Below are 54,515 nucleotides of genomic sequence, written 5' to 3'. Positions count from 1 at the left end.
CCACCCGGTACGACAAGACCGCCCAGTCCTACCAAGCAGCCGTCACCCTCGCATCACTGCTGATGTGGGCGTGACACTTTGACGACAACTCCTAGTGGGTCCAGGGGGCTGCCGCACCCGCACGACACCCGTGCGCGCCTGCTGGGGCTGACCGAGGCCGGCCGGGCCGCCACCCGCGCCGCGGACCGGGCCGCCAAGGCCGCCGTCGCCCCCTGGCGGGCGGCACTTGGCGAAGCTCGCTTCGGTGAACTCGTCGTGGACCTGGCCAGGCTCACGCCACCGGGGCCCGATCCGCCCCACCTGGTGAGCGCGGCGCCCCCTGCGCCGCCGGCAGGCCCGGCGGGTTCCTCAGGGGCGCCGTTCCTCGTAGTCGATGTGGTGTCGGGCGGCGATGGGGTTGATCTTCGCCGGGTCCAGTTCCCCACCGGTGAGGACGGTCGGGCCTGCCTCGATCAGGTCCTCGACGTAGCATTCCCAGCCGCCCGGGGAGGAGATCTGCAGGACGCGCGGCGGCAGGTCGGAGGCGCGGCGCAGGGCGTGCGGGACGCCACGGGGCAGCAGGGCGAAGGTCCCTTGCGGCGCGGAGTGGGTCCGGTCGTCGAACTCGATGGCGAGCGCTCCTTCGAGGACGTAGACGCACTCGTCGGCCCGGTGGTGGACGTGGCGCGGAATGTCCTTCACCAGCGTCACTTCGAGGAGCGACAGCCGCCCTTCGGTGTCGGCCGTGGTGGCCTTGACCGCGAAGGCGGGTGGCAGCGGTACGCGGCCCGGCCGGACGGCACCGGGTTCCAGCAGGATGAAGCGGTCCTCGTCCTTGGTCGCTCCGGCCTTGCGCGGGAACGCAGTGTTCACCCCTGACTCCGGTATCCGGGAGCTTGGAGTGCCAAAGGTGTTCGTCATGGTTGCGCTCCCTCGTGTCGGCCGGTTCGGCGGCTTCATCTCCCTGACGGACCGGCGTGCCGAAATGTGACGGGCTGCACGGGTCAGCGGATGAGGGCGGGGCCCGGTCCGTGGGGGAAGGACCTGCTGGGCCCCCTTCCCCCGGAGAGGCTCCGGATTGACGAAGCGCCGACACCGGGTTGGCGCAAGCTGCGTAGCTGCGCCCTGGCTCGCGGGCGAGGCATGACGTCAGTTCTCGCCTGGGCCGGCCAGGATGTCGGCCAGCTCGACAGGGCGGCTGAGTGCCACGCAGTGGCTCGCGGTGATCTCCTCGGGGACCACTCCGAGACGTTCCAGCGCGAGCCGGCGCAGGAAGCCGGGAGGGAGGAAGCGGTCCTCGGTGCACAGTACGAACCGGGTCGGTACGCTCGGCCAGGCGTCGAGCGGCCACGGCCGGGCCGACGCGGCAGCCGACGGGTGGGCCCGTTCCTTGCTCATCGCTTCCTCGGCGACTTCGCGGGGCACGTCGTGGTAGAACGCGACGAAGGGGTCGTTGTTTCCGGTAAGGCCGCCGTCCCTGGCGGCCTGGCGCCGCACGGCCTCGGTGTAGCCGGTGTTGTTCCACCACTGGGCCGGTGATTCGCCCGGCGCGGGGATCATTCCGGCAACCAGGATCAGCGAGGCGACCGGACGACGCACGGCGACCAGAGGTGCGGTGAATGCGCCGAACGACTGCCCCACGACCACGAGGTCTTGGCGGTCGGCGACCGCCTCGACCACGGCGTCGGCGTAGTCGTCGAGCGTCACCGAGTCGTCACCGCCCGGAAGGTCCGGAGCGACCACGCCGTGCCCGCGCGCCCGGAGCTCCGTTTCGACCAGGTGCCAGTACCAGCCGACGTCGCCGGCACCGTGGATGAGCACGAACGTCTTCTTCGGTTTCCGGCGCTGTCGCGGCATAACATCCTCTGACCGGCCCGCCGGCCTTCGGCTCGTACGGAGCATGGAGCAGCCCTCGTCCGGATCCGTCCCGCAACCAGGACTTGGAGGGGCGGGCACTCTCGGTGGCCGTCAGGCCCGTCTCGTACATGAAGCAGCTCAGGGAACCGCTCACCTCGTGCAATCATCCACGAGACACGGCGTAGCCGATGTCGTGGAGCAGGACACGAAGCACTTCACCACCCGGCTGGACCCGCTGGCCGCGGGCGCAGGGCTCGCCGCGTGCACTCTCGCCGATGCAGCTGGAACCGAGCGGAGGAGCAGGGGTCGCCGTCTATCCGCAGGCGCGGTGCGCGCGTCGCCGGTCGTCCGTGTCGCCCGCGTACCGTCAGGCCGTGAGGCGGTGGCACAGCTGCAGGAACAGGTCCGGGTTGGCGATGTTGTCCATGTGTGCGCTGTCCACGGTGGTGCGCTTCTGGGGGCTCTTGAAGATCAGCGTGCCGTCGAACGTACGGATCTCGGTGATGTCCGACCAAGCGCTGGAGTACCTACGGCCCGTGACACGGTGGCGATCCGCCTTGTACGCGCCGAAGTCCACCGTCTCGCCGCGTTCGATGGCACTGATGACCATGGGCAGTTGCGTCCGCGTGACGGCCTGCATCATGTGCGCGCCCCAGACCTCCGGCCACAGGAAGAGGGCGCCCTGCACCACCGACGTGATGCCGAGGAACTGCTTCTCCTCCTTGAGGAAGACCCGCAGGCCCGGGCCGATGTTCACCGCCGCGCCGTGCGGGTCCAGCAGCGTGTACCGGGCGTCCCAGGGGACGCCGTTGCGCGTGCTCAAGTACCGCAGGATCCGCACCGTCCGCCAGTCGTACGCGGCCCGGAACCCCTCGGGGCCCGTCACCACCGTGCCACCGTCGTAGAGGTAGAGGCGCGACGCGTTGTGCTTGCGGACCAGGCGGCTGGACTTGCACCGGAACGTCTGCCGCCACGTGCCGAGCCCGCGTTCGGCCGCCAGCGCAGCGGCCTCGTCGGTCGGCTGCTCGTGGGTGTCCTTCTCTTCCATGTCTTCTCCTGCACCTGTGAAGGGTCGGCGGAACGGCGTCCCGTCCGGGTCAGCCCGCCGCGGCGAAGGCCGCTTCGAGTCGGGGGATGTAGTCGGCGAAGTCCGGCACCCAGCACCCGTAGTTGTGGCCGCCGTCGCAGGCCGGGGCCAGCGAGGCGCCGTTGCCGTAGTCGACGAGGCGGCCGGCGGTGCCCAGTTGGTCCAGGCGGGTCTTGACGGTGTGGGAAGCCGCCGCGGTGTGGACGTCGACGACGTCGTTGTCGCCGGTATGGGGCGTGATACCGGTAGACGTACGGGCCGTGGCCGGCGCACTGCCCGGAACCGGACGACGACGAGCTCGCCGCGCACCGGGCGCCCGCGAGGTTGAGTTCGGTGGCCAGGACGGCCCCGCGGTCCTGCCACATGCCGAAGTCGATGCCTCGGACCAGGTGAGGCGCAGGGACGTCATCGGGAGCCTTTCGTCGGGGTGGGCTCGCGGCGCGGTGGGCCGCCGCGAGCCGGACGTCCCGATGCTGGTGTCCCCGTACGTCCGGACAACAGGCCAGGCGACCGGCCATTGGTGACCGGCGGTCGGTGACCGGCCGAAGAGTGACCGGCCGAAGAGTGACCGGCCGGTCGGCTACGGGGCGCCGGTCGAAGGGGGCGTGAACGCGGCCGGTGCGAAGTCCCGGTGCCGGCGGCGGTAGGCGTGTCCGAGGTGGTGCTGCAGCCGGACGTGCCGGAACTGGTACACGGCTCCGGTCTGGCGCAGCACTCCGCGCCGGTAGGCGTCGTCCAGGAACGCGGCGGGGTCCCAGGGGAGCCGCCCGGTCAAGGGCAGCCAGACCCGTGCGAGCACGACCCATTGGCCCCAGGCGGTGAACGTGAGCACGTAGGAGGCGGCGCCGCCCAGGCCACCGACCGCGCCGATGAACAGTCCGTCCCGCGGCTCCCAGTTCAGCGGTCCCATGAAGCCCCGGAGCAGATCGACGACCAGGTACCCGCCGAGGGCGATGGCCGGGCCGAGCGCCACGGCCAGGATGAGGAACCGTCGGCCCGCCGTCGTACGGTTGGCGGCCAGCAGACTTACGGGGGTGGCGGCCGTGGTGACGTCGACGGGTGCCTCGAGCGCGGTCATGAGCCCGAGGACGAGGGCGGCGGCCGAGCCGAAGATCAGCCCGAGAACCGCCATGTTGATCACGGTGCCTTCCACGACGTGCGGGTCGATGAGCCGTGATCCGGCGGCCAGCGCGCGTTGGAGTGTGAGGGCACAGGCGCATCCGATGCCCATGACGGCTCCGCCGATCAGGCCCTGGCCGAACCGGGCGGCGAAGGTGCGCAGGGGTCGGCGGCCGAGATCGTCGTGCGCGGCGCGCAGTGTCATCCGTACGCGGGACGGCTCGAAGGCGGCCCCGCCGCGGGATCTGTCCGCCATCGCGTAGACGGCGCCGAAGCCGAGGCCCGCGGCCGGTCCCATGAGACTGCCCTGCAACAGGATCTCGCCGAGGGAGAGCGTGGTGAGCAGCAGACCGACCAGCCAGTCGCTCAGGGTGACGCTCAGGGCGGTGGCCAGGAAGAAGGCCAGGGTCCGCGCCGGCCGGGAGAGGGAATCGCCGAGCTGCCACCACGCGAGGTCCTGGCGCTCGCGGTCCAGGCGGCCGAGGTGGTGGGCGAGGTGGCCGAGCCAGTGTTCGGCCCGCGCGGGATGGGCGTACGGGGCCCTGGGCTGCCGGCCGGCCGCGTCCCGTTCCGGGGCACGGTGCCGGTAGACCGCGGGTACGAATCCGGCCAGCAGGTGTTCGTCCAGGCTCTTCACCGAGGGGAACCGGGCGGCGTCCAGCAGCTCGGCGGGATCCCGGTCGGGCGCCTCGCTGTACAGGGTGCGGGCGAGGATGACCATGAGCGGGGTGGTCAGGACCGTGGCGAGGTGGTGGGTGCGGACCGGGTCGCGGCGCGTCCGCAGTTCCGTGAGGACCACGTTCCAGGGCGAGGCGGATGGGTCAGCGCTGGTGCGGGTGGTGCGGGGCAGGTAATCGGCGACGTCGTCCAGGGTCAGGTCGGTGAGCTCGATGCCCTCCGCCCAGAAGAGCGGCGCGTGCGCCTCGCGGACCGCTTCGGCGTACTCGTCGCGCCGACTGGTCAGGACGAACGGTGCGGAGGTCGCGTTGAGCGCGTCCAAGGCTTCGTGCCGCAGGCCTTCGGCGATCTCGTCGAACCCGTCCAGAACCGGCAGGACGAGGTCGGTGTCGACCAGCACGGCGGCCAGGGTCGCCCCGCCGGAGCTGCGGCGGGCCAGGTGCGGGTGGTCGCGCAGCAGCAGGCCGATCAGCCAGTCGCGTAGTGCGGTGGTCGAGGGGTCCCAGGAGCCGAGGCTGAAGATGACCGGCACGCGCCGGTGCGGAGCCGGGCTTTCGAGTACGTCCAGGAGGTCCAGGACGAGTCTGATCGTCAGGATGGACTTGCCCGAGCCGGCCCGGCCGAGGATCACCAGCCGTCCGGACGGGATCCGCTGGTAGACCTCGGCCATGCTCCGCAGGTCGCCGTCCAGGTCCACCGCACGCGGAACCTCGCCCGGCCCGAGGCGCTGGATGTTCTCCGCCCGGTCGGTCAGATCGGCGGGCGCCGGCTTCCACCGTACGGGCAGCGGGAACGGATCGTGGACGTGGCGTTGCGCCTCCTCGCGGCGCCAGCGGCGGCGGACCTCCGTCGCCAGCTCGTGCGCCGCGTCGGCCAGCGCGTCGTGGAGGGGCGGCCGGCAGGGTGGAGGCTCCGCGGGGCCGTAGCCGGGACCACCGCCGGTGCCGGCTATGGAGCGCGGTGCCGATCCGGCGCCCTGCCCCGGTATGGGGAGGGCTTCCGGTACGGCCGCGGGCTGCCGGGCTGCCGTACCGGCTCCCGCTCCCGCTCGGGCGGCGGCGGGGCCGGCGAGAGCGGTCGCCAGGCGCAGGCGTCCCCCTTCGTCCAGCCCGAGCGCGTCCGCGAGCAGGTTCACCGTCCCCATCCGATGGTTGGTGGACCTGCCGCTCTCCAGCCGGCGGATGGTACGCACGCTGACCCCGGACCGTTCGGCAACCTGCTCCTGCGTCAGGTTCGCCGCGTCGCGCAGCTCGCGTAACAACGTGCCGAGGTCCTCTGTCATCCAGCATCTCTCCTGACCCACCAGAACGAACGGCGATGAGCCTACCCGTGACCGCCGGTCACGAATGGCCGGGTGCGTGACCTGTGCAGCCGCCCTGGCCGGGACCACTCTCGTGGTCGGCACCCCACCCCTACGGAAGGGAGGGAGCCGACGTGGCCAACCGCTACTGGTGCGGGGAGTGCGGCTTCAAGACGCCGTGGCTCGAACGGTCCGAAGGGCTCAGACGCCAGATCGAGCACTACGCCCGCAAGCACCCCGGCACCCCGCCAGGGGGCCAGGTCGAAACCCGAAGGCGCCCGGCCGGCGCCGTCGAAGGCCTGCGGGCCCTGGCGAGCAACCTCCGGGGAAATCCGCGCCGCCCACCACAGACCACAACCAAACCGCACGACAAGGGAGTTCGACCCATGAGTGACTTCTCCACGCAACGGAGGCGGCCCGGATCGGCCACCGCCGCGGGTGCCCTGGGCATCGCCTTCGGCATCGTCACCGTCAGCAGCGCGGTGTTCCTGCTGTTGCTCATCACGGACGGGAACGGCTTCGGGCTGTTCGGACTGCCCGTTCTCGCCTTCGGCGTGGGCCTCCTGCGCAACGGAGTCAAGGTCCTTGCCGGGGTGGCCTACTCAGGCGACCGCCTGGGCCGGTTGGCCGGGATACCCGCGGTCCTCGCCTTCCTCGGTATCGGCGGCATGGTGGCGGGGGCCGACTGGAGCCGCGACGAGTCCGTCCCCTCACTGGCCGGATTCGTCATCGCGCTCATCCTGGCCGTACTCCTCATCGTCCTGTGCGACCGCCCGGCGACGAAGGCGTACCTCGACGAGGACTGACCCCCTCCGCGACGTCGCGCGGCCGCGACTACTCACCTTGGCGTCTGGGGCCCGGGACCAACCTCGCGACGCGGCGACCGGGCCCGCGGCGCGGTGGCGCGCCGGACCGGAGGTCGCCGGGGGCCGGCCGTACGCGCTGGGCCTCTACTGGAGCAAGGGGCCGCACCACCGGCTGCTCGCACACGCAACTCCACCTGGTCGAGCGCCACGTCCTCGCCGAGTGGGCCGGCGGATTCCGCCCCCTGTGGGAGCTCCTGCGCGCCCTCCCCCTCGTCCGCCCGCCCGGTTGGCCCCTGACGGACGGCTCTCGTACCTGGAGAGGCCTCGGGCAGCCGCGGCGACGAAAGCAGCGGCGTCGCCATGTCGGGCGCGGCTACGGCTGGGACAAGTGCTCCCGCACAGGGCCGGCCGACTCGGCCGGGCCCCGGGCGCCGGGGTGTCCAGGGAAGGCGGTGGGGGCTTCCCTGCGAGGGGTCAGCCGATGCGGACGGTGATCTCGGGGAGGGGTACGTCGGAAAGGTTCAGCTGGAGTCCGGTCACGGTCAGGTAGGTCTGCGAGCCGGTCAAGGCGGAGGTGGTGGACGGGGCCTGGGTCTTCCCGCGCGTGCTCACCAGCAGGTACCAGCCCCCGCGCTTGTAGCTGCGGGAGGCGTCGGGGCGGTCGCCGCTCGGGTTCAGCGTCCAGCCCTGGCGCTCCAGGTCGGCGCAGATCGCGTTCATCTCCGACCGTGCGGCGGTCTTCTCGCGGACGGCCATCCAGCCCGTCCTGTTCGAGTTGGCGTCGGCCGCGACGGTCGGGCGGCCCTGCGCCGGGTCGAGACCCGCCGCGCTGACCGCGGTCCGGATCACCTCGTCCACGGCGTCCCGTGTGAGGGGCGGTGACGTGGACTCCGGTGTGGGCACCGCCGTGGACGGGGACGGCGTGGGCGCGGGCGCGCCCAGGTGGACGCGCCCGTCGTCGGCTATCTGGATGTGGTCCGGCAGGATCACGGCGGCCAGACTCACGATCAAGGTCGTGGCCAGCCCGATCCACACTCTCTTCAACAGCGCGTTCAACGCGAAAACTCCCCCCGAGTGATCAATCAGAGGGAGTCTCACACATACCGCTCGGCGCCCGGCAGCCCTTGACCGTCCTGCGCGGTCAGGAGCAGGACCAGGGCATTGGAGCGGGCGGCGCCGAGCGCGGTTGCCACCGCTTCGGCGGACATGGCGTCGTCGCGCAGCGCGTCGGCGGCCTCCCGGCCGATCCGGGCGGAGATCCGCTCCAGCGCCCGGCGGCGCTCAGCGCGGCCAACGGCGCGTCCGCGGCCGTGGCCGGTCAGCTGCCCGGCCATCGTGATCAGGAGCGCGGCCAGCGGCATGGCAGCATCGCGGACGACGGACAGGAGCGCGGTCCAGTCCGCGAGCGGTCGCGCAAGGTCGACGCCCGCTTCGTTCAGGGCTCGGTCGCCGGCCGCCTCCCGGTCCAGGCGGTACTGAGCCGGGCTGCGCCATCCGCCCACGCACACTGCCCGGAGGGCCTCGCGCGCGGGCGGCCGGCGACCAGGCCGGGGGCGCTGTGGCCCCAGGCCGCCGCCCGGCGCTGCAATCCCTCGAACGAGAGCCGCCCTGCCTCGGCATCCCAGACCTTCGCCCTCGAGGACCGGGCCGTCGGGCAACTGCTGCTCCGCTGCGGCCACCAGGTCCGGGAACGGAGCCGCACGCCAGCACTTCCGGGCCCGGCAGCGCCTGGCGGCCTGCACCAGCATCGACTCGACCGCCCGGTCTTCAGCGTCACCGGGCGCCTCCCTCGCCAGTCGGGCCGGGCAGCCGCGCTCTTTACGTGCCCCGTGCCGTCGCGGTTACCTGGAGCGCACGAGTACGAGCCACGGGGGGCGGGCATGGCGGGCTGGCACGGGGGATGGGCACGCGGGCTCTGGCGGACCGCGGTGGCGCTGGCCGCGCCGCCGCTGACCGCGGCCCTGGCGTTCGGGGTGGCCTGGGAGTCGGCGTACGGGTCGCTGGGCAACTGGGGGTTCCTCCTCGGCGGGCTGCTGCTCCCCCTGGTCCTGCTCGGCTGGCACGCCGCCCTCGCCACCCGGCGCGGAGCCTGGCTCATCGCGCTGTCCGCCCTCCCCGCCGGCCTTGGTGCCATCCTGGCCCTCGCGTCCGTGGGGCACAGCACGCTGGAGGACCGGGGCGTCGAGATCAGCTGCGTCGTGCTGAAGGTCACCGAGCACACCGAGACGGAATCCTCCATGGACGCCGAGGGCCACTGGACCTCCACGACCCGGACGTCGTACGACCACCGCCTGGACTGCCCCGCGGGCGGCCCGGACCACCTGGACACCCCCTCGCGGCTCGCGAAGCAGGGCGAGTCCCTGGCGGTGGTGCACGACCCGCAGGGCAAGGTCTCCCCGCGGGCTGCCGGGGACGTCCACGGCTGGGGCCTGCGCACCGCAGCCGAGGTGGCGGTCGGGACGGCCGTGCTCCTGGGACTGGCCGGCGGAATCCGGGAGGCGTACGAGAAGCGGCGCCGCAGGCCCGGGCGACCGACAGGGCGGTGAAACGCCCGCCCGACGGCGACACCCCTCCAGCGTTCCGCCAGCCCCGTCCGCAGGCGCGACAAACACCCCAGGTGGCCGGAGCCGGGAAGGGTGAAGAGGATCGCGCTGTGGCCGTCGCACTTTTGCTCCGCCGCGAAGCCGCTCGCCAGGACGCCGGAGCCGGGAACGTACTCGAAGGTGTGGACGCCCTCCGCCTCGACCACCACCCCGAAACGCTGACCAGCACCAACACATCCCAGAACACGAAAAGGCGCCTCAGTCCTTGGACCGAGGCGCCACCTGCAACATCCCAGCTCATCGAGCCCTCTGATACCGCAACTGCCCTCCCCCTCAGCGACACCCGTTGCCCACCAGCCGACATGTCAAGGGGGGTTGTAGCGCTCGTACTCGGCGATCGCCTGCCGGAGATCGCCGGGCTCCAGAGAGGGACATCGGGCCATTGGGCGAGCTGCCGGTGAGCGCCCGCCTCCCGGAGGCCGTCCCAGACCACGCCGACGAGCCCGCCCAAGCGCCCCACGGCCGCGGCGCGCTGCGCGAGGTCGTCGGCCATGGCCCGGCCGCCGCTCTCCCGGTACAAGGCGGTGAGGAGCGCCACCACTGGGCGCGGGGGCAGCCCCACGGTGCGCTCCGCTAGCTCCACGCGGTACTGCTGGGGCAAGTCGACGAAGCCGTTCCCGAGGCCGCGGGCGGCTTTGCCGTTCGATCGCCGCGGGCGTGGCGGCCTGGTCCCGGACGGCCAGCCGACGGTAGTCCCGTCCGGGTGGTCCGCGTAGCGCGCGGCGAGACCCTCGATGGGGAAGCGGGGGTGCGTCTTCGCCATCCAGGCGGAGAACGTCCCACCGAGCCGCGCGTACACACGCATCAGGACCTCCTCCGGGGTGTCGGGGTGGTACACGCTCAAGAGGACCTCCACCAGGGGCTTCTCGGTGTGCGCGAACCGGCGCACGAGGTCGGGCGGCAGGTGGGGGCTCTGGGCGGCGGCGCGCCGGAGCAACGGGTGGGCGGGGGAAGCGGCCCGACGCAGCACCGCAGGATCGGCGTGCCCGTCCCGTACCCACTGCACGCCGTCGCCCCTGTCGAAGTCCCCGACCGTGTAGTCGATCGCCATGCGCCGCGTCCCGTCCAGCTCGGGCCTGAGGGAGACTGCGAGCCGTACGGCCTCGTCGGGGTCGACGGCGAGCCGCTCCACGAGGTCGGCGGGCAACGACGGGCTCTCGGCGAGGACCACCAGGTGCGTCCGTCGGCGACGCACCGCTCGGCGTCGGCGCGGACGAGGAGTCCTCGGCGCAGCGCCTCGGCGGCGGACTTCGTGGAGGCGACCGGGATCTCAGGCGGCCGCCCCACTTCCCTGCCGGCCGAGGCCGGGTGGGGACAGCGCGCCGAACCACACGTGTGTGACGGCGCTGACGTAGCGCGCGCCGCACCGGTCCGAGGGCACCACCAGTTGGCAGCCCGCCTCGTCGAGGTCGTCGCCGTCGAGGCGGGTGGCCAGCAGGACCGGGCTGCCGCCGAAGTCGGGGTCCAGCTCGGCCCAGGACAGGACGGTGTGGTGTCCGTCGCCGCCGCTGACGGCGAGCAGGAAGCGGCTTCGGTCCTTGCGCCGCCGGGCGTCGAAGGCCGGGCCCGCGTCCGCGACCACGTCACGGAGCAGGGGACCTTCGAACACATGGTGTTGGGGACCGTTCGTCGCGCAGTCGAAGGTGACCGCGGCCCTGTGCGGTTCCCAGTCCCGCAGGTCGGCGACGCTCAGGGTCGCCGGGTGGTCCAGGTCACCGTGCAGCATGAGTTTGGCCATGCGTACGTCATTCCCGGAGCGCCGCCTCCCGGAACCTCGTCTGCGAGTTTGATAAGCCGATACACCTCGCAGATTTCAGGCATTCATGCACTACTCCCTGGCATCTTCTGATCGCGCTTCCGCCATACGACGTCCCGTGTCACCGGCGTCTCGGTAAAGCGGACACCCGTCGCGTCGCACAGTGCGTTGGCGAAGGCCGGGGCCACCGGGTTGAAGGGGCTCTCGCTCATCGACTTCGCGCCCAGCGGCCCGATCGCGTCCAGCGTCTCCATGAAGTGCACCTCCGTGCGCGGGACGTCCGCGAACTGCGGGAGCCGGTAGCGGCGGAAGGCGGGAGTGGTGACCTCCCCGCGCTCGTCGACCCGCACGATCTCGAAGAGGGTGGCGCCCAGTGCCTGTGCGACTCCGCCCTCTACCTGGCCGCGACACTGCAACGGGTTCATCACCTTGCCGGCGTCCGCCGCGTGGACGCTGCGCAGGATCCTCATCTCGCCCGTGTCCGGGTCGACCGCGAGACGGAACCACTGGGCGTTGAAGGCGACCGAGCGCGGCGAGCCGCCCCAATGTCCGTCCGCCGCCAGCTCCTCCGCCCTGCCTTCGGCGTGCGCGGCCTCGTGCAGCTCCTTGAGGGTGACGAGCCGGCCCGCGCAGTCGAAGCCCTCGGCGGAAAGCTCGCACAGGTGCCGGGCCACCCCGGTGTGGCGGGCGGCGAGGGTCCGGAGCCGCTCCGCGAGGGAACCCGCCGCGATGAGGACCGCCTTGCCCGCCACCACCGTGCCGGCCGAGCCGAAGGCGCCGGTGTCGTGGCGTACGACGTCGGTGTCGGACTGGCGGACGGTGATGCGGTCCACCGTGGTGTTCAGGGCTCCGGCGGTGATCTGCTTGTGCACGGTGGTGGTGCCGTTGCCGAACTCGGCGGTGCCGACCGCGATGTCGTACGTGCCGTCGGAGAGCAGGCTCACCCGCGCGTCGGCGTAGTGGCCGCCGGGCGGGGCGGTGGCGATCATCGCCAGCGCCATGCCCTGCCCGGTGAGCCAGCCCTCGGGGACCTCCTCGTGACTGCGGTCCTCCGCGATCGCCGTGCGCACGATGTCAAGGCACTGCTTGAGGCCGTAGGAGGCGACAAACAGGTCCTCCTCGTGTCCGATCGGGCTGATCATGTGGTCACCGGGGCCGATGACGTTCTTCTCGCGGAAGACGAGCGGGTCGATGCCGAGCCGCCGGGCCAGCTCGTCCATCACCGATTCGAGGGCGAAGGTGACCTGGCCGAGGCCGTAGCCGCGGAAGGCCCCCGCCGGAACGCAGTTGGTGTAGACGCAGTACGCCTCGACCTCCTTGTTCGGGGCCCGGTAGACGGCGAAGGACTCGCCGACGCTGTGGAACATCACGCCCGGACCGTGGTTGCCGTAGGCCCCCGTGTTGGAGAGCACGCGGATGCGCAGGGCGGTGAGGGTGCCGTCCGCCGTCGCCCCGGCCTTGACGGTCACCTTGAAGGGATGACGGGTGGTAGCCCCGTAGAACTGCTCGGCCCGGGTGTATTCGAGTTTCACCGGACGACGCAGCCTGAGGGCGGCGAGAACGACGATGTCCTCGGTGAGCATCTCCTGCTTGCCGCCGAACCCGCCGCCCACGCGGCCCGCGACGACGCGGACCTCCTCCTCCGGCAGGTCGTAGAGCGCGCAGATCGCGCGCCGGGTCAGGAAGGGCGTCTGGGTGGAGGAGCGCACGGTCAGCCGCTCCCCCGAGGAGCCGTCCTCCTTGGGCTCGAAGTACGCGACGCAGCCGTGGGTCTCCAGGCTGGCGTGCTGGACGCGCTGGGTCCGGAACGTCTCCTCGTAGACGACGTCCGCTCGTGCGAACCCCTCCTCCATGTCACCGATCGTGCCGTGTGCCTCGCCGACCACGTTGTTCTGCGGGCGGGCGATGCGGGATTCGGGGCCCTTGGCGTGGATGACGGGCGCGCCGGGCCGCATCGCCTGCTCCGGATCAATGACGTAAGGGAGTTGCTCGTACGTGACGACCACGCGGCGGCAGCCCTCCTCGGCTGCCTGCTCGGTGTCGGCGACAACGGCGGCCACGCGCTGGCCGACGTGCCGCACGACGTCGTCCAGGACGCGGGTGTCCTCCGGGTCCTCGCCGGGGTGCTCGTGGCGGGCGCTCGAATAGAGCCGCTCGGGGGCGTCGTGGTGGGTGAGGACCGCGCGCACGCCGGGCACCCGGAGCGCGTCGGCGGTGTCGATGGAGACGATCCGGGCGTGCGGGTGCGGGGAGCGCAGCAGCTTCATGTGGAGCAGCCCGGGCACTTCGATGTCGAAGGTGTAGCGGGCGGTGCCGGTGACCACCTGCGGCCCGGCGGGGGCGCCGAGGTTCTTGCCCACGGCCTGGCCCGCGCAAGGGCGTTCGGTGTGCTTGACCCCGCGCACGGCATCCTCGATGGCGCGGTAGCCCGTACAGCGGCAGATGTTGCCCTTGAAGGCGCGGGGCAGGTCGTCGAGCTTGCCGTCGTCGTGTTCGGTGCCCTGCTCGGCCTGCAGCGCGGCCGTGGTCATCAGGAAGCCCGCCGTGCAGAAGCCGCACTGGAATCCCTGGGCGTCCAGGAACTGCCGCTGCACCGAGTGGAGTTCGCCACCGGTTCCGGCGAGGCCCTCGACGGTGGTGATGGAGCGGCCGTCGGCGCGGACGGCCGGGTAGAGGCAGCTGTGCACGGGCCGGCCGTCGACGTGGACGGTGCAGGCGCCGCAATCGCCCTGGTCGCAACCCTTCTTCACACCGAACCAGCCGCGCTCGCGCAGGTAGGTCCGCAGGCACTGGCCGGCCCGGGGCTCGTCCTCGAAGCGCCGCCTGTTGATCTCGATCTCGAAGCTCATCGCGATCCCTCCACGGGAGTCTCCACGGGGCGGCCCAAGGTCCTTTCCAGGGATGTCAGCTCGCGGCGGACCTCCTCGGCCAGGCGCAGGGCCATGTGCCTCCTCCAGTCGGGCAGGCCGTGGATGTCGTCGAACCATTCACCGGGCCGGACGGCGCCGTCGATCGCCTCGCGCAGCTCGGCGGCGTTGGGCGGCAGCGCGAACCAGAAGCGGAACGGGCGGGTGGTCGCGGCGCTCACGGTGACGGCGAGGGAGCCGTCCGCCGGGTCGGACACCCCGATGACGAGGGCGCCGGAGCGGCCGAGCCCGTACAGCGAGGCCTGCCGGAAGGCGGTACGGGAGGCGAGCGTGCGTGCGGGCAGGCGGACGGAGCGCAGCAGCTCGCCCTCGCGCAGGTTCTTGACGCCGGGCCCCAGGACGAAGTCCGCGACCGGCAGGCGGCGGGTGGCGCCGTCCAGGCCCTGCAGGAGGACCGTGCCGTCGAGCGCGGCGGTGAGGGAGATCATCGGTCCGGCGGGCAGGCCGTTGCAGAGGTTGCCGCCCACGGTCGCCATGTTCCAGACCTTGAAGCTGGCCAGGAACGCCCGGCAGCACTGCTCGAAGAGCGGGGCGGCGCTCGCGGGCAGGGTCCGGCCGAACCGCGACAGCTCGGTGATGGTGCACGTGGCGGAGATGTCGAGCGAACCGTCGGGCTGCCATGACAGGGGCGGCCAGCCCATCCGGGACAGGTCGACGAGGCGGCGGACGTGCGGTTGCGGCTCGGAGAAGAGGTACGTGCCGCCGCCGAGCCAGGCGTCACCGGGACGCCAGGGTTCGCGGCGTCGCGCGTCGCGCACGTCGAGCACCGTGTTGAGATCCATTTCCGGCCACCAGTCTTTCCGGCCCGACGACGGAGAACCGCGGGTTCCCGCCAGTGAAGCAACGCGAGGAGGCCGGAACGACTGGTCCCGGCCACGGAATCGCACAGCCCTCGGGGCATCGGCCTTGGTTGATCAACCAAGAGGTCATCCGGTGGCTCAAGCTTGCATTTACGATGGCGTTCCTCGTATTCACCTGGCGAATGTGGGGCGCCGCCCACCGCAAGGAGTCCCGTCATGCACGTCCTCGACCTGCTCCAGTCCGACAGCCTCGGCCTCACCCTGCTGTGGGGCGAGGAACCACTTCTCGGCCAGGACATCATTGGAGTCACCGCCACCGACCTCGAAGACCCGGGCCGCTTTCTGGGCCCCGGGGAGCTCGTCCTCAGCGGACTGGTGTGGTGGGGCGCAGGCGGTCCGGCGAAGGCGGACCGTTTCGTGGCCGCCCTCGCCGGGGCCGGGGTCACCGCCCTGCTGGCCGGCGAGGAGACCCACGGACGGGTTCCCGACGAGCTCGTCGCCGCCTGCCGGGCCCACCGGGTGCCCGTCGCGGCCGTGCCGGCGACCACCAGTTTCCGGTCCGTGACCGAGGCGGTGTACCTGCGCCAGTGGGGCGACCTCAGCCGCCGCCCGACCCGCAACCGGGTCTTCGCGCTGCCCGAGATCGTGCGCGGCGAGCTGAGCCGGCTGCTGGCGAGCGGCGCCGGACCCGCCGAACTGCTCGACCGGGCCTGCGCCCACCTGGGCCCGGTGCCCTGCTACCTGCTCACCGCGAGCGGCCGCACGGTGGCCCGCACTCCGTCCGCGCCCGCCATGTCCGCCCGGCAGGCCGGGGCGGCGCCCGCGCGGGGCGGGGTCTCACTGCGGATCGAGGCCGCGAGCTCCCCGTACGACGCCTGGCAGTTGTACGTCCCCGAAGCGGACGCGGCGCCGCCCCGGGTGCTCCATGAGATCGCCGAGGTCCTCGCCCAGTACCGCGACGAACGGACTCGCCGGCGGGCCGCCGCCGGCGGAATCCCGGCGCAGGCGTTGTTCGACCTCCTGGAGGGCGAGGCTCCAGTCGACGCCGGCGCGTTGGAGGACGCGCTCGGCGCCGCCGGGCTGCCGGCGGGCGGCCGGTACCGCGTGCTCGCCGCTACCTCGGGCGACGCGCTGGCCGAGGCGCTGGCCCACCTGGAGGGGGCCCGGTACGCAGTGGAAGGGACGACGGCGGTGCTCCACGAGGCACCGCACGCGAAGGATGCCGCAACGCCGGACCCGACGGCCCTGCTCCGCCCGGTGTGGCCGCTGCTCCAGGCCTGCGCGGACCCCAAGGCGGACCTGCGCCTGGGCATCGGCGCGCGGGCCACCGCGACCGAGGAGCTGCGCGCGTCGCTGGGGCAGGCCCGGTTCGCCCTTAGGGCGGCGGACCGGGAGGTGCCGGTGCGGGGAGTCGAGCAGTTGGGGACGCTGGAGGACCTGCTGGCGGGGGTGCCGTGCGAGGTGCGGAGTGTGTTCGGGGCCCGGACCTTGGGAGCCCTGGGGGACGGGATGCTGCGCGAGACCCTGGAGGTGTTCCTGGCCCACAACTGCTCGTGGACGCGTACGGCAGAAGCCCTGCACCTGCACGTGAACACGGTCCACTACCGGATCGAGCGGGTGCAGGCCCTCACCGGCCGGGACCTCACCCGCCTCGACCACAAGGTCGACCTGTACGCGGCGCTGCGCTGCGGCTGACGGGCCGTCGTGGGACGCGGCGCGCGGTGCCCGGGACGCGAACCGCAGCCGTCGGCCCGGTTGCGCGTCCCGTCGAGGCGGACGTTGACGTGAACGTCGGCCGACTTCACCCGGACCGTGACGGTGACGCCGAGCCAGGGCCCCGCACCTCGAGTGCCAGGCCCTCTCCTGTACGGGCGAGGTCAGACGGCGGAGAGCGAGATCTCGGTCGACTTGATCAGGGCGACGACGGAAGAGCCGGTGGCCAGGCCGAGGGCCTCGACGGCGTCCTTGGTCACCGCGGCGGTCAGCTCGCCGCCCTCGACGGAGACCTTGACCGAGCCCATGGCTCCACCGGTCGCGACATCGGTCACGGTGCCCGCGAGCTGGTTGCGGATGGAGATTCCCTCGACCGGGCCGGTGGCGAGGGCGACCTCCGTGGACTTCACGAGCGCCTTGACCGAGGCGCCTTCGGCGAGGCCGAGGTCCTTGACAGCGTCGGTGGTGATCGCGGCTGTGATGTCCTGACCGCCGGCCAGCCGGACCTTCACCGTGGACATTGCCTCGCCGGCCGTGACGGAGGTGATGGTGCCGGGGATCTGATTGCGGATGCTCAGGCTCATGAAACAACGCCTCACTGGAATCGATGGATGTGACCATTGGCCGTCACAACGATCACGTTAGCCACGGAAGTCGCGCCTTGCGCCGGCTCCCTCTCATCCACGAGGGAAAACCGCGCGTCACATGGCATTTCACGGGAACTTCCAGCCGGCAGGGCGAGGCCTGCAGGGCGAGCCATCGTCGCCGCCGCCGAAGCCGCAGGGCTGGACCTGCGGCTTCGGCCGGGCATGGCCGCCGAGGTGCCCGACGGGGTCGACGCGCTGGTGGTGACGGGAGAAGCGGCAGAGTCCTGTCCGGGTGAAGCAGTCGCTGCGGCTGGTGCGCAATGCACAGCGGACGTGATGCCCAACGACGAGTCCCGCCGGGTCAGACGAAACGCAAGTACCGCCCTAAGTGCGTTATCTGCACTGTAGACGCCACGCTATCCGGCCACTAAAGTCCGCATCTGCGGATCACGTTGCACGCGGGACAGATCCCCGCGCAGCGTGTCCCGAGGGCTCCCCCCACCCTCAGGGACAGGCAGTCAGGGCCGCATCGCAACCAGGTCGATGCCTCGTCGGCAGGTCAGCAGGTGATCAGCAACAACCCTGCTCCCAAAGCCTGTCGACCATCGACACCAAGAGAGCCGCGGCACCGTCAAGCACCCCGATCGTCACCGCCCTGCCGCTCCACCACTACCAAGACACGACGAAAGGCAACGAAGCCCATGACGAGCACGTCCTCGCTGCGCTCCACCATCCCGGGCAAGGCCCTGGTCCTGGCCGCCCTGCTGACGGTCGCACTGCCGACAACCGCCCACGCCAACACGGTGAGCCCCACCGTGAAGACCCGGGCCCGACGAGCGGCCCCGCAAGCGCCAACTCCGAGATGTCCACCCATGCGGACTGCAGCAGCGGACTCGTCTCCGGCGGCGGCACCAACCAGGCCATCGGCACCGGCTCCGGGGTGAACGGCAACCATGTCAACGGCACCTCGCCCAGTCCCGACGGCAGCACGAGGTACACCGGTACCACCGGGGTCGTCGCTACCGACGTGACCCACTGGCTCGGAATCGGCGGCACCGGTGGCCAGGTCAACACCTCCTTCTCCACCACCCCGTACGCGATGTGCTTCACGAGCAGCCTGATCAACCACACCCAAGTCGTCATGAACAAGGTCAACGCCCCCACCACCGGGTCAACGGGCGGCCTCGTGACGGCGACCTGCCCGGCCAACACCCGTCTGCTCGGTGGCGGCGCACTGGTGACGCCCGGCAATACCGGCTCGTACAAGCTGATCGCCGGGTTTCCCAGCTTCAACAACAGCGCACACGGCTTCGGCCGGAAGGCCGCGGCCGACGGAGAGACCAACCCCGACTCCTGGACCGCCGTCGGCTGGGACAACAGCGACAACCCCAGCGACCAGACCTTCGCCTACGCGATATGCAGCGGAAGCGGCATCGGCGTCAGCGGAGTCACCGTGAAGGTCCGCTACAGCGGGGCGAGCGGCCCCAACACCGGCAGTACGGGCCTGAAGGCGACGGTCACTTGCGGTGCCGGGGACGGGAAGCTCGTCAGCGGGGGAGCCTCTCTCAGCGGAGCCAATCCGACCACCACCGACTTCACCGGACCGGGCTCGGGCGGCGATCACCTCAACGGCAGCTTCCCCAGCGACTCCAGCGGCAACGCGGTGACGGACGGGACCACCACGGCGGCGTCGTGGACGGCCTACACCCACACCGGGGGCACCTCGTCGACGACCAACCGCTCCGACGTCTGGGCGCTCTGCGCGGACGACGGCGTCTGAGTTCCCCCGCCCCCCGCCTGTCGACACCACCAGAAAGACGGAATCCGATGCACAAGCAGTTTCTACGTCGTGCCGCCCTGGGGAAGGTTTTGGTCCCCGCCGTCCTCTTCGCCTTGGCAGCACCACCCGAGCTCGCCTACGCCGACGTCGCGAACGTCACGGTGAGGGTTCCAGAAGCCACCATGGGCCCTGCGACCACCTTCAGCGGCGTTTCGTCCCGTGCGGACTGCGACGGCGCTCTCGTCTCCGGCGGCGGCGTCAACCAGACCATCGGCGCCGACGACACACGCAACGGCAACCACGTGCTGGGCATGGTCCCCAGCCCCGACGGACTCACCGAGTACACCCAGAGGCCCGGCGTCGTCGGCACCGACGTCAAGCACTGGCTCGCGTTCGGCGGCAGTGGGGGCAACGCCAGTCCCGCCTACTCCACCACGTCGTACGCGATGTGTCTTTCCACCCCGCGGATCAGGCACACCCAGGTCGTCATGAGCGAGGTCGCGGGACCTTCCACCCCACAGTCCGCAAAACTCACGGTGGCCAGTTGCCCCGTCGGCACCACACTGCTCGGTGGCGGCGCCCGTACCAGCCCCGCCGACGTCGGCAGCCTCAAGCCGATCGCCGGCTTCCCCAGTTTCAACGACGCTGCACACGAGTTCGGCCGGACACCCGCTGCGGAGGGAGACACGAACCCCGACTCCTGGACCGCAGTCGGCGGCATCGGTGGCGGGCACGAGAACAGCAACACCACGTACGCCTACGCGATCTGCACCGGGGACCACGTCAACGTCAACGGCATGATCACGAAGGTCCACTTCCGCGAGGTGGCCGGCCCGACGGAGGGCGGCGCCGGCCGGACAGCGACCGTGGGCTGCTCCGAGGACAGCGGCCACAAGCACGACCCGCGGGGCCGCGACGCCGCCATCCTGATCAGCGGGGGCGCCGCCACCAGCGGGGGCAACATCACCACGAACGGCTTCACCAAGCCGGGCTCGGGAGGCACCCACCTCAACGGCAGCTTCCCCAGCGACTCCGGCGGCAACCCGGTCGGCGACGGATCCACCAAGGCCGGTTACTGGACAGCGGCCATCCACGCCGGCGGATCCCCCTCAGCCAACACCTACTCCGACGTCTGGGCCCTCTGCCTGACCATGCACCCGGACCACCGCGGGTAGCGGCACTGCCGGACGGCTAGAACGGCTCCAGCCCGACCAGCTGCCCCACCGGCCCTTCTCGCCCGCCGGTCGGGATGGACCCTGACCTCCACCTCCTGCGAGCCGCGGCAGACGCACCTTCGACCCGCGGGCTGGAAGAGCGTCCCGGAAAACCGGACCGGTGGGGGCCCGACCGGGTCTCAGGCGGCGCCACCGTGGAAACAGGGGCTTCCCGACCGAGTCCCCGGTACGACTGCCCGCGTCCGGCTAGGCGCGGGCAGGGAAGTCCCCAAGGCTGGTGACACCAGACCGCGGCGTCATCTCGGCCGCTCACCGGGGCGGCAGCTGCCCGCTCAGGCCGCAAGGCCGATCGCCCGGCACCCAGGCGGGCCGGCGCACGGAGCTGGAGCGGCCGGACGTCTTCCATGTCATGGCCACCACCGGGCACGACACCGTCGTCTCCCGATGGGCGATGGGCCACCCCGTTCACGACCTGCCTCCCGGGCTGCCCCGCCAGCACGGGAAGCACCGGTCCTGCGGGATGAGCTCCACGGCCCGCGGGTCTACGACTGGGCCAGGGGCGAAGTACGGCCCTGGCACCGCGAAGACCGCCGTCATTGGCTGATCGCCCGCCGAAGCGTCAGCCGCCCGGACCATATCTCGTACTACATCGCCCACTGTCCCGCCGAGACCACGCTCGACGAGCTGATCCGAGTCGGCTCGCGTCGATCACCTCACGATGATCCCGCCAGCGACGGTCCGAAATCTGTCAACGGCACACGGACCGACGATCAGATGCTCCGAACAAAACGGCCTAGGCACGGAAGGTTCTCCTGAGAAGTTCACCGAACTCGGCGGAGTGGGTGGTCAAGCCCGTGTGTCCGCCGGGGAAGTGCAGGAGTTCCGTGCCGAGGCGTTCGGCCAGGAGGGCGGCCGGACGGTAGGGCAGCTCGCCGCGCGAATCCTGGCCGCCGGCGAGCACGAGCCGGTCGGACAAGGCCCCCAGCCGGTGGACGTCGGGGGCGTAGGACATGAAGGCGGGCACGATGCGGCCGACGAAGTGCGGGAGGTTTGTCATCATCTGCTCGACCCGCGCTGCTGCCTGGGGCGGAACTTCGATCTGCTCCTCGGGTACCGTGCGCTCCAGGGCCGCGCCCGCGTCCTCGTCCTTCTTCAGCCCTGCGGCGAACGCGGCCATCGCCGGCATGAGCCCTTTCGTGCGGAACGTCTCCTGCACGCGTGCGATGAGTGCGCGGTGTACGGCGGCATCCGGGAGGACCTCCACCACCGGCGGCTCGTGCACCACGACGCGTTCCACGCGTTCGGGATGGGTGGTGAGCAGGTGCAGGGCGGTGATCGCGCCCGAGCTGGAGCCGAACACCCGGGCGGGCTCACCGGGAGAGATGAGCTCCAGCAAGCGGAAAGCGTCGTCGGCGTGTTCGGCCACGTGCTGTTCGGCGTCAGGGTCGTCGAGCGCGCTGCGCGACATGCCACGTGGATCGTAAGTCGCGACGGTGTACTCGGCAGCCAGGTCGTCGGCGACGCCGGCGATCGAGGCGGCGTCGCCCGTCCCTCCGGGGATCAGGAGCAGGAGCGGGCCCCGGCCGCGCACTTCGTAATGCAGGGTCGCGCCGTGGACGCGCAGGCTGCCGGTGGTGGGGTCGGTCACGCGGGGTCTCCTTCTCGGGACGTGGGCCAGTGCTCCAGCAGGGTGTGCAGGGCGTCTAGGGCGCGGTCCCAGGACCGCTGCGGCGATCGCTCGTGCCCGAACCCGCCCATCGCCTCCAAGGCGACGAACCCGTGGAACGTGCTGCGCAGCAACCGGACGGCGTCGGTCAGGTCCGGCTCGGCCAGGCGGTAGCCGCGCAGCATGCCGTAGGTCAGCTCGACCGCGCGCCGTGGTCCGGGCGCTGTCGCGGCCAGTTCGGGATCGATCCGGATGGCGGTCTGCGTCGCGGCGTAGCGGCCCGGATGCCGGTGGGCGTACTCCCGCCAGGCGTTGGCGAACGCGGCCAGTGCGTCCTTGCCCGCCCGGCCGGCGGTCGCCTCCGCGATGCGGATGGTCTTCTCGTCCGCCGCCAACAACGCGATCCGCCCGCGCAGATCTTCCAGGTTGCGCACGTGCGTGTAAAGACTCGCGTCCTTCACACCCAGCCGCCGCGCCACCTGTGACATGGTCACCCGCTCGAACCCGACCTCGTCAGCCAACTCGGCGCCCGCGATCGTCACCCGCTCCGCCGTCAGTCCGGCCCGTGCCATGAACCCTCCTCCTGTCCCTATGGGCTCTAGGTATAACCTAGGACCCTTAGGAAGCGCAAAGGGAATCGCGGAGTGGAGGCGCCTGTTGGGGCTCGTCGCCACCCGCTACTGTCGAGCGGCGCGCCCGTCTCCTCGGCGGGGTCGGCGACACAGCAGGGGAACTAGCGGGAGGGGCACAACGTGCGTGGATTCAGGGACAAATTGACCGGAACCACGTACCCACCCGGCGGTGTCACACCGCTGTCTGCCCACGAGGTCCGGGCCGCGCTGCTCGCGCTCAACCGCCCCGACACGCGGTTCGTCGTCCGACAGGGTACGGCGAAGGAGCGTGCCGACCTTGTGGCGGAATGCGACATGGCGGCGTGGGCCCTCACCCTCAAGACCCGTATGCGCCTGAATGCCGCGGCGCGCGAGGTGCGTGTCGTCGAAGAACGGTGGGAGCCGGCGAGCGAAGGTTCCGGCAGGCAATACGGGCGGGGGCCGGCTCGTACGGTTTACCGACAGTGGGAGTACAAGCGAGGGGTGGACGGCCGCCGCCACAAGGTCGAGACGCTCCGCTTCGAGACGCGCGAGATGAGGGATCCCCTGCAAAAGGCCGTCCTCGGCGCGGGCTGGACCTGGCGCGGAGTGCTGTTCAGGTTCTGACGCGACGTCTTTCGGCGGCCCGCGCCGCGGGTGCGGTGCGCCCGTTGATGCGAAGGCATCCCCTTTCCCACAGCTCGAGAGTGGTGATGATCGATAAACTCGCCAACATGGGACTCGACATCAGTGTGCTGATAGCCGACTGGTCCTGGCTGGGGGATGCGCCGGTCAGCGAGAGGCTGTCGAGATTGAGGGGCGCCTGGTACGCCGATGAGACCGGGCTGTGGGAACACGATACGCGGGAGATCGAAGGCGACTGGTTCGGGCCACGAGGCCCCCAGAGCGAGTTCTTCGACCTCTATGAGTTCCGTGGCACCCTCGGTTCCTACAAGCCGCACTTCTGGGCGGGAGAGCGGTGGGAGGCCGTCCGTGACCACGCCGACCCTGGGCTGCGGGCCGGGTTGGACGTCTTGCTGCTCGGACTGATCTGGGGAGGGCTGGACGGTGAGGCGGAGCACGGCGATCCGGGCTTCTTCAGCGATGACCCCTCGATCACCCATGGTGTGCTGCTCGCGCGCTCGCCGTACCGCGTACGGGAGCTGGCCGCGGCCTCGGAGCGGATACGGCCACAACTGGGCGGAGTCCGTGCGGCTTTCGATGAACATGCCGCCACTGCCCATGGATGGATCGGTGACTTCGACGAGTTCGCGACCCTCGTGGACGACTGGGACCGCGTCCTTTCGGAAGCGTCCCGCCGGGGATGGGGAGTCGTGGGTCTGAGCGGGTAGGGGCCGCGGCGCCGGGAGGCATGGCGATGACGCCTTCGAGAACGGACGTTGGAGTGGACCCCTCCTCCAAATCGACGGCCCCGGGGCCGGTGACCGTCGGCCGCGTCCGCCCTTGGGGGCACCGGCCGTCGACATGACGACCCCGCGCAGCCCAACCGGCGGACTTCTGTGCCACCCTCGTGCTCCTCATGCGACGATCAAATGTGCCTCCCGCACAGGTGAAGAGGCACCAACGGGCTGCATCACTGCGCCGATGCGCTTCCCGCCTCGGCCACACGCTGCCTGAAGACCTCACTGCTCTTCTCCGCGAGAGCAACGGCGTAGAGGACGAATACGCAGACGGTCTGATCTGGTCGGCGGAACGGATCACCTCCGAGAACCTGACCATGCGCGAGGACATCGAACTCGCCACGCTCTACATGCCCTTCGACCCGCTGCTCTTCTTCGCGGACGCGGGAAACGGAGACCTCTTCGCGCTCCTTCCGAGTCGTGTCTCAGCACGCTCCAGTCGAGCGCATCCGGTCCCACCCGCCTGAGCGCGACCCTCGCGGGGGGCCACCGCCACACACCGCAGCACACATGAGAAAGGCAAGGAGGTCGTTGCCCACTCCTTGCCACTATCAAGATATAGCGCACAGGGGGCCTTGCGGCAAGGCCCCGGTCATGCTGCAGAATCTCCGAACGTTCCGGATACCGCCGGAAATCGGGGATTGACGAAGTACGTGCGCATTCGACGGCCTACGGGTGGTCGGCGGGCACACGGCAGCCGGGCGTTGGCAACACGCCCAATGGGGGTTTTCATGACGAACACAGACATGGCCGCGAACTCGGACCTGGACGCAGACGTGATCGTGGCCGGTGGAGGCCCGACCGGCCTGATGCTGGCCTGCGAGCTGCGCCTGCACGGCGTGCGGGTGCTCGTACTGGAGAAGGAGACGGAGCCGACCCAGCAGTCCCGCGCCCAGGGGCTGCACGCCCGCAGCATCGAGGTCATGGCACAGCGCGGCCTGCTGGACCGGTTCCTCGCGCTCGGCAAGCAGTACATGGTCGGCGGCTTCTTCGCCGGGCTCGCCACATCCTGGCCGGAGCGGATGGACACGGCGCATTCGTACGTCCTGCACATCCCGCAGACCACCACCGAGCGGCTGCTGACCGAGCACGCCGTCGAGGCCGGCGCCGAGATCCGGCGCGGCTGCGAGGTGACCGGGCTGGACCAGGACGCCCGGGGGGTGAGCGTCGAGCTGGCCGACGGTACGTGGCTGCGCTCGCGCTACGTCGTCGGCTGCGACGGCGGCCGCAGCACGGTGCGCAAGCTGCTCGGCGTCGCCTTCCCCGGCGAGCCCTCCCGGGTCGAGACGCTGCTGGGCGTGATGAAGCTCGACGTGGAGCCGCAGACGCTGGCCGCCGTGATGGCCGAAGTACGCAAGACCCAGCTGCGGTTCGGTGCCATGCCCATGGACGACGGGGAGTACCGGGTCGTCGTGCCCGCCGAGGGGGTGGCGGAGGACCGCGCCGCCGCGCCGACCCTGGAGGAGTTCAAGCAGCAGCTGCGGGCGTACGGCGGCACCGACTTCGGCGCGCACTCGCCGCGCTGGCTCTCCCGCTTCGGCGACGCGACGCGGCAGGCCGAGCAGTACCGGGTCGGCCGGGTGCTACTGGTCGGCGACGCGGCGCACATCCACCCGCCGACCGGTGGCCAAGGCCTCAACCTCGGTATCCAGGACGCGTTCAACCTGGGTTGGAAGCTGGCCGCGGAGGTCTTCGGCTGGGCACCGGAAGACCTGCTCGACAGCTACCACGCCGAACGGCACCCGGTGGCGGCCGACGTACTGGACAACACCCGCGCGCAGATCCAGCTGATGTCGACCGAGCCGGGTGCGCAGGCGGTGCGCCGGCTGATGGCGGAACTGGTGGAGTTCGAGGAGGTCAACCGGTACCTCATCGAGAAGATCACCGCGATCGCGATCCGCTACGACTTCGGCACGGGCCACGACCTCCTCGGCCGCCGGCTGCGGGACGTCCAGCTGAAGCGGGGCCGCCTGTACGACCTGACGCACGAGGGCCGCGGCCTGCTCCTCGACCAGACCGGCCGCCTCTCGGTGGCGGGCTGGGCGGACCGCGTCGACCATGTCGTCGACGTCAGCGAAGAACTCGACGCGCCCGCGGTACTGCTGCGACCGGACGGCCACGTCGCCTGGGTCGGCGAGGACCAGCAGGACCTCCTCGCCCACCTCCCCGTGTGGTTCGGCACCGCCACGACCTGACCGCACCACTGCGGGCCTGCCAGGCCTCCCGGACACCCCGGCCGGGAGGGGGCCCGTTCGAGGGTGAACGCCCGGGCGGGCACCCCCTGGCCGGCCTGCTCGGGTCGGTGATCGCGGCCGTCGGCACCGCGGCCGAATTTCGGTGCCGGCGGCCCGCACAGGCCGGCCTGCTCCGACCGACTGGGCTTCCTGCGGGTGGCGACAGGCCCCTGGCAGGAAGTTTGCGCCTGGTCGGCCGGCGGTGCGGGGTACACGTTCACCTGTGCGGGCCGTTTCCAGCGCCCGGAACCCGGGCAGGAACCGGCCGCTTCTACCCCCGAGCAGCATCACGGAGGCATCTGTGCCCGACATGACCGGCCCTTACAAGCCCGGTACCCCCTGCTGGATCGACCTGATGGTCCCCGACCAGCAGGCCGCCATCGACTTCTACAGTGACCTCTTCGGCTGGCAGGGAGAGGTCGGACCGGCCGAGCAGGGCGGGTACGCCGTCTGCACGCTCAAGGGCAAGCCGGTCGCCGGGATCATGAAGGCGATGAACCCCGATGGCAGCGTCCCCGACCCGCTGCCGCCGACGGTGTGGACGACCTACCTGTCCACCGACAACATCGACGGCACCCTCAAGTCCGTCACCGACGCCGGCGGCACGGTCATGATGGGCCCGATGGACGTCATGGACCTCGGCCGGATGGCCGTCATCGCCGACCCGACGGGCGCCGTCGTCGGCCTCTGGCAACCCGGCACCTTCGACGGCGCGGGCATCGTCAACGAGCACGGCGCTCTGATCTGGAACGAGTTGGCCACCGCCGACGTCCCGGCCGCCGCCGCCTTCTACTCCTCCGTGCTGCCCGTCACCACGGCCCGCTCCGAGATGCCCGGCGCCGAGGGGTACGTCGAGTTCAAGGTCGACGACCGCGCGGTCGGCGGGATCATGGACCTGTCCCAGCTTCCGCCCGGCGTCCCCCCGCACTGGCAGCCGTACTTCCACGCGGACGACGTCGACGAGGTCCAAGCCGCGGCCGTCCGCGCCGGCGGCAGCGTCATCGCCCCGGCCTTCGACATGGCGGCCGGCCGGATGGCCGTCCTCGCCGACCCGCAGGGTGGATCCTTCTCGGTGATCACCGCGTCGGCCCCGCAGAATTCCTGACCTCGAACGGCCGGACCTTCCGGCGCCGCACCTGCCTCGGGTGCGGCGCCGGGGCCACCGGTCAACGAACGGGGTCGCCTACGATCCGCAGCCCAGGTCGCCTGAGGGGCGGGCCGGAGCCATGGGAGACCCGAGATGGAGCCGGTGCCGTCAGTGTCCGGATCAGAGACCTCCGCTCCGAAATCGGAGCGCAGAAGCGCCCTCCCGCTGCGAAACTGACGCGATGATCACCGTGCCTGCTGCTGTGCTGGATTCGTTGTACGGGCTCGCGTTCGGCGACGCCTTCGGTGACCGTTGGTTCGGCATCCTGCGCCGGGACGGTCCGGCAGGCCTGGAGGCGCGCACGCTGCCCCCGGAACCGCTGTGGCGGTGGAGTGACGACACCGCCCAAGCGCTCGTTCTCGTCCGGGAACTGACCGAGGGCGGCGGCACCGTCGACCAGGACCGCCTCGCCCTGCGCTTCGCGGCGGCCTACGCCGACGACACGCACCGCGGGTACGGAGCCTCCATGCACGACGTGCTCCGCCGGATCGGAGCGGGCGAGCCCTGGCAGGAGGTGGTCGCCGGACAGTTCGAAGGCCAAGGCTCCTGGGGCAACGGCGCAGCCATGCGCGCCGCCCCGCTCGGCGCCTGGCACTCCGCCGACCTCGATGCGGTCGCCGAGCAGGCCGCCCGCCAAGGCGAGGTCACACACCATCACCCGGAAGCGGTCGCCGCAGCCGTGGCGGTCGCCCTTGCCGCGGCGCTGGCCACCCGCAGCCGGGGCGGCCACACTCCGGCCGGCCCGGACTTCCTGCAGGCGGTCGCCGAACGACTCCCCGACAGTGACGTCCGGTCGGGAGTGCGGATCGCGGCCCGGATGCCGGAGCGCACCTCGATCCGGCACGCCGCGGAGGTCCTGGGCTCCGGCTACCGGATGTCAGGGCCCGACACCGTCCCGTACGCCCTGTGGTGCGCGTCGCGACACCTCGACGACCTGCACGAGGGCTTGTGGTGCACCGTCGCCGGGCGCGGCGACATCGACACCACCTGTGCCATTGCGGGCGGGGTGATCGCCGCTCGCACGGGCGTCGCCGCGCTCCCCCCTGCCTGGCACGCAGCCTGTGAACCGCTGCCCCCGGTCGTAACGGAGTAGAGGACAGCGTCGCCCTCATCCCGGCCCCGTCCTCCTGGGGCATCTGCCCGCGGGACCGGCCGACCCGGAGCGAACCGTCATCTATGCTTCAAGGCGGCCGCTGGGCGGTGACTCGTCGCTGTACGCGACACCTGCGGAACGGTCAGTCCGGCCGGTCGGAGACAGCGACCTGCGCCGGTCCCGGCCGGGACGGGGACCGGACGATGCCGATCATCAGCATCCTGGGGAATCGAGTGACCGCCCGCATGCGGCTCAGTGGTGTGGGGCGCCCGGGCCACCCGCCCGCGAGCAAGAAGACCCCCAAGGAGAAGTGAGGTATGCCGGTGATCTGCGTCGGAGGCATGATCGGAATCGGCAAGACGAGTGTCGCCGAGCTGCTGGCCAAGGAGCTGGGCAGCGAGGTCTTCTACGAAAGCGTGGACGACAACCCGATCCTTCCGCTCTTCTACACGGCGAGCCACGAGGAGATCCAGGCCAAGCGCTACCCCTTCCTCCTCCAGCTCTACTTCTTGCAGACGCGGTTCGCCTCGATCAAGGAGGCGTACAAGCGGGGCGACAACGTCCTCGACCGGTCCATCTACGAGGACTGGTACTTCGCCAAGGTCAATCACGACCTGGGCCGGATCAGCTCCCTGGAAATGCGGGTGTACGAGGGACTGCTCGACGAGATGATGCGCGAGATCGACGGCCTGCCCTACCGCAAGGCACCCGATCTCATGGTCTACCTCAAGGCGGACTTCGAGACGGTGCTGCACCGCATCGGCCTGCGGGGCCGCGGGTTCGAGCAGGACGAGAGCCTCGTCGAGTACTACCGCACCCTGTGGTCGGGCTACGACGACTGGGTCCACAAGCACTACTCGGCCAGCGAAGTCCTCGTCATCGACATGAACCACACGGACGTCGTGCACAACCCCGCCGACGCCGCCCGCGTGGCGCAAGAGGTCAAGGACGCCCTGGCCGCGGCGCGACACCGCGGCTGAAACCGTCCCGCCCGGTCGGTGGGCAACGCGGGCGGGGGCGTTTCCGGGCGCCGTCGAACGTACTCACTCGCCAGGCGCCGGCTCTGTCCGGCGCCTGGGGAAGGCAAGGGCCATGACGGTCAGCGTTGCGACGCCGCTCAGGCAGAGCCAGGCAAAGGTGTCGCCGATCCGGTCATAGACCGTGGTGACGCCATGGGTGGGCACGTAAGCCACCATGATCTGCCGGTCGGTAGTGAAGTAGTCGGTACTGGCAAGGACATGGCCCTGGTTGTCATAGGCGGCCGAGATGCCCTCCGCGTCCTGGCGGATCAGTGAGTAGCCGCCCTCGACGGCCCGCAGGCTCGCCTTCTCGGTATGCGCGCCTCCGTATTCCTTCCAGTCATGGGAGGGAACAAGCATGATGTCGGCGCGGGTCCGCATCATGGCGGGGAAATCGGCGTCGTAGCAGATGACGTTGGCGATGCGGCCGTACGGGGTGTCGGCGACCGGCACGTGCCCGTCACCAGGCTCGAACCTCTCCGAGCCGGGAATGGGGTGGGCCTTCTGGTAGGTCCACAGCACCTTTCCGCGAGGGTCGATGAGTATCGCCACGTTCCGGTCGTCGGCGGGTCCGGTCTTGCTGTAGACACGCATGCCGATGTCGAGGTAGACGCCCGATCGGCGGGCCTCGTCCTGTGCGGCAGCGATTGCGGTGGCCTCGTGGGACTCCTTGGTTTTGACCGCCCCCTCGGGCCAGATCACGATCTTCGCTCCGGCGGCGGCCTCCCGTCGGGTCGCCGCCAGCAGGTCGTTCTCCACCGCGGCCATGGCGGGTTCGACTGCCGCGGCGGGCGCTGCGGCAACGTCCGGAACCCCGCTGAGCGCCGTCCGCTGGGCGTCGGTCACACTCCGGCTCGGGCTGATTCCGGCGATCCTGACGGTCGGGGAGGCGGGAGGGGCAAAGGCGAGGCGGACTCCGCCGGCGAGTACGACGGTCAACAACACCGCCAGGTAGACCATGCCGCTTCGCCATGCGGGCCGCTCCCACATTCGGTTGACGGTACTGGCGAAGTAGGCGACCAGGAACCCCAACCCCCACGGGCCGGTGACCGAGACGACCTGGAGGAGCGGAAGATCGCCGTACTGGGTGACCGCGAGTGAGCCGTAGGCCGTACCGAACGGGGACAGCAGGGTGATCAGGAACTCCGTGGCGGCGACCCCGGCAGGAAAGGCCAGGGCCGCCACACCGGGGCGCAGCCGGCCGACCAGCAGTCTGTCGGCCAGGAACGGCAACGTCTGCAGGGCGGCGAGCGCGACGGCACCCGCCACCACCACGGCGTTGAAGCCCATCGCCGACTCCTGGACCCAGAAGGCGGCGGCCGCGACGTGGGCCGACCAGATCCACAGCGCCCCGGACCACACCCGGCTTTGGCGGGCGTAACGCAGCAAGAGCACCTGCGAGATCCAGGCAGAGGCCGCGACGTCCCATCGGCCGCCCACCGCGAACAGCATCGCCCCGGTGCCGAGCACCGGCACGACCCACCGCACAGGGGGCCGTGGACGCTTCATTCCTTCTGGGGACTCGGTCGCCACCGCCGCTGTGGGAGCAGGCGGGGGCAGAGGAACGGTTTGCCCGATGGATAGGTTCGTCATGTGCAACGACGCTAGGTGGGCGTCACCCCATGGCACCTCGGACCGCAGAGCGATCTCCGGTGGGACCACGCAACTATTGATGCGCGCCTGACGGAGGATTCCCCGTGCTGCTGGCTGCTTTAATCTGATCAATCGAAATGGTCACGAAAACACGGGCCTTGCCAGGGGCCGCGCAGCGATGGTTCACAACCCGGCCGCATCTGACGGATGTCGCGCTCGGCGGCGGACTGACGTTGTTCGACATGGCCACGGTGCTGGAACGCAGTCCCGCTCCGGGCGGCTGGGGTCTGACCCTGTGGGGTGCGCAGACCGTGCCGCTGCTGTGGAGGCGTACGCGCCCTCGTACCGTCCTGGCGGCGATGACCCTCCTCTACGCCGCCTTCCAGGTGCTCAGCCCGGTCCCCGGGAAAATACCCGGCCCGTTCCTGCTCGTGCTCGGTGTGTACGCCCTCGCCCGATACGCTCCGGTCGCGGTGAGCCTTACGGGAACGCTGCTGTGTCTCACGGCGGCAACGGCGGTCGACGCTCTCTCCGGACACTGGCAGACGCCACGCCTCGGTTCTCTGGAGCCGATCAGTGTCACGACATTCGTCTTCTTCTTCGCCCTCGCCTGGGTTCTGGCGTACGGCAGGCGCAGGATCGGCGCCGACGCCGACCGGTTGCGTGGGCTCAACCAGCACCTCAAGGCCGAGCAGGAACTCAACGCCCGACAGGCGGTGGTCGCCGAGCGCGCCCGCATCGCCCGTGACCTGCACGATGTCGTCGCCCACCACGTCAGCGCCATCGCCGTACAGGCACGCGCAGCACAGGACGTCATGGACGAGGATCCGCCCCTCGCCGCCGAGGGCGTCGAGCTGATCGCCCGGACGGCCGACACCGCACTCGTCGAGATGCGGCGCCTCCTCGGGCTGTTGTCGGACCGGGAGCGGGATCTGGTGCCCGAACCGTCACTGGACCATCTCGACCGGCTCATCGATGCCGCGAGGTCGGCGGGTTGCCGGGTCACGTACGTGCCGGAGATCCGGGCGGCCACTGCACCGTCCGTGGGGCTGGGGGTCTCGGCCTACCGGATCGTCCAGGAGGCGCTGACGAACGTGGTCAAACACGCCGGGCCCGTCAGCGTGCTGGTGACCGTACGCGGTGACGACGCCCGCCTCGTCATCGAGGTGCTGAACGACCCGGCCGCTCCGGGGCACCGACCCGTCACCGGAACCGGCCGGGGGCTAGTCGGCATGCGCGAACGCGTGGCGGCCTTCGATGGCTGCCTCATCGCGGGGCCGCGCGAGGACGGCGGCTGGCGGCTGCGCGCCGTGCTGTCCGAGAAAGCACCACGGCCCGGGGAGGCGGGCGGATGACCACACGCGTGCTCATCGTGGATGACCAGGAGATGGTGCGCACCGCGCTGCGTCTTGTCATCGACCGCCGCGAGGGACTGTCGGTCGTCGGCGAAGCAGCGGATGGCGAGCAGGCCATCGCCCGGGCGGTCGAACTCCGACCGGACGTCGTGCTGATGGACGTGCGCATGCCCGGGACGACCGGCGTCGAGGCCACCAGGAGCATCGTCGGCGACTGGCCCGGTCCGGGCCCGGCCCCGCGGGTTCTCATCCTCACCACCTTCGACCTGGACGAGTACGTCCACGCGGCTCTCCGCGCGGGCGCCGACGGTTTCCTGCTGAAGAACAGTCATCCCGACCAGTTGGCCGACGCCATCCGTGCGGCGGCCGGTGGAGAGGCCGTACTCGCGCCGAGCGTCACGCGTCGGCTCATCGACACCGTGACCGCGCTGCCCACCGCGCTCCTTCCCCACGCTCCGGCGCCGACGCCGGACGAGCGCGTTCTTACCGGGCTGCTCACCGAGCGCGAGATCCAGGTTCTCGTACTGGTTGCCCGCGGTCTGTCCAACTCCCGGATCGCCTCGGCCCTGTGCATCAGCGAGGTGAACGTCAAGAGCAGGGTCAACCGCATCCTCGTTCGTCTAGGACTCGAAAACCGAGTGCAGGCCGCTCTGATCGCCCACCGGGCAGGCCTTTCCGGAACCACGCGGATGCCGCCCGGAAGCTGACCAACCGCAGTTCCCGAGCCGGTCCCGGTGCGCCGACCAGGAACAGTGAGGCCGCCGGCGTCGGTGGGCCCGATCAGCGGTGTGCGGTAGCCGTCCATCACCCGCACCACAGCCCGGCGACCCGTCGAGAGGACTCCCACCAGCACCGCCAACGGCCACCTCGGCACCGTCCGCGCTTACACGAACGCCTATTTCACGGCGACGACAGGCTCCGGCACGGGCGAGTTGACCGGCCCGGGCGGCACCGGCGGTTTCCCTCGCCCGGCACGGAGAACCGGCCGTCCCCCACACCTTCGACTACGACCCGGGCTGAATCCCTCGGTCGAGGGCAACGAGGATCTGTGGGCGGGTCAGCGGGCGATCGAGATCGCGAAGGGCGCAAATCCGTTGGACCGAATCACGTGCGGTACGAACAGGATCGCGGCCTCCGTGGCGCGGGCGGTCTGGATTCCGCCGAGATCGGTGATCCACCCCTTGCGCCAGCCGAGGTCGATGAGCAGGTCACGGACGGTCTGCTTGGCCTGCGGGTCGTCGCCGGAGAGGAAGACGTCGGGCGCCTGGGTGAGCGTGGCGGGCGCGGTCATCACCGGGAAGAGCATGGTGTTGAGCGTCTTGACGACGCGCGTCTCCGGGAGCGCTTCCTGGAGTTGCTCGGCGAGGCTCGAGCCGGGATAGATCAGGTGGGCGGGCAGTCCGTCCGGGCCGTCGACGGTGGCGTTGGAGACGTCGACGAGGATCTTGTCGCGCAGTTCCTCGCGCAGGGCGACGAGCCGGTCCAGCGAGCCGGCTCCCGGGGTGGCGTTGATGACGATCCGGGCCGTGCGGGCGGCATCGGCGGCGGCGCCCGGCGTGCGGTCCGTCACGGTCACCTCGTGCCCTGCCCGGGTGAGGGCTGTGGCCAGGTTGCCGCCGACGCGGCCGTTTCCGAGAACTGCGATCGTGGTCATGATGATCTGGTCCTTCCGTGCGTGCGGGTTGTGGTGCGCGGTCAGCGTGAGAGCGTGGCAACTGCCTCGGCGTGGACGCCGGGCGCGGCGGCCAGGAGGCTCTGGCTCTGCGGGGTCCAGGGGCGGCCCGCGGCGTCGGAGATCCGTCCGCCGGCCTCGGTGACGAGCAGCGCCCCGGGCAGCAGGTCCGCGCGGGCGCCGGCGTACTGCCAGAAGGCGTCGGTCCGGCCGGCGGCCACGTCCAGCAGGTGCAGGGTCGCGGGCACGGAAGTGCGCACGACGAGCGCGTCGAAGAGCATCGCGGTGATCGAGGAGCCGACGCGCCGCACGACCTCCTCGTCCTCGTCCGGTCGGGCCTGGCTGGTGGCCACGATGCTCAGGCCGAGGTCCGCGGTCCGGGAGACGTGCAGCGGTCGGCCGTCGAGGTAGGCGCCCGCACCGGTGAGCGCGGTGTAGGTCTCGCCGGTCAGCGGCAGGTGGACCGCGGTGAGCACCGGCTGGTTCTCACGCACGAGGGTGGCGGTCACCGCCCACTCCGGCAGACCGTGCAGGTGGTTGACGTTGCCTTCGGCCGGATCCACGACCCACCATTCGCCGGGCGGCAGCGCCCCGCCGTCCAGCTCGTCCTCCACCCAGCCGGCGTCCGGGCGCAGGTGTGTGAGGCGGGGGCGCAGGATGTCGAGGGCCGTGTCGTCGTTGACGGCGAGTGCACGCATCAGCTCTTCGCGGGTCTCGTAACGGACCACCTCGCCGAAGCGCTCGCGCAGCGCCGAACCGGCCGCGCGCACGGCGTCCGCGGTCTGGGTGAGCAGGTCGGCGTCGGCGGAGACGAGGTCGGTGGTGCGAAGCGTTTCGGACATGGTGGTACTCCTGTCTGAGGAAGGGTGATGGAGCCGGTCGCGGCCGCGTTGGGCGTTCCGTCTCGCGCTCTTCCTCGAAGGTAGCCAGGCCTGTGATTAACATCAACTGCATGTAAAGCACGGCTAGGATTACTCCCATGCAATTGGATTTGAACCTGCTCACCGCGCTGGACGCACTGCTGGAGGAGGGCAGCGTGGCCGGGGCGGCCGCACGCCTGCACGTCACCGCCCCCGCGATGAGCCGGAGTCTGGGCCGGATCCGGCGCACGACCGGGGACCAGATCCTGGTGCGCACGGGCCGCACGATGACCCCGACGCCGTACGCGATCGCCGTCCGGGAACAGGTGCACGAGCTGCTGCACCAGGTCCAGGGGGTGTTGGCACCGAGCCGTGAACTCGATCTGGCAACGTTGGAGCGCACTTTCACGCTCCGCTGGCACGATTCCCTGGTCGCTTCGAGCGGCCCCGCACTGCTCTCGGCCGTACGCGGACAGGCGCCGGGTGTGCGATTGCGCTTCGTCGCGGAATCGAGCATCGACACCCCCGAATTGCGGCGCGGCGAGGTTGACCTGGAGGCGAACGCCAATCCCCCGGGCGCGCCGGACATCCGTACCGAGAGCGTGGGCGAGACCCGCCTCGTCGTCGTCGTGAGGCAGGGGCACCCCCTCACCCGCGTCAAGACCGTCACCGCGAATCTGTACGCCGCTGCCGAGCACGTCACCGTCTCGCGGCGCGGAAACCTCGGCAATGCCCTCGACGACGCCCTCGCGCGGCTCGGCCTCACCCGCCGCGTGGTGGCGAGCGCGCCCACGGAAGCGGCCGCGTTGGAGTTCGCGCGCGGCTCCGATCTCCTGGTCAGCGTCCCCGAAGCCACCACGCGCTCCGCGGTCGCCGACCTCGGCCTGGTCGTACTCCCCCTCCCCCTCGAAATCCCGTCGGCCCGCATATACCTGTCGTGGCATCAGCGCTACGACACCGACCACGCCCACGCCTGGCTGCGCGGGCTGGCCCGTACCGCCCTGGCCGTTGCCGGGGCCTCGTAGCCGGCGGCCGTCCCTTGTGTGACCTGCCGGTTCGGTGATCTTCCTGCGTCGCGGGCCGTCGGCTCGTAGCGTCTGGGTGTGGAGCGGTTGTCCGAGACCGCCGTCGAAGGAGCGCAGGAGGGAAGCCGGCCATGTCGGAAGTGATCGAGAGCCTGGCACACGAGGGCGGCACCGTGCTCGTCACCGCGTTGGCCACCGGGCTGGTGGGTGCCGCGCGGAGGCTGCCGCAGCTTTGGCGCCGTGAGGGCGCCGAGGAGCGGATGGCGGCGGAGCTGGAGCGTTCGGCCCGGGAACTCGCCGACCCGGAGGGCGAGAACCCCGATGTCGGGGCGCGCGTGGCGGTCGTATGGGAGACCCGGCTGCGCGACCTGCTGCTGACCGATCCGGCGGCCCGCGGCGAACTGGAGCAGCTCTTGGCCGAGATGCGGCGCGAGCACCCGCAGGTGACGACGACCACCACCCAGCACATCACGGCGAGCGCCCCGAACTCGACCGCGCAGGGCGTGATCGGAGGCAGCATCCACAACCACGCCCCCGCCGCACCTCCTGGTATCGACGCGCTCCCGTCGTCGGACACCCGGGCATGACGGCCTCCCGGTCGCCCGGTGGAGAGGAGCCCGCGCAGGGATTCCGGGGCGGCGGCGCCGAGGGCGCCAGGATCGTCCAGAACGTCTACGCCTTCGACGGCTTCGCGTACGGGACGATCAACGCGGACGTCCACATCCACGGTGACGGCCGGCCCGTGTACGTACTCGCCGAGCACGAGCCGCCGGACGGCGACCCCGACCCGGCCTGGATCGAGCAGCCCAGCCGACTGCTCAACGCGGGCAACGCGGTCGTGCCGTTCACCGGACGCGAGGCCGAGGTGAGCGAGTTGATCCGGTGGCGCGGCCCGGGCGCGGGCGGCGCCGGCCCTGCCGGAGCCGATGGCGCCGGCCACAGCGGCCGCGCGCTGGCCGTCCGTTGGCTGCACGGCCCGGGCGGTCGCGGCAAGACCCGGCTGGCCGACCACTTCGCCGCGCGGTCCGTCCGCCAGGGGTGGAAGACGGTCGTCGTCCGGCACGGCGGTACGGTCCTGTCCGAGTCCGCGGGTAGCCACGACGCCCGCGCCGGCCATCTCCGCGGGCTGCTCGTCCTGGTGGACTACGCCGACCGGTGGCCCCTGCGCGACCTGGCCTGGCTGTTCGCCAACAGCATGTTCGACGGCGGGCCGCGCGGCGGCCCCCACGGTGAGCGCATTCCCGTCCGGGTCCTGCTGGTGGCCCGTACGCCGCACGCCTGGCCGGCGGTGAAGTCCATGATCGGTGGACGGGCGGATGCCTCCGAGTGCGAACTGGCGCCGCTGGCCAGTGGACCGGGCACCCGGGAGCGCATGTTCAGCACCGCGCGCACCGAATTCGCGGAGCTGTACGGGCGACCCGACGCGGCATCGGCCCCCTCGCCGGTATCGCCGGAAGATCCCGCCTTCGGGCTCACGCTCACCGTGCACATGGCAGCCCTCGTCGCCGTGGACGCGCACGTTTACGGGCGAACGGCCCCTCGGGACCCGGCCGGGATGTCGGCCTACCTGCTGGAGCGGGAGCACGAGAACTGGCGGAGGCTGTACGAGAACGGCGCGGCCGGCCTGGACTTCCGGACCTCACCGGACGACATGGCGAGCGTCGCGTTCGTCGCCACCTTGACCGGCGCCTCCACTTGGGAGGCGGCCGCGGCGGCCCTGGAACGGGCGGGCGTGGCCGACGTAGCCGGGACCGTGCGGTCCCTCCTGCGCGACCACGCCCGCGTCTACCCGCCGCTGGACCCGCGCACCGTACTCGAACCGCTCTGTCCCGACCGGCTGGCCGAGGACTTCCTGGCACTGACCGTGCCCGGGCACACGGTCACCGGCTACCGCGCCGACGCCTGGGCGGCCGGGGTCCCGAAGGCACTGCTGACGGCGCCCGGCGCCGCCGCGGTCGCCCCGCGCGCCGTGACCCTCCTGGCTTCGGCGGCCGACCGATGGCCCCACCTCGCCGAACAGGTCCTCCACCCCCTGCTGCGGGACCATCCCGACGTCGCGCTCGACGCGGGCAGCGCCGCCCTGGTGGCCGTCAGCGCCATCGACGGGACCGACCGGGAGGTCCTCGACGCCATCGAACGGGCCGCTTTCCAGAGGCTGGGCGGCCTGCCACACGCCGACCTGGACACCGGCCTCGCCGCCGTCGCCGTACGCCTGGCCACCCTCGTCGAACCCGGAACCTCCGATGCCGGACGGGCCGGACTGTACCGGCACCTCGTGCTGCGCCTGGGCCGCGCGGGACGGTGGGCGGAGGCCCTCACGTACGCGCGGCGGACCGTGGGCCTCCACACTCACCCCGCCGCCTCCGCACGCGACCGGGCCGGAGCTCTGTCCGCCCTGGCGGTCGCCCTGGCGCACGCCGGCAAGCACGCCGAGGCCATGGAGCGGTCCCGGCAGGCCGTGGACCTCTACGAGACCCTGGTGCGGGCCGACCCCGGCGCCCACGCGGTGCTGCTCGCGGAGGCACTGGGCAACCACGCCAACCGGCTGGCAGAGGCCGGACAGCGGCGCGAGGCCCTGGAGTGTTCCACCCGCTCCGTCGAGCTGATCGGATCGGTGCTGCCCGAATCCCTGCCGTTCCCTCGCGTCCGGTCGCTCTCGACGGGCATGACGTTGGCCAACCACGCCACCCTGCTGTACGAGGAAGGGCGGCACGAGGAGGCCCGCGACTACTACCGCCGTGCCACGGAGCAGTTCCGGGGCCTGGGCGAGGGCGATCACGCCGTCACCCGCCCCATGGAGGCACGCCTGTCGCTCAACCAGTCGCTCCTGGATGCCGCAGCGGGCGACCTGGTGGAAGCGGTGGCCGGATCCGCGGTGGCGGTCGAACACTTGACGGAGCTGGCTGAGATCAACCCGGGAACACACCTGCCGGACCTGGCCAGTGCCCTCGCCACGCACACCGGACACCTGTGGAGGTTCGGGCTCCGTGAAGAGGCCTTGGTGCGCTCCCGGCAGGCCGTCACGGCCTGGGACAAACTGGCCGACCAGAACCCCGGCGCGCACCGGGTGGGCCTGGTCGCGGCGTTGCGCAATCATGCCGGGTTCCTCGCACAGGCCGACCAGCGCGAGGACGCCCTGGATTACTCGCGCCGGGCCCTGGGCCTGGCCGAGGAGCTGAGCGGGGATACGGCCGAGGAAGCGGCCGGTACCCCGGGCGGGACATCAGGCCGGGAATCGAATGCATCCGGACGCGGAACCCACCTCCCGGAGCTGGCGCGCGCCCAATGGTCGTACGCGTTCGTCAGGTCCTCCCTGGACACCGACCTCGACGACGGGCTCGTCGCGGCGGCAAGGGCCGTTCGGACCTTTCGTGAGCTGGCGGACCGGAGCCCGCAGGCGTACACCGCCGACCTCCTGGGCGGATACGCGCTCCTCGCCGACATGCTGGAGCGCCTGGGGCGGGGCGAAGAGGCCGCCGACGTGCGCCTGACGGCCGCCCGGCGGCGCGCCGAGGCGGCCACCGACGGAGCCGCCGGAACCGACGGACCCCCTGCCAAGGACGAGCTCGAACGTGCCTACCGGGTGGAAGCCGAGGCGGGCCACATACCCGCGATGATCCACCTCGGTCGTCTGCTGGAGCAGGCGGACCGGATGGATGAGGCCGAACCATGGCTGCGGCGCGCCGCCGAGACCGGCCAGCCCACGGCCATCGTGCTCCTGGCCGGCGCCCTGCTCGCCCGGGGCCGGGCCGACGAGGCCGAACCCTGGCTGGAGCGGTCCGCCCGCACCGGCGACGTCACCGCCATGAGCCTGCTCGGCCAGCGACTGACCAGCACGGGCCGCGGACCCCAGGCCGAACCGTGGCTGCGCAAGGCCGCCGAGGCGGGCGACACTACCGCCCTCTACGAACTCGGAATCCTCCTGGAAACCACCGGGCGGGTGGACGAAGCCGAACTCCGGCTACGCCAGGCCGTGCAGGCCGGCCATCCACGGGCCGCCGGCACCCTCGGCGTCGTCCTGTACGACAGCGGTCGTGCGCGGGAAGCCGAACCGTTCCTGCGGCAAGCGGCCGACGCCGGCAGCGCGAGCGCGATGAGCAACCTCGGGACGCTCCTCTACGCGGCGGGCCGGACGCAGGAGGCGGAGGAGGCCTACCGGCGCGCGGTGGACGCCGGATTCGACCGCGCCCAGTACGACCTCGGCGTACTCATGGAGAACACCGGGCGGGCCGCCGAGGCCGAGCAGTGGTACCGCCGGGCCGCCGCGTCCGGACACCTGCCCGCCACCGCCGCCCTGGCCGTCCGGCTCTGCGAAGCCGGCAGGCTACGCGAGGCCGAACCATGGCTGCGGCGCGCGAGCGACGCGGGAGACCCGGGCGCGATGGTCAACCTGGGACTCCTGCTCGAGCGGACCGGCCGGGGCCCCGAAGCGGAACAGTGGCTCCGGCGCGCTGCCGAGGCCGGGGAGGCCGGGGCCATGGGCCCACTCGGCAGCTTGCTCTGCGAGCTCGGCAGGCTGCGCGAAGCCGAGCCGTGGCTGCGGCGCGCGGGCGACGCCGGTGACGTCACGTCCATGGTCAACATGGGGTACCTGCTCTTCCACACCGGCCGCAGGGCGGAGGCCGGGCAGTGGTACACGCGGGCCGCAGCGGCGGGCGACGCGACGGCCGCGAAGCTGCTAAGCGGCCGGCTGTTCAGGGGAGCCGGGGAGAAGCCCCGGCGCCGATGGGGTTTCCGCGCACCCGACTGACCCTCCGACACCGCCTTGCCCGAGCCCGGGCGGCGCCGCGGGCGTGCGGCGCCGCCCACCGCTCGCATCGCGGTGAGTCGTCGTCAAACTTGAGGCCACCTTCGGGGAGATGGTCGCGACCGCCCACCGTGGTCCGCGTGAACTGCCTGTTCCGGCGGAGGAACCACGTCACCTCGGAGTGGGCATAAGACCGGTCTGCCCGGGTAGGCGTGGTGCTACCGATCGGGGAAGGGCGGTGAACGCCTGGGGAGGTCACACTGCCCTTCCCCGCCGGCCTCCCGCCCTACGGCATACGGGCCACGGCTGCACCTGGCTCCCCAACCGGTCCCGTGCGGCCCCTCCCGTGGACCGGTGAAGGCGGCCGCCGACGGTGGACGGCCCGCATGCCGCCCGCTGACGGCTCCGGCCGCGCAGGCGGGGCAGGCCGAGGCGGCCGCCCAGCACCCGCCCGCCTCGGGCGGGTAATGAACCGTCAGGGACTCCGGCAAGTCGGCCCTCCGCCCGGCAGGGTGGGAAGGACCGGCTTGAGCCCGCGGTCCTGGCCTGCGAGGGCCGATTCGGTCACGATCCTGAGTCCGGCCGTCTCCTTGCCCGGCCGAGGGCGATGTGCGCTCGGCCGGGGCGGACACCGGGGTCTTCCCGGGACCGGGTCGGTGCCTGGATGCGACTCTGGTCGCAGGTGGCGTGCCTCGGACTGCGACTTCGGTTGCACGCGACGGCGACCCGGGAGCGATGTGGTGGGGTCGCCCCGCACCAAGGATGGCCGGGTGACCGAAATCATCACGGGACTGCACATGTCTCCCCTGGAAATCCTGGTGTTGCTGGGCGCCGTCGCGTTGGTGCTGGCGCGCTGGCTTCCTCCCGCCGCCCGCCCATCCGTCACGATCGCGGCCGTCTCGGGTCTCGTGCTGTCCGTGCCCGTGCTGAGTGTGGTGGGGCTCCGATGGCAGATGTTGCCGGTAGTGGCGGGCGCCGCCCTCGTATTGCCGTTCGCCGTCCTTCCTGTGCTGCGACGCCGTCTCGATCGGCCGGTGGGGCGCGCCCGGTGGTGGCTGGCGTTGCCGGGATCGGGGGTCTGCATCGGCCTGATCGCGACGGGGCCCGTGGCCGCCTGGGCCTGTCCCGTACCCGTGTTCCCAGAGCCGACAGGCAGCTTCGCGGTCGGCACCCGCGTCATGCAGTGGACCGACCCGAACCGACCGGAGACCGCCACCGCCGCACCCGACGACCGGCGCACCGTCGTGGTCCAGCTCTGGTACCCCGCGCGGAAAAGCCCCACAGGCGCGCAGCCGGCCCAGTACCTCGGCCGCACGCGGCAGGAGGCGCGCACCGTCTCCGACGCCCTCGCGCGCTACGCCGGCCTGCCCGGCTTCCTGGTCGACGGTGTTCCGCGTGCCCACACGCATTCGGTCTTCGACGCCCCGGTGGCCGACGGGGCCGGACGGTTCCCCGTCGTATTGTTCTCCCCCGGGCTGGGCGGAGTGCGCACGCAGAACACCGCCTGGGCGGAGGAACTGGCCGGCAACGGCTATGTGGTCGCCGCCCTCGACCACCCCTACGACTCCGCCGCCGTCGTCCTGACCGACGGCCGAACGATCAACACCGAGGTCGCCTCGACCGGCGACGACGACGAAGACGACAAAAGGGCTGCCGAATCAACGCGCATACGGGCCGCAGACCTCGGCTTCGTCCTCACTCAGCTGGAACGTCTGGACCGTGGTGAGATCGCGGGCCCGCTGACCGGACGTCTGGACACCGGCCGGGCCGCGGCGACCGGCCACTCCCTGGGTGGCGGCGCAGCACTCCAGGCAGCCCGCCAGGACAGCCGGTTCGCCGCCGTCATCAATATGGACGGCTACCCCCGCGACCCCGATCCGCGTCCCTTTCACCAGCCTGCGCTCGCGCTCACCCAGGCCATCGGCCCGCAAACCGACTCGCGTTACATGCCCCGCCTCACCGAGGTCCTCAAGCTCAGCACCTCGACGAGCTACCGGCTCACCGTCCCGGGCGCCGCGCACCTCACTTTCACGGACGCCCCCCTGTACCTGCCGCCGGTGCCCTCGATAGTCGGCTCTCTGGGCCGCAAGGAGAGCCCGCACGCCGTCGCCGCAACGACCCTCGCCTTCCTGAACACGACCTTGCGGCACGAACCCGGTGACCTGGCCGGCGTCCTGTCGGCCTACGGCGACCTCAGCGTCCACAACAACCGCTGATCGGCCGTGCCGCCGCAGCCGACAGCACAACCGATCGCGCACGGCTCCGGCTCTTCGGCACGGTCATGAAGCCGAGTCACCGACTTCGACGGCGAAGCCGAGATTCAGCGGCGTCGGCCACGGGCGGTCCAAGCGCCGCCTACGCCGGCCACGTGGAGAGCGAGCAGCATCAGGCCGAGGATCATGAAATTGCCGGACGAGAACACGTGGTTCGTCGAGATCTCCGCCGCGTTGATCAGGAAGCTGATGAAGAACAAGACCGCGGCTGCGATACCAAGCATCACTGCTCCTTCCAGAAGGTGGAGTGCGTCTGCCCGCACATCGCGGCCCCATGCGGGCGTCGTGGCCTCCCGGAGCGATCCGGCCCGTACGGGCACGCCAGGGGGAACGAACATGGCGGAGCCTGGTGTACGGCGTCGCGGGCGGCGGCCCTGATTCAGAGGCGATGCCCGTGGGCGGCGAGCCAGCGGTGGACGGCCGACTTGTCGGAGACGCTGATGCGGGTGGGTCCCGTCCGGGTCGGACCCTCCTCCTCGTTGAACGCCGTATCAGTGACACGAGCCGTCACCCAATCGGCCAGCTCGCGCGCGGCCTCGGCCGACAGACGCCGGTGCTGCCAGTCCTTCCCGGCTTCGTCGGCCGTGGGGGAACCATGCCCCCCGCCTCCCGCAGCCATACCGGCACGAGCCGCTCGACGACCTGTTCGTCCGACAGCACGGAGGAGTCCTCACCTGGTTCTCTCACCCTCGTAGGCTGACAGCTCAAGCCCTGACCACCGCTCTCACACTCCACCTGATCCCCCTGATGCCGCACCACGGCGTTGCGATGCGGGGGGGCTGTGCTTGAAGCCGGCGCCGGGTCGGGTTGGCTGCGGAGGTCAGGACGGAGAGGTGCCGCGTGCGGTCAGCCACATCGTGGCTGAGGTCCGGTTCACGTCCCGCGGCGTCCGCCCGCGCACGGCCCCCCGGCCCCGTCCGGTCGACGCGCCGGATGGTGTGACCGCCCGGCCGAGGCTCCGGCACGTACCCGCAGGCGTGCCGTCACGGGCTGCCGCCCCTCTTGAGGGTGAACGAAGGCCAGAACCGCACGGCGGCGGCGGACTGGTCGAAGACTGTTCGGCGAGCACTTCGGGCGACTGCGTACAGAGGCGGATGACATGACGGACGGTGTGGTCCTGCTGGCACTGCGGGAGAACCCGCTGGGCGGCGGCGCCGACGGTGAGCAGCTGCGACGGATCGGGAAGGAACTGGAGAATCGGGGTCTCACCGTGCGGTGGGCCCGCGATGCGCGGGAAGCCCGTGCCGTGATGCACACCGAGACGGGGCTTTCGGCGGCGCTGGTCGCCTGGGACCTCCAGACCCATACGGACGCCCCGGCCGCGGAGGGCGGCGGCGGCTCGGTGCTGCGGCACATCGAGCGGCGCTTCAAGAACCTGCCCGTGTTCCTCGTGATGTCGGACGAATCGGAGCACGATCTCGAACGGCTGCCCCTTTGGGTGTCGGAGGCGGTCATCGGTTACGTCTGGGCCCTGGAGGACACTCCCGCCTTCATCGCCGGGCGCGTCACCGCCGCGGCCCGCGGTTACCGCAGGGACGTGCTGCCGCCGTTCTTCAAGGCGCTGCGCAAGTTCGACGACGCGCACGAGTACTCCTGGCACACGCCCGCCCACGCGGGCGGCGTGGCGTTCTTGAAGTCCGCGGCCGGGCGGGCCTTCTTCGACTACTACGGCGAGCGGCTCTTCCGCAGCGACCTGTCGATCTCCGTCGGTGAGCTCGGTTCGCTCTTCGAACACAGTGGTCCCATCGGGGAGGCCGAGCGCAATGCGGCCCGGGTCTTCGGCGCGGACCGTACGTACTTCGTCCTGCACGGCGATTCCACCGCCGACCGCATGGTGGGCCACTACAGCGTGACCCGCGACGAGATCGCCGTGGTGGACCGCAACTGCCACAAGTCGGTGCTGCACGGGCTCGTCATCTCCGGCGCCCGGCCGGTGTACCTGGTTCCGACCCGCAACGGCTACGGCTTGGCCGGTCCGCTGCCACCGACCGAGATCAGCCCCTCGGCGGTACGAGCCCGCATCGCGGCGAACCCGCTGACCGAGCAGGCGGTTTCGCCCGAGGCGACGTACACCGTGCTGACCAACTCGACGTACGACGGCCTGTGCTACGACGCCGTGCAGGTCGCCCACGCCCTGGCCCCCAGCACACCCCGTCTGCACTTCGACGAAGCGTGGTTCGCCTACGCACGCTTCCACCCCCTCTACGCCGGCCGTTACGGGATGGCCGTGGGGCCCGACACCTTCGAGGGGCCGCTGCGCCCCACGGTCTTCGCCACGCAGTCGACGCACAAGCTGCTGGCGGCGCTCTCCCAGACGGCCATGGTGCACGTGAAGTCCGCGCCCCGCGCACCGGTCGCGCACGAGCGGTTCAACGAGGCGTTCATGATGCACGGCACGACCTCGCCGCTATATCCGGCGATCGCGTCGCTGGACGTGGCGACCGCCATGATGGACGGTCCGCAGGGCGAATGGCTGATCGAGGAGGCCATCACCGAGGCGGTCCGCTTCCGTCAGGCCGTCGTGCGCACCGGCCGCCGTATCGCCGCGGCGGGGGACCGGCCGGACTGGTTCTTCGGCATCTGGCAGCCCGAGACCGTCACCGATCCCGCCACGGGCGAACGCCTCGCGTTCGCCGACGCGCCACCCGCTCTGCTGACCCGCGAGCCCGGCTGCTGGCTGCTCGAGCCCGGCGCAGCCTGGCACGGGTTCTCCGACCTGAGCGAGGGCTACTGCCTGCTCGACCCGGTCAAGGTGACCCTCACCTGCCCCGGCGTCACCGCGACGGGCGAAACGGGTGAGTGGGGCATTCCCGCGCGGATCCTGACCGCCTACCTCGCCACCCGCGGGATCGTCGTGGAGAAGACCGACACCTACAGCACGCTCGTCCTGTTCTCCATGGGCATCACCAAGGGCAAGTGGGGAACCCTGATGGACGCGCTCATGGACTTCAAAGCCCTCTACGACAGCGACGTGCCGGTGCACCGCGTCCTGCCCGAGCTGAGCGCGCAGTTCCCGCGCCGCTACGCCAAGACCACCTTGCGCGCCCTGTGCCAAGAGATGCACGAACACCTCACCCGGGCCGATCTCATCAACGCCTTGGACAACGCCTTCCGGCAACTGCCGCACCCCGTCGCGCCACCACAGCACTGCTACCAGCAGCTCATCCGCGAAGGCACCCGGCGTGTGCGGCTCGCGGACGCCGCGGGCCTCATCGCGGCCGCGATGGTCACCGTCACGCCCCCCGGCATCCCGGTCCTCATGCCCGGCGAAGCCATCGGTACCCAGGAGGGGCCGCTCTTGCACTACCTGGGCGCCCTCGAGGCGTTCGACCGGCTCTTTCCCGGCTTCCACAGCGAAGCGCATGGCGTCACGATCGATCCGGAAACCGGCGACTACCTCATCGAATGCCTCCGGCCGAACGCGCGATAGAAGCAGACAGCGCCGGGGAAGTCGCCGCAGTTCGGCGACGGCGCATCGGCGGCGGCCGACGGATACAGTCGGGAGATGGAACTGCGGCAGCTGAGCTACTTCGTCACCGTCGCCGAGGAACTGCACTTCGGCCGCGCCGCCGACCGACTGCACATCGTCCAGTCAGCGGTCAGCCAGCAAGTGCAAAGACTGGAAAGGGCGTTGGGAGCCACTCTCTTCGACCGCTCGCCGCGCCACGTGCGGCTCACCGGCGCCGGAGAGCGGCTGCTGCCCGAGGCACGAGCCGTGCTCGCCGCCGCCGAACGCGCCAGGGCCGCCGTGCGCGAACAGACCAGCCTGCGCCTCGGCACCAGCACCGGCCTCGGTGAGCACCTGGACCGGGTGCTCGGACACCTGGCCGTTCAGGCCCCCGACACGGCGGTACAACTGGTTTCGGCCGCGTTCCGCGATCGCTTGGAGCAGGTGGCGGACGGCCGCCTTGACGCCGCCTTCGTGCGTTCCCTGGAGCCAGCCCCCGGGGTGCGAATCCTGCACCTGGGGAACGACCCCCTGGTAGCAGCCCTGCCGGCGGTCCATCCACTGGCCCGCGAGACGGAAGTGTCCATCACCGACCTGGCCGGCCTACAGCTTTGTCTGACGGCTCGCCGCAACAACCCGGCCTTGGTCGACCTGGTCGTCGGAGCCTGCCACTCGGCCGGCTTCGAGCCGGTGCCCGGTCCGGTCAGCGGATCGCTACAGGACATCCTCGCCACCATCGGTTCCGGCTCCATACCGATGTGGACCGTGGTGTACGCGGCTCACGCACGCGTACTGCTCAGCCCTCGAGTCGCCTTCCGCCCGTTCCTGGCTCCCGGCCTGGCCCTGCCCATCGGCCTCGCCGTCCGCCGCGACACCCCCTCGGCCGGTCTACAGGCGCTCCTGAAGACGCTCACAGCCCTCCCCGACAGCAGCGATCACGAACACTGATCATTGCGGTCGCAGTCTGCTCCTTGGTCGGACGGCACCGATCGGATGGACTGGGGTCACGCCGGTGAGCAACCCGGAAAGGCCGGGGAGCCGCCGCTGGAAGAGGAGTTCCGCCATGCCCATCGTCACCGTTCAGCAGGGTCCCCGCGACGTCCAGCTGAAGCGAGAGCTCGTCAAGCAGATCACGGACGCCTTCGTCGACGCGTACAAGATCCCGGCCGAGACGGTCCAGGTGTGGATTCACGAGGTCCCGACGGACAGCTGGGGCGCCGCCGGCACGCTCACCGCCGACAAGTAGCACACCGCCCGTACGGGGAAGATGCGGTGGGCATCGATGGGTGCCGTGACCATCGAGTCCACCGCACCCATGGCGGGAGTGCCGCCAGGCCCGGGGGCGTCCTCGGACCACCGACATGGCCTGAGGCGTCGGAGGCTCGTGCTCGCGGACGGGCCTTTCAATGGACCGGCGTCACGGTTCGCGCGCGCCGGAGCTCCGTCGGCGAGTTGTCGGGTACTCACACCTCCTGTTTTCAGGCATTCGCGCTGCGCAGCTTGGCGAGGAGGACCTCGTGCAGCCGGGGCCACGCACCGGCCTCAGTCCACTCGGCGAGACGCCGCCAGCAGGTCAGCCCGACCCGAAGCCGAGCTCCTGCGGCAGGTGTTCCCATGCGATCCCGGGTATTCCGGACGAACAGGATGCCCTGGAACACCAACCGGTCCGGCTGCCGCTTACGCCCGGGGCGCCGGGCTCGACGCTCGACCGTGGGCAGCAGGGGCTCGATCACTGTCCACAGCTCGTCGTCAACTTCCCATGACTTCGGCCGAGCCACCCAGCGCCCCCGGATCATCAGTCCCGGAGTGATCCAGCTTGGTCAAGTCCCTGGTCGCGGTGTGCGTTCTGCTGGCGCGCCCGGTGCTGGAATACGCCGGCTCCCTCGCGGCGGATTCCTTCTGGCCGGCCGTGCTGTCGTGGATGGCATTCGCGCTCGGGCTGCTCGTACTGCGGTGGCCCACGGCGACGGAAGGATCCGGATCGGACGGGCACCGGCCAGTGTCCCGGGTCGGAGATTCGTCGGCAGTATGCGGCGACTCCGTGGAGGATCTCGTCGGCGGTCATTGTCCAGACGAACGGCCGTGCATGGTCGTTCCCGTCGGCGAGCCAGGCCCGGATGTCGCGTTCGAGTGCCTGAACTGAGCGGTGGGCGCCGCCGCGCTCGTCGCACAGGCCGTCCACTGGCGTTCGAGAAAGCGTCGGGCGCCGGACGTGGATGGTGTACGTGGTGATGCCCAGCCGCCGGGCGACTTCCGCGATCGCGGGGCCGTCCACACTCCTCAGGACGATCCGCGACCGCAAGGCCAACGACTTGGCACTCGAACGACGACGCACCCACGACTGCAACATCGCCCGCTCGGCATCAGACAACACCACCGGCGAGATCTTCGGTCCAGGACGACACCAGACCGAGGCCCTCGTGGGCCAGACCGCACAGCGTCGCACCGAAACCATCGGCGGAATACCCGTACGCCACGTCGTACGCGTGGGCGACGCCCTGCGGGAGCTGAGGAGATTCCGCCCGCTCCCACGGCATGTCGCCCTACTGCGGCCGCGAGACCTCGCGCGGGTCGTATGCGGATTCGGTCCAGGCGTAGCGGGAGGGGCAGAACCAGCGAGTTCCTTCACCCTTGCTTCCGACCCCATCAACGGTTCGCCCACCGGCCTCCGGCGCATCTCATGGCCGCAGACATCACAGGTCATACCGCATTGTGTCTGACCGTTGGCAGTTGCAGTCAGCTGTCGTCGCATACGGTGCCCGGGGGCACGGGTCCGGCAAGATCTGAAAGAGACGGCCTGGCCGGGCCGGCCCCCGTCAGCCACAGGTGCAGCTCCAGCTCCGGCGGGCAGGCACGTTGCGCCCGCTCATCCGGTCCTCCACTGGTGGTCGGGAAGGAAGCGCACGTCGTACTGCTGGGGGACGGTGGCGAACTTCTCCGCTTCCGGAATGAGGGCTTCGCGAGGGAGCCCCAGTTGTTCGGCGGGGGCGCCAAGGTTCTCGAAGAACCGCTCGAAGGTGCCCCCCGGGCCGGCCGCGACACCGACCACCTGGCTGTGGTGGCGCTCCATGCGGTAGGCGTGCGGGCAATTCTTGGGGACGAAGCCGAAATCGCCGGGGGTGAGGAGCTTCTCCTGCTGGTTGCCGTCGGTGTCCTCGACGAACAGGCGGACGGCGCCGGCGGTGATGTAGAAGACCTCGTAGGTGTCGGGGTGCAGGTGGGCCGGGATGAGGTTGCCCCTGGGGCCTTCGACGGTGAAGAAATTGAAAGCGTTCTCGGTTTGTTCGCCGCCCGCGTAAATGGTGATCAGGTCGCCGAACAGGTGGGCACGGTCTCCCTCGCCCTTTTCGATGAAGTAGGGCTTGCCCGGCTCGGCGGGGATGTGCGAGGCCCGCCGATAGGCGGTGGTGTACTCGATCGTCATGGTCTCTCCGGGTCCGGAATCGAATGTCAGGTAGCCTGACATATCGAGTTGCGGGAACGCAAACCACCGGCCGTAGGCTCAGACCGACCCGCCATCCGCCGTGAGGAACACATGCACGCCACCGGCCGCAGCCTGCTCCAGCTACTCACCGACGCCCGCCGCTGGTTCGAAGACGCCTTGCTGGCAACGCTGGAAGAAGCCGGCGCCACGCCGGTCTCCCCGGCCCAGGCCCAGCTCTTCGCCGTGCTCGACGAGCACGGCACCACGGTCTCCGAACTGGCCCGGCGGATGGGGGTCACCCGGCAGACCGCACACCAGGCCGTACACGGCCTGGTGGCGGCCGGACTGCTGGAGCAACTGCCCCATCCCGCCTCCGGCCGGCAGCGACTCATCCGGCGCACCACCCAGGGAGAACACACCCATCACCAGGCCGAACGCATCCTCCAGCGACTGGAAGAACAGCTCGCCTCACGGATCGGAGGCCAGGCAGCCGACGCGCTGCGGACCGTTCTGGAGACACCCTGGGGCCCACCGCCCACCCTCCCTTCCACTGGCCGGGCCCGGCAGTCGCCACACCAGCGGTAACAAGGAAGGGCATCCACAACCGAGACCCGCGCTTCGGCGGTCGCCCGCTGTTCCCCGCCGGCCGCAGAGGCTCCCCCTCGCGGAAGGTCGGGTCTCGGGTTCTCGTGGTTGTGGTCTTCGCCAGATGGCGAGTAGGACTGCGTACCGTTCCGGGCTGCCGCCGCGACGGCCCGTCGGTGGACCGAGGGGGTAGGCGGGCCCGAAGTGACAGAACCGGGTTCTAACCGCCGGGCGCCGCCCCGCGCGCCTGCATCCAAGGCGGCGCCGGGCGTCAGGCCGTCGCCGCAGGCGCCCCGTACTCCAGATGGCGGCACGTCTCGCGGCAGTAGGACGCCGATTCTCGGGCCGCGAGTGCGTGTCGAGCCACTGCCCGTTGCCGCACCGGTCCGCCGGCTTGAGCGGCCCCACGAGCGACTGAACGTCAGAGACATGCCTTCCGCTGGTGCGGAGAGCACTGGACCAGTTCAGCGAGGAGCCTGCGGCTTGACGGGACTCCGCCGGATACGCCGCCTCGGTTCTGGTCCTCAGGCTCTTCGTCCGTTACCAGGCGACCGGCCTCCCGGTTCAGATGTCGGAGACCGGCCGGGAATCTTGACCCCGTCGGGCGTTCGTCACGCGGCCCGAGTGTTGGAGCAGGGCTGCGCCGGCTGGTCTAGGCCGAGGTCGGCGGGAAGAACCGGCGCAGCAGGCGGACCCAGGGGGACCAGCGGGCGGGCCGGACGACGCGGCCCGTGGTCTCGCGCTCGATGTTGTCGAACAGGTCGGCGAGCAGGGCCTCGTGGAGCCAGCGGATCGCGAGTGGCCAAAGCAGGCGCATTCCCCCGGTCAGACGTCCGGATGCCGTATGGACGACCTGGCAGCTTGCGGGCCCGTCGGGGACGACGGTGAATTCGTGGCGGCCCTCCAGGCCCAGCCCGGGGCCGAAGGTGAAGCCGACCCGGCTGCCGGGCTCGTACGCGCTGACCTCGTAGCGGATCCTGCCGTGTCCGCCGGCCGAGCCGATGGTCAGGCCGGCATCGAGTCGCAACGGGGACCAGGCGGGCGTCGGCCACAAGCGGTCCTGCGGAGTGCTCAGGCGGTCGAGTAGCGGCCCGACTTCGGATGCGGGTGCCCCGATGGTGCGGCGCTGGATGTTGCGCATGCTGTGCCTCCTCCGGTTCCGTCGCACTCCATACGGGTGCGTATGGAACGACCGTACGCTACCGTATGGGGATGGGACAAGATCGTCGGCGGTTGTCCGCGAACGACTGGACGGAAGCCGCGCTGACGGCTCTCGGTGAAGGCGGACTCGCCGCCGTTGCGGTGGAGCCGCTCGCGGCCCGGCTCGGCGCCACCAAGGGCAGCTTCTACTGGCACTTCGCGAATCGAGAGGCGCTCATCGAGGCAGCTCTCTCCCTGTGGGAACAGCGCTTCACCGAAGCGACCATTTCCGCCGTGGCCGCCGAACCCGACCCGGCGTCCCGACTGCGGATGCTCTTCGCCCGTGTGAGCAGGGACGCGGAACACAGCCCCGTGGCCGTCAGCGTGCTCGCTGCGGCCGGTCACGAACTCGTCGCGCCCGTCGTGCGGCGCGTGATGGAACGGCGCATGGCCTACGTCGTGAGCCTCTTCGAGCAGGTCGGATTCTCACCGGAGGTGGCGCTCCAACGGGCCGTTCTGGGGCTTTCGGCCTATGTCGGACACAACCAGTTGGCCGTGCGGCTGCCCGGCCTGCTGCCCCTCGGCACGGAGGACCGGCTGGCCGGCTACATCGACGCGACGGTCGCATTGCTGCTCCACGACGCACCCGGCCCTACCGCGCCCGCGACACCGTAAAAGCCGCAGCCGCCGACCACCTGGCGGCCGAGGGTGGCCCTGGATGACGTCAGGCCCGGGGTGACCGTCCGCGACGAGCACATCGGCCGGTGGCCGGCCACCCGGCGCCGCGGTCGGCAGCAGCAGCCAGGCAGCAGGCCCGGCCCGCCACGTCGGGCGTCAGGCTCGCGCCGCAAGCCCGACGACTCTCTACGACGATCCCGAGGCGGACTTCAGCCCGTCCGGCTTTGTGGACCGGGCGAGGCCCCGCGAGCATCAGCCCGCGAGGGCTTCCCGGTTCCGTCGTCGGCTAGATCTGGTCGACGTGCACGGCACCCCAGGCCGGCACTGCCGGCACGGGCTTGCGGCGCCGTACCACCAACGCCGCGATGCCGAGCCCGATGCCCACGGGCAGGAGGCACGCCCCGGCGATCATCGCCAGACCGAGGCCCACGGACAGCGGGCCTTCCTGGTCCTCTTCGATCCCCGTCACGGCCGACACCGACAGCGTGCCTTCGCCGCTGCCCAGGTGGAAGCGGGAGTCGGCGGAATTGCCGCGATTGTCACCCAGGATGAAGACCCGTCCCTGCGGCACCGCGACATCGAAGGACACCCCACCGTCCCCGGGGCGGTCGTTCACGTAGGGCTCTTCGAGCGGCTGCCCGTTGAGGGTCAGCGATGCCTCCCCCATCGAGTAGGAGATGCGATCGCCACCCACCGCGACCACCCGTCCGAGGAACGGACCCTGCAGCCCCCAGCTGCTGGGGTCGTAGGTCACCACGTCACCACGTCGGACCTCGGACGGGCCCTTGCGCAGGACGACGAGGTCCCCACGGATGATCGTGGGCCGCATGTTGTCGCTGAACTGATGCGACGCGGTGAACCGGCTCAGCATGAACGCCATCGGGCCGCCGATCAGTGCGACGCCCGAAACGAGCAGGACGATCGCCCAAATACCCCTTTTTCGCCCGGCCTTGCTTTGCATGGATCCGTAACTCCTCCCAGCAGCCGCCAATGGCCAGAAGACTACGATCTGGCCGAAACCACGCCGTGACCGGGTCCGGGTCCTGGGATTACGGGGCCTCGCTCAGCGCTCCCAGGGTCGCCCGGTCATCCGGGGCATGCGCAGGTCGACGGGCGGCGGATGCCGGTAGCAGTTCGGGAGGTACGGCCGGTTCGCGCTGGACGTGAAGGGCGGCCCAGGCGGCGCCGTGGACGACGGGCCGTTCCATACGACGTCACATTGCGAGGACTGCGCTTCCCCAGCGCCGGAAAACCCGGATGCGGGTTCCGTACGGCCACCCCTAAGCTGCGCCCCGCGGGAAGGGCGAGGCGCCGTATCGGCCGTCAGTGGATCGGAGACGCACGGGTATGACCAGTCAACTGTTCGCGATCTGCTTCAATGCGACCCGGCCATCGGACCTGGCACGGTTCTGGGCCGGTCTCCTCGGATGGAAGTTGGTCGACGGTCCGGGCGACGAGGTAGCGATCCAGCCCCGCGACACCGCTGCATTCCGCATCCGTTTCGTGCCCGGCCAGGAGCCGAAGATCGGTCAGAACCGGGCGCACTTCGACCTGACGAGCACCTCCCCGGAGGATCAGCAGCAGACGGTGGCCAGGGCGCTGGAACTCGGCGGGAAGCACATCGACGTGGGCCAACTCCCGGAAGAGGGGCATGTCGTGCTCGCCGACCCGGACGGGAATGAGTTCTGCGTGATCGCGGCGGGCAACAAGTTCCTCGCCGACACCGGGTTCATCGGAGCCCTGGCCTGCGACGGCACGCAGGAGGTCGGTTACTTCTGGAGCAAGGCGCTGCGCTGGCCGCTGGTCTGGGACCAGGGCCAGGAGACGGCGATCCAATCGCCGAACGGCGGTACGAAGATCACGTGGGGTGGTCCTCCGGTGGCGCCGAAGACGGGCACGAACAGGCTCTACTTCGAGCTGGCGCCCCCCGCCGCCGGCGACTGGGAGGCGGAGATCGACCGCCTGGTCTCGCTCGGCGCGAGGCGCACCGACGCCGGCGGGGGCGAGAGCGACTGCGTCCGCGTGCTGATGCTCGACCCCGACGGCAACGAGTTTTCGGTACGGAGGCCCCGGTAGCGGGGCCGTTCACCCGTTACGTGGTGCTCCTGCATCCACGCAAAACGCTCGGCTGGGCAACCCCAGCCGAGCGCCTGCATGAACTGCTCAATGTCTGATCAACACGACGACGTGTTGCGACGACTCCTGGAACCCGCCCATCAAGGTCCGGGCGTTTTACGTCTCGTCCGGTCGGACCCCGGGGCGTTGAGGTCGAAGTCGCGGACGCGGGTGGCCTTCTCGCGCAGGGCAGCGGCGTCTTCGAGCGACATGCCCGGCAGTGCGCGCATACCACCGGTGACGGCCGCGCGGTCGCGTGATCA

Annotated in this window: 47 protein-coding genes and 1 pseudogene; 25 read left to right on the top strand and 23 right to left on the bottom strand. The window is 71.0% G+C overall.

Annotated features, from left to right (window positions below):
* Positions 1-348: 348 nt before the first annotated feature.
* The 5 genes from ACWGH1_RS05665 to ACWGH1_RS05645 form a co-directional block, all read right to left on the bottom strand.
* The gene (locus ACWGH1_RS05665; RefSeq protein WP_453356905.1) at positions 349-852 is read right to left on the bottom strand and encodes a cupin domain-containing protein; all 504 of its coding nucleotides are present in this window, start codon (positions 850-852) and stop codon (positions 349-351) included.
* Positions 853-1,128: 276 nt separating this feature from the next.
* Positions 1,129-1,800 (bottom strand): alpha/beta fold hydrolase, encoded by a 672-nt coding sequence (locus ACWGH1_RS05660; protein WP_453356904.1) that lies wholly within the window; start codon positions 1,798-1,800, stop codon positions 1,129-1,131.
* Between the two features lie 403 nt (positions 1,801-2,203).
* Positions 2,204-2,884, bottom strand: a complete 681-nt coding sequence (locus ACWGH1_RS05655; RefSeq protein ID WP_453356903.1) for a DUF6585 family protein — start codon at positions 2,882-2,884, stop codon at positions 2,204-2,206.
* Positions 2,885-2,933: 49 nt separating this feature from the next.
* Positions 2,934-3,332 carry a hypothetical protein gene (locus ACWGH1_RS05650; protein ID WP_453408450.1) on the bottom strand — a complete coding sequence of 133 codons (399 nt, stop codon included), beginning with the start codon at positions 3,330-3,332 and terminating at the stop codon, positions 2,934-2,936.
* A 171-nt stretch (positions 3,333-3,503) separates the two neighbouring features.
* On the bottom strand, positions 3,504-6,002 hold the full coding sequence (locus ACWGH1_RS05645; protein ID WP_453353563.1) for a helix-turn-helix domain-containing protein: 2,499 nt from the start codon (positions 6,000-6,002) through the stop codon (positions 3,504-3,506).
* A 404-nt stretch (positions 6,003-6,406) separates the two neighbouring features.
* On the opposite strand from ACWGH1_RS05645, the gene ACWGH1_RS05640 reads away from it, so the two are divergent.
* A complete protein-coding gene (locus ACWGH1_RS05640) occupies positions 6,407-6,826 on the top strand; it encodes a hypothetical protein (RefSeq protein ID WP_453353564.1) in 420 nt (139 codons plus the stop codon).
* 474 nt (positions 6,827-7,300) lie between these two features.
* Here the strand turns inward: ACWGH1_RS05640 and ACWGH1_RS05635 are convergent, their stop codons facing one another.
* The gene (locus ACWGH1_RS05635; RefSeq protein ID WP_453353565.1) at positions 7,301-7,882 is read right to left on the bottom strand and encodes a hypothetical protein; all 582 of its coding nucleotides are present in this window, start codon (positions 7,880-7,882) and stop codon (positions 7,301-7,303) included.
* Between the two features lie 38 nt (positions 7,883-7,920).
* On the bottom strand, positions 7,921-8,328 hold the full coding sequence (locus ACWGH1_RS05630) for a hypothetical protein (RefSeq protein WP_453353566.1): 408 nt from the start codon (positions 8,326-8,328) through the stop codon (positions 7,921-7,923).
* A gap of 378 nt (positions 8,329-8,706) precedes the next feature.
* Between ACWGH1_RS05630 and ACWGH1_RS05625 the strand changes: the two genes are divergently transcribed.
* Positions 8,707-9,372, top strand: coding sequence for a hypothetical protein (locus tag ACWGH1_RS05625; protein ID WP_453353567.1), 666 nt, complete (start codon positions 8,707-8,709; stop codon positions 9,370-9,372).
* A 1,327-nt stretch (positions 9,373-10,699) separates the two neighbouring features.
* Here the strand turns inward: ACWGH1_RS05625 and ACWGH1_RS05620 are convergent.
* The 3 genes from ACWGH1_RS05620 to ACWGH1_RS05610 form a co-directional block, all read right to left on the bottom strand.
* Positions 10,700-11,167 carry a molybdopterin-dependent oxidoreductase gene (locus ACWGH1_RS05620; protein WP_453353568.1) on the bottom strand — a complete coding sequence of 156 codons (468 nt, stop codon included), beginning with the start codon at positions 11,165-11,167 and terminating at the stop codon, positions 10,700-10,702.
* Between the two features lie 83 nt (positions 11,168-11,250).
* Complete coding sequence (locus ACWGH1_RS05615; RefSeq protein ID WP_453353569.1) at positions 11,251-14,034, bottom strand: molybdopterin-dependent oxidoreductase; 2,784 nt, start codon at positions 14,032-14,034, stop codon at positions 11,251-11,253.
* The gene (locus ACWGH1_RS05610) at positions 14,031-14,894 is read right to left on the bottom strand and encodes an FAD binding domain-containing protein (protein ID WP_453353570.1); all 864 of its coding nucleotides are present in this window, start codon (positions 14,892-14,894) and stop codon (positions 14,031-14,033) included. Before ACWGH1_RS05610 ends, ACWGH1_RS05615 begins: the two co-directional genes overlap by 4 nt.
* A gap of 234 nt (positions 14,895-15,128) precedes the next feature.
* On the opposite strand from ACWGH1_RS05610, the gene ACWGH1_RS05605 reads away from it, so the two are divergent.
* Positions 15,129-16,607 carry a PucR family transcriptional regulator gene (locus ACWGH1_RS05605; protein ID WP_453408449.1) on the top strand — a complete coding sequence of 493 codons (1,479 nt, stop codon included), beginning with the start codon at positions 15,129-15,131 and terminating at the stop codon, positions 16,605-16,607.
* 182 nt (positions 16,608-16,789) lie between these two features.
* Here ACWGH1_RS05605 and ACWGH1_RS05600 read toward each other — a convergent pair whose 3' ends face one another.
* A complete protein-coding gene (locus ACWGH1_RS05600; protein ID WP_453357733.1) occupies positions 16,790-17,209 on the bottom strand; it encodes a TOBE domain-containing protein in 420 nt (139 codons plus the stop codon).
* An 865-nt stretch (positions 17,210-18,074) separates the two neighbouring features.
* Here ACWGH1_RS05600 and ACWGH1_RS05595 point away from each other — a divergent pair.
* The 3 genes and pseudogenes from ACWGH1_RS05595 to ACWGH1_RS05585 all read left to right on the top strand — a co-directional run.
* Positions 18,075-18,992 carry a hypothetical protein gene (locus tag ACWGH1_RS05595; protein ID WP_453354017.1) on the top strand — a complete coding sequence of 306 codons (918 nt, stop codon included), beginning with the start codon at positions 18,075-18,077 and terminating at the stop codon, positions 18,990-18,992.
* Between the two features lie 113 nt (positions 18,993-19,105).
* Entirely contained in the window at positions 19,106-20,167 is a 1,062-nt protein-coding gene (locus tag ACWGH1_RS05590; RefSeq protein WP_453408448.1) for a hypothetical protein, read from the top strand.
* 367 nt (positions 20,168-20,534) lie between these two features.
* Positions 20,535-20,875 (top strand): annotated as a pseudogene (locus ACWGH1_RS05585) (IS701 family transposase); the annotation flags it as partial.
* A gap of 85 nt (positions 20,876-20,960) precedes the next feature.
* Here ACWGH1_RS05585 and ACWGH1_RS05580 read toward each other — a convergent pair.
* Together ACWGH1_RS05580 and ACWGH1_RS05575 are read right to left on the bottom strand one after the other, a co-directional pair.
* Positions 20,961-21,815: an alpha/beta fold hydrolase gene (locus tag ACWGH1_RS05580; protein ID WP_453354015.1), complete on the bottom strand. Its 855-nt coding sequence runs from the start codon at positions 21,813-21,815 to the stop codon at positions 20,961-20,963.
* Entirely contained in the window at positions 21,812-22,405 is a 594-nt protein-coding gene (locus ACWGH1_RS05575) for a TetR/AcrR family transcriptional regulator (RefSeq protein ID WP_453354014.1), read from the bottom strand. The genes ACWGH1_RS05580 and ACWGH1_RS05575 overlap by 4 nt, the downstream gene beginning before the upstream one ends.
* 201 nt (positions 22,406-22,606) lie before the next feature.
* Here ACWGH1_RS05575 and ACWGH1_RS05570 point away from each other — a divergent pair, with 201 nt between their 5' ends.
* The 7 genes from ACWGH1_RS05570 to ACWGH1_RS05540 all read left to right on the top strand — a co-directional run bounded on the left by ACWGH1_RS05570 (position 22,607) and on the right by ACWGH1_RS05540 (position 29,298).
* Entirely contained in the window at positions 22,607-23,050 is a 444-nt protein-coding gene (locus ACWGH1_RS05570; RefSeq protein ID WP_453354013.1) for a hypothetical protein, read from the top strand.
* A gap of 107 nt (positions 23,051-23,157) precedes the next feature.
* Positions 23,158-23,775 carry a hypothetical protein gene (locus ACWGH1_RS05565; RefSeq protein ID WP_453354012.1) on the top strand — a complete coding sequence of 206 codons (618 nt, stop codon included), beginning with the start codon at positions 23,158-23,160 and terminating at the stop codon, positions 23,773-23,775.
* Positions 23,776-23,963: 188 nt separating this feature from the next.
* Entirely contained in the window at positions 23,964-24,311 is a 348-nt protein-coding gene (locus ACWGH1_RS05560; RefSeq protein WP_453354011.1) for an SMI1/KNR4 family protein, read from the top strand.
* Between the two features lie 264 nt (positions 24,312-24,575).
* The gene (rox, locus tag ACWGH1_RS05555; RefSeq protein WP_453354010.1) at positions 24,576-26,039 is read left to right on the top strand and encodes a rifampin monooxygenase; all 1,464 of its coding nucleotides are present in this window, start codon (positions 24,576-24,578) and stop codon (positions 26,037-26,039) included.
* 349 nt (positions 26,040-26,388) lie between these two features.
* Positions 26,389-27,183, top strand: a complete 795-nt coding sequence (locus tag ACWGH1_RS05550) for a VOC family protein (RefSeq protein WP_453408455.1) — start codon at positions 26,389-26,391, stop codon at positions 27,181-27,183.
* A 223-nt stretch (positions 27,184-27,406) separates the two neighbouring features.
* The gene (locus ACWGH1_RS05545) at positions 27,407-28,318 is read left to right on the top strand and encodes an ADP-ribosylglycohydrolase family protein (protein ID WP_453353311.1); all 912 of its coding nucleotides are present in this window, start codon (positions 27,407-27,409) and stop codon (positions 28,316-28,318) included.
* 317 nt (positions 28,319-28,635) lie between these two features.
* Positions 28,636-29,298: a deoxynucleoside kinase gene (locus ACWGH1_RS05540; protein ID WP_453353310.1), complete on the top strand. Its 663-nt coding sequence runs from the start codon at positions 28,636-28,638 to the stop codon at positions 29,296-29,298.
* Between the two features lie 63 nt (positions 29,299-29,361).
* On the opposite strand, the gene ACWGH1_RS05535 is transcribed toward ACWGH1_RS05540, so the two are convergent.
* Positions 29,362-30,813 carry a nitrilase-related carbon-nitrogen hydrolase gene (locus ACWGH1_RS05535; protein WP_453408447.1) on the bottom strand — a complete coding sequence of 484 codons (1,452 nt, stop codon included), beginning with the start codon at positions 30,811-30,813 and terminating at the stop codon, positions 29,362-29,364.
* Positions 30,814-31,067: 254 nt separating this feature from the next.
* Here ACWGH1_RS05535 and ACWGH1_RS05530 point away from each other — a divergent pair, with 254 nt between their 5' ends.
* Together ACWGH1_RS05530 and ACWGH1_RS05525 are read left to right on the top strand one after the other, a co-directional pair.
* A complete protein-coding gene (locus ACWGH1_RS05530; protein WP_453353308.1) occupies positions 31,068-32,285 on the top strand; it encodes a sensor histidine kinase in 1,218 nt (405 codons plus the stop codon).
* Positions 32,282-32,992 carry a response regulator gene (locus ACWGH1_RS05525; protein ID WP_453353307.1) on the top strand — a complete coding sequence of 237 codons (711 nt, stop codon included), beginning with the start codon at positions 32,282-32,284 and terminating at the stop codon, positions 32,990-32,992. The genes ACWGH1_RS05530 and ACWGH1_RS05525 overlap by 4 nt, the downstream gene beginning before the upstream one ends.
* Before the next feature lie 350 nt (positions 32,993-33,342).
* Here the strand turns inward: ACWGH1_RS05525 and ACWGH1_RS05520 are convergent, their stop codons facing one another.
* Both ACWGH1_RS05520 and ACWGH1_RS05515 read right to left on the bottom strand, forming a co-directional pair.
* Complete coding sequence (locus ACWGH1_RS05520; protein WP_453353306.1) at positions 33,343-33,939, bottom strand: NADPH-dependent F420 reductase; 597 nt, start codon at positions 33,937-33,939, stop codon at positions 33,343-33,345.
* Positions 33,940-33,980: 41 nt separating this feature from the next.
* The gene (locus ACWGH1_RS05515; RefSeq protein ID WP_453353305.1) at positions 33,981-34,799 is read right to left on the bottom strand and encodes an inositol monophosphatase family protein; all 819 of its coding nucleotides are present in this window, start codon (positions 34,797-34,799) and stop codon (positions 33,981-33,983) included.
* 137 nt (positions 34,800-34,936) lie between these two features.
* On the opposite strand from ACWGH1_RS05515, the gene ACWGH1_RS05510 reads away from it, so the two are divergent.
* The 4 genes from ACWGH1_RS05510 to ACWGH1_RS05495 all read left to right on the top strand — a co-directional run bounded on the left by ACWGH1_RS05510 (position 34,937) and on the right by ACWGH1_RS05495 (position 42,805).
* Positions 34,937-35,842, top strand: coding sequence for a LysR family transcriptional regulator (locus ACWGH1_RS05510; protein WP_453353304.1), 906 nt, complete (start codon positions 34,937-34,939; stop codon positions 35,840-35,842).
* 131 nt (positions 35,843-35,973) lie between these two features.
* On the top strand, positions 35,974-36,429 hold the full coding sequence (locus ACWGH1_RS05505) for a hypothetical protein (protein ID WP_453353303.1): 456 nt from the start codon (positions 35,974-35,976) through the stop codon (positions 36,427-36,429).
* Positions 36,426-40,592 (top strand): tetratricopeptide repeat protein, encoded by a 4,167-nt coding sequence (locus ACWGH1_RS05500; protein WP_453408446.1) that lies wholly within the window; start codon positions 36,426-36,428, stop codon positions 40,590-40,592. Before ACWGH1_RS05505 ends, ACWGH1_RS05500 begins: the two co-directional genes overlap by 4 nt.
* Positions 40,593-41,359: 767 nt before the next feature.
* Positions 41,360-42,805 (top strand): alpha/beta hydrolase family protein, encoded by a 1,446-nt coding sequence (locus ACWGH1_RS05495; protein WP_453354206.1) that lies wholly within the window; start codon positions 41,360-41,362, stop codon positions 42,803-42,805.
* A gap of 104 nt (positions 42,806-42,909) precedes the next feature.
* Here ACWGH1_RS05495 and ACWGH1_RS05490 read toward each other — a convergent pair whose 3' ends face one another.
* Together ACWGH1_RS05490 and ACWGH1_RS05485 are read right to left on the bottom strand one after the other, a co-directional pair.
* Positions 42,910-43,086, bottom strand: a complete 177-nt coding sequence (locus tag ACWGH1_RS05490) for a hypothetical protein (RefSeq protein ID WP_453354207.1) — start codon at positions 43,084-43,086, stop codon at positions 42,910-42,912.
* 155 nt (positions 43,087-43,241) lie between these two features.
* The gene (locus ACWGH1_RS05485; RefSeq protein WP_453354208.1) at positions 43,242-43,481 is read right to left on the bottom strand and encodes a hypothetical protein; all 240 of its coding nucleotides are present in this window, start codon (positions 43,479-43,481) and stop codon (positions 43,242-43,244) included.
* 480 nt (positions 43,482-43,961) lie between these two features.
* Here ACWGH1_RS05485 and ACWGH1_RS05480 point away from each other — a divergent pair, with 480 nt between their 5' ends.
* The 3 genes from ACWGH1_RS05480 to dmpI all read left to right on the top strand — a co-directional run bounded on the left by ACWGH1_RS05480 (position 43,962) and on the right by dmpI (position 47,556).
* The gene (locus ACWGH1_RS05480; protein ID WP_453354209.1) at positions 43,962-46,292 is read left to right on the top strand and encodes an Orn/Lys/Arg family decarboxylase; all 2,331 of its coding nucleotides are present in this window, start codon (positions 43,962-43,964) and stop codon (positions 46,290-46,292) included.
* 75 nt (positions 46,293-46,367) lie between these two features.
* Positions 46,368-47,258, top strand: coding sequence for a LysR family transcriptional regulator (locus tag ACWGH1_RS05475; RefSeq protein WP_453354210.1), 891 nt, complete (start codon positions 46,368-46,370; stop codon positions 47,256-47,258).
* A 64-nt stretch (positions 47,259-47,322) separates the two neighbouring features.
* Positions 47,323-47,556 carry a 4-oxalocrotonate tautomerase DmpI gene (gene dmpI / locus ACWGH1_RS05470; RefSeq protein WP_453354211.1) on the top strand — a complete coding sequence of 78 codons (234 nt, stop codon included), beginning with the start codon at positions 47,323-47,325 and terminating at the stop codon, positions 47,554-47,556.
* A gap of 232 nt (positions 47,557-47,788) precedes the next feature.
* On the opposite strand, the gene ACWGH1_RS05465 is transcribed toward dmpI, so the two are convergent.
* The 3 genes from ACWGH1_RS05465 to ACWGH1_RS05455 form a co-directional block, all read right to left on the bottom strand.
* Complete coding sequence (locus ACWGH1_RS05465; protein ID WP_453354212.1) at positions 47,789-48,106, bottom strand: transposase; 318 nt, start codon at positions 48,104-48,106, stop codon at positions 47,789-47,791.
* Between the two features lie 567 nt (positions 48,107-48,673).
* A complete protein-coding gene (locus tag ACWGH1_RS05460) occupies positions 48,674-48,847 on the bottom strand; it encodes a hypothetical protein (protein WP_453354214.1) in 174 nt (57 codons plus the stop codon).
* Positions 48,848-49,176: 329 nt separating this feature from the next.
* Positions 49,177-49,734: a quercetin 2,3-dioxygenase gene (locus ACWGH1_RS05455; RefSeq protein WP_453354215.1), complete on the bottom strand. Its 558-nt coding sequence runs from the start codon at positions 49,732-49,734 to the stop codon at positions 49,177-49,179.
* 111 nt (positions 49,735-49,845) lie between these two features.
* Here ACWGH1_RS05455 and ACWGH1_RS05450 point away from each other — a divergent pair, with 111 nt between their 5' ends.
* On the top strand, positions 49,846-50,319 hold the full coding sequence (locus ACWGH1_RS05450; protein ID WP_453408445.1) for a MarR family winged helix-turn-helix transcriptional regulator: 474 nt from the start codon (positions 49,846-49,848) through the stop codon (positions 50,317-50,319).
* 652 nt (positions 50,320-50,971) lie between these two features.
* Here ACWGH1_RS05450 and ACWGH1_RS05445 read toward each other — a convergent pair.
* Positions 50,972-51,460, bottom strand: a complete 489-nt coding sequence (locus ACWGH1_RS05445; RefSeq protein ID WP_453352687.1) for an SRPBCC family protein — start codon at positions 51,458-51,460, stop codon at positions 50,972-50,974.
* Between the two features lie 71 nt (positions 51,461-51,531).
* Here ACWGH1_RS05445 and ACWGH1_RS05440 point away from each other — a divergent pair, with 71 nt between their 5' ends.
* On the top strand, positions 51,532-52,134 hold the full coding sequence (locus ACWGH1_RS05440; RefSeq protein ID WP_453352686.1) for a TetR/AcrR family transcriptional regulator: 603 nt from the start codon (positions 51,532-51,534) through the stop codon (positions 52,132-52,134).
* 289 nt (positions 52,135-52,423) lie between these two features.
* Here ACWGH1_RS05440 and lepB read toward each other — a convergent pair whose 3' ends face one another.
* Complete coding sequence (gene lepB / locus ACWGH1_RS05435) at positions 52,424-53,098, bottom strand: signal peptidase I (protein ID WP_453352685.1); 675 nt, start codon at positions 53,096-53,098, stop codon at positions 52,424-52,426.
* A gap of 386 nt (positions 53,099-53,484) precedes the next feature.
* Between lepB and ACWGH1_RS05430 the strand changes: the two genes are divergently transcribed.
* Positions 53,485-54,213 (top strand): VOC family protein, encoded by a 729-nt coding sequence (locus ACWGH1_RS05430; RefSeq protein ID WP_453352684.1) that lies wholly within the window; start codon positions 53,485-53,487, stop codon positions 54,211-54,213.
* Positions 54,214-54,515 lie beyond the last annotated feature (302 nt).

Source organism: Streptomyces sp. NPDC054883 (assembly GCF_053610645.1).
Note: the sequence above shows the minus strand (reverse complement) of the source record. Positions and strands in the feature narration are given on the sequence as shown.

Coding starts and splice junctions, on each gene's coding strand:
- ACWGH1_RS05445 (WP_453352687.1), bottom strand. CDS start 51,460: ATGCGCAACATCCAGCGCCGCACCATCGGGGCACCCGCATCCGAAGTC.
- ACWGH1_RS05600 (WP_453357733.1), bottom strand. CDS start 17,209: ATGAGCCTGAGCATCCGCAATCAGATCCCCGGCACCATCACCTCCGTC.
- ACWGH1_RS05430 (WP_453352684.1), top strand. CDS start 53,485: ATGACCAGTCAACTGTTCGCGATCTGCTTCAATGCGACCCGGCCATCG.
- ACWGH1_RS05560 (WP_453354011.1), top strand. CDS start 23,964: ATGCGACGATCAAATGTGCCTCCCGCACAGGTGAAGAGGCACCAACGG.
- rox (WP_453354010.1), top strand. CDS start 24,576: ATGACGAACACAGACATGGCCGCGAACTCGGACCTGGACGCAGACGTG.
- lepB (WP_453352685.1), bottom strand. CDS start 53,098: ATGCAAAGCAAGGCCGGGCGAAAAAGGGGTATTTGGGCGATCGTCCTG.
- ACWGH1_RS05640 (WP_453353564.1), top strand. CDS start 6,407: ATGAGTGACTTCTCCACGCAACGGAGGCGGCCCGGATCGGCCACCGCC.
- ACWGH1_RS05645 (WP_453353563.1), bottom strand. CDS start 6,002: ATGACAGAGGACCTCGGCACGTTGTTACGCGAGCTGCGCGACGCGGCG.
- ACWGH1_RS05605 (WP_453408449.1), top strand. CDS start 15,129: ATGCACGTCCTCGACCTGCTCCAGTCCGACAGCCTCGGCCTCACCCTG.
- ACWGH1_RS05565 (WP_453354012.1), top strand. CDS start 23,158: ATGGGACTCGACATCAGTGTGCTGATAGCCGACTGGTCCTGGCTGGGG.
- ACWGH1_RS05545 (WP_453353311.1), top strand. CDS start 27,407: ATGATCACCGTGCCTGCTGCTGTGCTGGATTCGTTGTACGGGCTCGCG.
- ACWGH1_RS05525 (WP_453353307.1), top strand. CDS start 32,282: ATGACCACACGCGTGCTCATCGTGGATGACCAGGAGATGGTGCGCACC.
- ACWGH1_RS05485 (WP_453354208.1), bottom strand. CDS start 43,481: ATGGCTGCGGGAGGCGGGGGGCATGGTTCCCCCACGGCCGACGAAGCC.
- ACWGH1_RS05490 (WP_453354207.1), bottom strand. CDS start 43,086: ATGCTTGGTATCGCAGCCGCGGTCTTGTTCTTCATCAGCTTCCTGATC.
- ACWGH1_RS05510 (WP_453353304.1), top strand. CDS start 34,937: ATGCAATTGGATTTGAACCTGCTCACCGCGCTGGACGCACTGCTGGAG.
- ACWGH1_RS05550 (WP_453408455.1), top strand. CDS start 26,389: ATGACCGGCCCTTACAAGCCCGGTACCCCCTGCTGGATCGACCTGATG.
- ACWGH1_RS05450 (WP_453408445.1), top strand. CDS start 49,846: ATGCACGCCACCGGCCGCAGCCTGCTCCAGCTACTCACCGACGCCCGC.
- ACWGH1_RS05475 (WP_453354210.1), top strand. CDS start 46,368: ATGGAACTGCGGCAGCTGAGCTACTTCGTCACCGTCGCCGAGGAACTG.
- ACWGH1_RS05655 (WP_453356903.1), bottom strand. CDS start 2,884: ATGGAAGAGAAGGACACCCACGAGCAGCCGACCGACGAGGCCGCTGCG.
- ACWGH1_RS05455 (WP_453354215.1), bottom strand. CDS start 49,734: ATGACGATCGAGTACACCACCGCCTATCGGCGGGCCTCGCACATCCCC.
- ACWGH1_RS05520 (WP_453353306.1), bottom strand. CDS start 33,939: ATGACCACGATCGCAGTTCTCGGAAACGGCCGCGTCGGCGGCAACCTG.
- ACWGH1_RS05500 (WP_453408446.1), top strand. CDS start 36,426: ATGACGGCCTCCCGGTCGCCCGGTGGAGAGGAGCCCGCGCAGGGATTC.
- ACWGH1_RS05465 (WP_453354212.1), bottom strand. CDS start 48,106: ATGATCCGGGGGCGCTGGGTGGCTCGGCCGAAGTCATGGGAAGTTGAC.
- ACWGH1_RS05615 (WP_453353569.1), bottom strand. CDS start 14,034: ATGAGCTTCGAGATCGAGATCAACAGGCGGCGCTTCGAGGACGAGCCC.
- ACWGH1_RS05530 (WP_453353308.1), top strand. CDS start 31,068: ATGGTCACGAAAACACGGGCCTTGCCAGGGGCCGCGCAGCGATGGTTC.
- ACWGH1_RS05625 (WP_453353567.1), top strand. CDS start 8,707: ATGGCGGGCTGGCACGGGGGATGGGCACGCGGGCTCTGGCGGACCGCG.
- ACWGH1_RS05515 (WP_453353305.1), bottom strand. CDS start 34,799: ATGTCCGAAACGCTTCGCACCACCGACCTCGTCTCCGCCGACGCCGAC.
- ACWGH1_RS05620 (WP_453353568.1), bottom strand. CDS start 11,167: ATGGCCAAACTCATGCTGCACGGTGACCTGGACCACCCGGCGACCCTG.
- ACWGH1_RS05505 (WP_453353303.1), top strand. CDS start 35,974: ATGTCGGAAGTGATCGAGAGCCTGGCACACGAGGGCGGCACCGTGCTC.
- ACWGH1_RS05595 (WP_453354017.1), top strand. CDS start 18,075: ATGTCCACCCATGCGGACTGCAGCAGCGGACTCGTCTCCGGCGGCGGC.
- ACWGH1_RS05440 (WP_453352686.1), top strand. CDS start 51,532: ATGGGACAAGATCGTCGGCGGTTGTCCGCGAACGACTGGACGGAAGCC.
- ACWGH1_RS05460 (WP_453354214.1), bottom strand. CDS start 48,847: ATGCCGTGGGAGCGGGCGGAATCTCCTCAGCTCCCGCAGGGCGTCGCC.
- ACWGH1_RS05650 (WP_453408450.1), bottom strand. CDS start 3,332: ATGACGTCCCTGCGCCTCACCTGGTCCGAGGCATCGACTTCGGCATGT.
- ACWGH1_RS05540 (WP_453353310.1), top strand. CDS start 28,636: ATGCCGGTGATCTGCGTCGGAGGCATGATCGGAATCGGCAAGACGAGT.
- ACWGH1_RS05575 (WP_453354014.1), bottom strand. CDS start 22,405: ATGGCACGGGCCGGACTGACGGCGGAGCGGGTGACGATCGCGGGCGCC.
- ACWGH1_RS05610 (WP_453353570.1), bottom strand. CDS start 14,894: ATGGATCTCAACACGGTGCTCGACGTGCGCGACGCGCGACGCCGCGAA.
- ACWGH1_RS05480 (WP_453354209.1), top strand. CDS start 43,962: ATGACGGACGGTGTGGTCCTGCTGGCACTGCGGGAGAACCCGCTGGGC.